We start from the raw sequence: 40,747 nt of genomic DNA on the forward strand, positions 1-40,747 counted from the left end.
TCATCTTCAGCCGGCGTATGTGATCATCGGTCTTTGGCAGCAGGCAGACGCCGTTCTGCAGATAGACAGCGCCCATGCCCTTCAGCTTCCGCCACAGCGCAATACGCTTCGCCGCCGGTTCGGGCGGCACCTTATAGGTAAGCAAAAGCCAGGATGGGGAAACCATGGTTGATTCCTGATGTTACGACCGTAACATACGAACTTATACCATGGCAGTCGAGACCCGATGTCGATCGGAAGACCTGCTAGCGGACCTCAACCGGCACGACGGTCGTTTCCTTGATTTCTTCCATGACGAAGGAAGCCGACACGTCGGACAACGGCACCTTGGCGATCAGGCGCTGGTAGAGCCGGTCATAGGCCTTCACGTCGGCAACACGGGCGCGAAGCACGTAGTCGAGATCGCCGGACATGCGGTAGACACCGGTGATCTCGGGAAAAGACGTCACAGCCGTGCGGAACCTGGCCAGCCAGTCCGGGTCATGGCTGGAGGTGCGCACGATGATGAACACGGAAAGGCCCAGTCCGAGCTTGTCGGCATCGACCAGCGCAACCCGTTCGGTGATGATGCGATCGTCTTCCAGCCTTTTTACCCGACGCCAGCAGGCGTTGCGGGACAGGCCGACCCGCTCCGAGAGCTGGTCGACCGACAAGGTGCCGTCGCGCTGCAGCTCAGCCAGGATTCTTCGATCGATCGTATCAAGTTCGTGACTCATATTGGGATGATTGTCCCAATGGATGATCATCCACAAGGACAAATTGGGACCACAGCCCCGAAATTGCGTGGGACGATGGTCCAAAGAATGGGAGAATCACCATGACGACGCGCATCGCCCGCCTGTTCACCGACCACCCGCATTCCGTCGATGAAAGCTATTTCGAACACATGCGCTTCGCCGGCTGGTTCGCCAGCAGGCTGTTCATGGCCGGCGGCGCCGCGCTCATTCATGCTTTCTTACCCTTCCTGTTCGAAACTACGGCAAGCGGGATCATCCGCCAGCTCTACGAGCGCACGCACAACCGGCGTCCGCAGGCGTGATCCGCAAGGCCAGCTTCGGCTGATCATGCCTGAGGGGCGTTGAAACATGTGCCGATGGGCGGCTTATCTCGGTGAAGAGGTCTTCCTCGAAGACATCGTCAGCGCGCCTTGTCATTCGCTGATCGCGCAAAGCCACTGTGCGCAGGAGGCGAAATCGCCCACCAACGGCGACGGCTTCGGCCTTGCCTGGTATGGCGGTCGCACAGAGCCCGGCCTCTACCGTGACATCCTGCCGGCCTGGTCGGACCCCAATCTCAAGAGCCTGTGCAGGCAGATCCGCTCCGGCCTGTTCCTGGCGCATGTCCGTGCCTCGACCGGCGGCGCTACAAGTCGCGCCAACTGCCATCCCTTCGTCTCCGGTCGCTGGTCGTTCATGCACAACGGCCAGATCGGTGGCTTCGACCGCATTCGGCGCACGCTCGAGGCGGCGTTGCCTGATGCACTCTACGACCAGATCGAAGGCACGACCGATTCCGAACTTTTCTTCTTCCTGATGGTGGACGAGGGGCTGGAAACCGACCCGCAAGCCGCCCTTGAAAAGGCGACCAGACGCGTACTCGACGCCGCCCGGCGCGCAGGTGTCGACCCGGCGCTGAAACTGACCGCCGCCTTCTCCAACGGCGAGGCCGTGCACGCCGTGCGCTATTCCACCGACGGCCCCGCGCCGACGCTTTATACGTCGGCGTTTCACGGCGGCCGCTGCATCGTGTCCGAGCCGTTCGATCGCAAAGCGGCCGAATGGCAGGCCATCCCGCCGGCAAGTTTCGTGACCATGACGAAGACCGGGATAACCATCCGATCCTTCACGCCTGCCGCGGGGACGCTGCCCGTCGCGGCCGAATAGGCGGGCTCAGCCGGCGAGCATCACTGTCCCGTACGGATTGAACTTGAACTCGTCCTCTTCATACTGGGATTCGAACGAGAGGTTCGCCCTACGTTTCCTCAGCACGTCTTCCAGGCCTTTCTCAGCAATCTCGTCCGCGACAGCGTCCATGGTCGCAACAGCCTCACGCTCACTCGCCTGGGATATCGGCACATAGACCTCCGGCAAGCCGACGAGGTGGAAACCGACGCTCTCCAGATAGCCCCTGGCAGAGAGAGGACGTTTGGCGAAGGCAAGCCGCCCAATTCGTCGTTGTCCGAGAACATCGTCCGCCTTCACGGCGGAAGCCGCCTGCAGGGCAAGCTGTTTCCATCGGGACAGCCCATGCGCTATGCCGGCGCTCTCGCCCTTAACGGCCAACGCGCCCTTGTCGATCATGCGGTCGACGAGGAACAAGGCCGCCGTCGAGACCGTGACGGCGTTGTTCCGCGTCATCCGCGGGCCGAGCACATAGAGGACGGATTGGTGGCTCGCGACAGCGGCTTCGTCGGCCTTCGTCCAGGCATCGGGCTCGACGCGATCCCAGCACACGTCGAAGGACCGCGCCATGCGATCGTCCGGTTCCGCCTGGGAGTAGGTCTCATCGATGCTGAAACCGGTGGCGAATTCCGCGATGGCGCCGGAAGCCGCATCCGACAGTGGTGCCAGATCGCGTTCCTTGCCGAGAAAACAAAGCACATGGCGTGGTTTCACCGCTTCAGACCCCGATGAATCCATTGGGGTCTCCCCGGTTCCGGGCTTTGCCGCGAACGAGGATCGCCAGGTGGGCAATGTTCCGATCAGGCCGAGAAGCGCGCGCCGCATGGTGTCCAAGAGCTCTTTCCCCTGACGATCGATCGCCACACGACCTGCCGGCCTGACTGGATATCATATTGGAACCCGGGTTGCAGGAAGATGAAAGACCAAACGGCTTCGCAAGGCCTGGATTTGGTCATTCCAACATCATGCGGCATGGTGTAGCCGGGGTTGGACGAGCTCGAGGAGATAGACATGGCCGAAAAAATCATTTTGGCGTCGGGCAGCCCTTTCCGGCTGGCCATGCTCAAGAACGCCGGTATCGACGTCGAAGCCGTACCGGCCAAGGTTGACGAGCGCGCGCTGGAGGCACCGCTCAAGGACAGCGGCGCTTCGCCGGAGGATGTCGCAGCGATCCTGGCAGAAGCCAAGGCGACAGAAGTGAGCGAGCGGCTGCCTGGGGCCTTGGTCCTTGGCTGTGACCAGACGCTGTCGCTCGGCGACGAGGTGTTCCACAAGCCGACTGACATGGAAGGCGCGCGCCGGCATCTGCTGGCGCTGTCTGGCAAGACGCACCAGCTGAACAGCGCCGCCGTGTTGGTGCGCGACGGCGCGGTGCTGTGGCGTCATGTCGGCGTCGCCAATCTCACCATGCGCAAGCTCGACCCCGCCTTCATCGGCCGCCATCTGGCGCGGGTCGGTGCAAAAGCGCTCTCCAGCGTCGGCGCCTACCAGATCGAAGGCGAGGGCATCCAGCTGTTCGAGAAGGTCGAAGGTGACCATTTCACGATCGTCGGCCTGCCACTGCTGCCACTGCTGACCGAACTCCGGTCGCTTGGTGCCATCGATGGCTGAGATGAGAAAAGCCTTCGTCATCGGCCATCCGATCGCGCATTCGCGTTCGCCGAAGATCCACGGATACTGGCTGAAGAGCTATGCCATTTCCGGTAGCTATGAAGCCATCGACGTCACGCCGGACGATCTGCCGGCGTTCCTGTCCGCGCTGAGAGAGAAGGGCTTCGAAGGCGGGAACGTCACCATCCCGCACAAGGAAGCCGTGTTCGCCGCCGTAAACCGCCGGGATGCGGCAGCGGAGCAGATCGGCGCCGTCAACACGCTGTGGTTCGACGAAGGCAACCTTTGCGCCGGCAACACCGACGCGCACGGTTTCGCCGCCAATCTCGATGAATATGTGCCGGGCTGGGCCGGCAATGGGCCGGCTGTGGTGCTGGGCGCAGGGGGTGCCGCGCGCGCGGTCATCCATGCGCTGAAGGAACGCGGCGTCCGCGACATTCGCATCGTCAACCGCACCAGGGCACGTGCCGAGGAGCTGCGCGACCAGTTCGGAGCCGGCGTTTCGGCGCATGGCAGCGAAGCGACTGATGAGCTGTCGACCGATACCGGACTGCTGATCAACACAACCGCGCTCGGCATGCATGGCAATGAGGGCCTGCCCGCCGATCCCGCCAGCCTGCCCGCCCACGCAATCGTCACCGATATCGTCTATGTGCCGCTGGAAACGCCGCTGCTCGCCGCAGCCAGGCAGCGCGGGCTGAAGACGGTCGATGGTCTGGGTATGCTGCTGCATCAGGCGGTGCCGGGCTTCGAGCGCTGGTTTGGCCGTCGCCCGGAAGTCACGCCTGAGCTGCGTGCGCTTGTCGTGGCGGATCTGGGAGCCAAACATTGATCGTTCTCGGCCTCACCGGCTCCATCGGCATGGGCAAGTCGACTGCAGCGAAGATGTTCCGCGAGGCCGGCATCCCGGTGCACGATTCGGACGAAGCGGTGCATCGGCTCTATTCCGGCACGGCGGCTCCCCTGATCGAAACGGCTTTTCCGGGCGTAACCCACGACGGCACGGTGGATCGCACGAGGCTTGGCCAGCGTGTTCTGGGCGATGCAGCCGCGCTCAAGACGCTGGAGGGCATCGTCCATCCGCTGGTGCGCGCCGATGCAGACGCCTTTCTGGCGCGCCATCGCGAGGCCGGAGCTCCGCTTGCCGTGCTCGACATCCCGCTGCTGTTCGAGACAGGTGGGCGCGGCCGCGTCGACAAGGTCGTGGTGGTGAGCGCGCCGGGCGAACAGCAGCGCGAACGCGTTCTGGCGCGCCCTGGAATGACCAGGGAAAAGTTCGAATCAATTCTCGCCAAGCAGGTTCCGGACGCCGAAAAACGGCGGCTGGCCGACTATGTGGTCGACACCGGCAGCGGCTTTGACGTCACCCGGGCAGCCATTCGGGCAGTCATCGCCGAGCTATCAGGGGAAAATGGCAGCAATCACGGCGGGTGATCTTGCAGGAAAGCCGGCCGGACTCCATTTTCGATCCGAACGAACAAGCGCCGACGTCTCTTTCGTCGAGATGATCCAGGCCGCGGAGCGTCGCAATGCGCGAAATCATCTTCGATACGGAAACGACCGGGCTCGATGCGCGCGAGGACCGCATCATCGAACTCGGCTGTATCGAACTGGTCAACCGGTTCCCGACCGGCAATACCTTCCACCACTACATCAATCCTGAAGGCCGCATGATCAATGCCGAGGCGGAAGCCGTGCACGGCATCAATGCGGCGCAACTGGTCGGCAAGCCGACCTTTTCCGAGATCGCCGATCTCTTCCTGACCTTCATCGATGGTGCCAAGCTGATCGCGCACAATGCCAGCTTCGATATGGGTTTCATCAATGCCGAATTCGCACGGCTCGGCCATGCAGCTGTCGGGCCGGAGCGCGTCATCGACACGCTGGCGCTGGCACGCCGCAAGCATCCGATGGGTCCCAACTCGCTGGACGCGCTGTGCCGTCGCTACGGCATCGACAACAGCCATCGCACCAAGCACGGGGCGCTGCTCGACTCCGAACTGCTGGCCGAAGTGTATGTCGAGCTGATCGGCGGCAAGCAGGCCGCGCTTGGCCTGGATGGCGGACTGTCGCAGGCCGGGCGCAGAGGCGGCACGGAGGTCGAGCTGACCATCGCCATGCGGCCGGTTCCGCTGGCCTCGCGGCTGACCGAAGCCGAACGCGAAGCCCACAAGCGCCTGGTCGAATCGCTCGGCGAAAAGGCCCTGTGGGCAAAATTCGGCGGCGAGAGCTCGGAAGCAGCCGAATAGGCTGGGTTCCGGCGGGCCTGCAGCGTAGCCTCGGACACATTCTGCTTTTTGTTTCAATGCGAATTCCGGGTGCAAGACGGCAACGACTTCTGCCGGAATTGCGCGAACCAATAAAAAACCCGGCACAAGGCCGGGTTTCTTATCGAATATCGTGACAGCGCTTAGCTGACCATCACCTTCGAGGCGGCCTGGTCTTCGGCCAGTTTCTGCTGGAACATCTGCGCGAAGTCGATCGGGTCGAGCATCAGCGGCGGGAAACCGCCGTTGCGGGTTGCGTCCGAAATGATCTGGCGCGCGAACGGGAACAGCAGGCGCGGGCATTCGATGAACAGGATCGGCAGCATGTGCTCCTGCGGGAAGCCGGCAATGTTGAAGACGCCGCCATAGACCAGCTCGACGTTAAACAGCACTTCCTTGTCGAAGGATGCCTTGGCGTTCAGCGTCAGGTTGACGTCGAACTGCTCGTCGGACAGCGGATTGGCGTTGACGTTGACGCTGATGGCGATGCCGGGGGCCTTGTCGCGGCCGCGCAGCGAATTCGGTGCGCCGGGGCTCTCGAACGAAAGGTCCTTCACATACTGGGCCAGAACGTTCAGCGTCGGCTGCGCTCCGTTGCCGTTGCTTGCCTGCGCTTCATTGTTGTCGGCCATGAGCCAAAATCCCCTTGCTGGGCCAAGCGGCCCCTATTGAAACCGGGCGTTGGCTATCACGACAGGCGCTTCAAGACAAGATTTAGCGCCTGTTCATTCATCCTTGAGCCGTCGCCATGGCGAATTCGGGTTGGGGTCACGCGAAAAATCCTCGGTGTCGAGATCGATGGTTTTCTCACGCTGGCGCGGCCTGAAACCGCCCTCGCCGAAGGAAGAGACCACCGAAACGCGGGACTTGAGGAAGCGCCAGGCAAAATCGCGCACGGCCGGGATCAGGAAAACCAGCCCGATTATGGACGTGATGAAGCCCGGTACCATCAGGAGCAGCGCCGAAAAGATCGTCATCGCGCCATGTGCCAGCGGACGGCTCGGATCACGTCCGGCCTCAATTTCAGCGCGGGCATTGACCATGGTGCTGAAGCCCTGGCGCTTGAGCAGCATGGCGCCGGCAATCGTCGAGGCGAGCACAAGTGCTACCGTTGCCAGTGCGCCGACCTGTTTGCCGACCACGACGAAGCCGGCGATCTCCAGCAAGGGAAGCGCCAGCACGAAGAAAGGGAGAAAGGAAGTACGCAAAACCCGCCCAATCGTTGTATGTTTAGCCAAGCGACCAATCGCCGCGAGTGTCCGGGTTCTGAAATGCGCTGCAGCCTGATATCGGGTGCTGAGCGAATTTTGAAATCGCGACACTGGCGTTCACTATACCAAATAGGTATGCGCTGCTTGCGTTTGAATGATGGCGCTGCACGTTCTATATGGTTTTATAGTTTGGTGATCAGTCGCGAACCGGAGGCGCGACCGGTTGAGTTGGTAGGCCGCTTCGAGGGTGATTGGCACAGCACATGGCATTTTTCGACTTCGGCACGATATTCTTCCTGGTCGCGGCGGTGGTGATCTTCTTCCAGCTGCGTAATGTGCTCGGTCGCCGCACCGGCAACGAGCGCCCGCCGTTCGACCCCTATACGGCCAGCCGTTCGCGCGACAAGGATGCCGCCAAGCCTTCGGAAAACGTGGTTTCGCTGCCGCGCAAGCGCGCACCGGGCGATGCGCCGGCGCCGGACGCCTATGCCGCGATCGACGCTTTCGCCAAGCCGGACACCGATCTCAACAAGGGCCTGCGCACCATCAAGGATGCCGACGGCAGCTTTGAGCCGAAGGGTTTCGTCGACGGCGCCAAGATGGCTTACGAAATGATCGTGATGGCTTATGCCGATGGCGATCGCAAGACACTGAAGAACCTTTTGTCGCGCGAGGTCTATGACGGTTTCGTCGCCGCCATCGGCGAGCGCGAGGCCAAGTCCGAAAAGATCCAGTCCTCCTTCGTCGGCATCGACAAGGCCGACATCGTTCTGGCCGAAATGAAGGGTTCGGAAGCACACGTCACGCTTCGCATCGTCAGCGAGCTGATTTCAGCTACCCGGGACAAGGCCGGCACCGTCATCGACGGCGACCCGGAAACCGTCGCCGAGGTGAAGGACGTGTGGACCTTCGCACGCGACACCCGTTCGCGCGATCCGAACTGGAAGCTTGTCGCCACCGAGGAAGAAGATTGAGCTCCGCAGGTGCCGCTGTCGCCACTCCTTTCGGCGCGATCCTATGACGATCTGCCCGGTTGGGCCGACGACGATCATCTTGCAGCCTTCGAAGCCTTCCGTCGTTCGGCCTTCCACGCACCGATAAAGCCGTACCGTACCGGTTCGCTCGGTCTCGATTTTGCTGCGTTCGAGCCCGCCTATGCGGCAGCAAGGGCTGCGTCACCAGGCGACGGAACCGGTGCACGGGCGTTCTTCGAACATCATTTCGCCCCGGCGCACATCTCGCCCGACAATGAGGCCGGCCTGGTCACGGGCTTCTACGAGCCGGTGGTCGAAGCTTCGCCGGTGCCCGACGAGCGCTATCGCTGGCCCTTGCTGGCGCGCCCGGCCGACCTGATCGACATCGACGACGCCAACCGGCCTGCCGGCATGGATCCCTACCTCGCATTCGCGCGCCGGACGGCGGATGGACCCGTGGAATACCATGACCGTAGCGCGATCGAAGGCGGAGCACTTGCCGGACAGGGACTGGAAATTGCCTGGTTCGCCGACAAGGTCGATGTCTTCTTCATCCATGTGCAGGGTGCTGCCAGGCTCGACATGACCGATGGGCGGCAGCTGCGTGTCACCTATGCGGCAAAGTCCGGCCAGCGGTTCACGGGACCGGGCCGCGTGCTGGCCGACACCGGCGAGATTCCGCTCGAGAAGGTGACGATGCAGTCGATCCGCGCCTGGTTCAAGGCGAACCCGGATCGCATCGACGAAGTCCTCTGGCAGAACCGCTCCTTCATCTTTTTCCGCCCCGCAGCGGTGGACGATCCGGAACTCGGGCCGATCGCGGCGGCGAAAGTACCGCTCTCGGCTGGCCGCTCCATGGCGGTGGACCGCCTGCTGCACACGTTCGGCACACCGTTTTATGTCGATGCGCCGACCCTTACGGCCTTTGACGGCGAACCGTTCCGGCGGTTGATGATCGCACAGGACACCGGCTCCGCCATCACCGGCCCGGCACGCGGCGACCTGTTCGCCGGCTCCGGCGATGCCGCCGGGGAGATCGCCGGCGTGGTGCGCAATGCGGCCGATTTTTATGCGCTGGTGCCACGTTCGTTGCTCGAAGGACCAGCGGGATGACCCGGCGCCGCGACCAGGGTCTCTCCGAAGAAGATCGCGTGTTGTGGAACCTCGTCGCACGCTCGGCCAAGCCGCTCAAGGGCAAGTCGATCGTCGAACCCGCGGACGCGATCGAGCCGAAGCCACCACAAAAGGAGCCCGCGCCGGCCAACATCGTTGCCGCGGCGCCCGCCAGGCCGAAAGCGCAGTCCGTGCGCCACAGCCTCGACGAGCCGACATTGGACAAGCTGTCCAAGGGCAGGCTGCCGATCGAAGGCCGTGTCGACCTGCACGGCATGACGCAGGAAGAGGCGTATTCCCTGCTGTTTTCGTTCCTGCACCGCGCGCATGCCAATGGCGTGCGCTATGTGCTGGTCATCACCGGCAAAGGCTCTTCCTCCGGCGGTGACGGTGTGCTGAAGCGCTCGGTTCCAGCCTGGCTTTCGACACCGGCGTTCAGGATGCTGGTCTCCAGCCATGATCATGCCGCCCGGCATCATGGCGGCGGTGGCGCGCTTTACGTGCGCCTGCGGCGGACCAGACCATGACCCCGCTCGGCGAGCGTATCCGGGTGCTGCGCGAGGAACGCGGCGTCAGCCAGAAGCAGATGGCTGCGGCGATCGGAGTGAGCGCCGCCTATCTTTCGGCACTGGAGCACGGCAAACGCGGCGTACCGAGCTGGCCGCTGATCCAGAAGATCATCGGCTATTTCAACATCATCTGGGACGATGCCGAGGACCTGCAGCGGCTGGCCGAGAACTCGCATCCGAAGGTGAAGATCGATACGGGCGGCCTGTCGCCTGCCGCGACCGAACTTGCCAACCTGCTTGCCGAGAAGATAGGCAAGATCAGCGAAGCGGACATCCACCGCGTGACCGCGCTGCTGCGCGAGACAAAGCCCGTCTAGCGGTCTTCCGTCCGCAATTGCTAAAAAACCAAGAGCTAGAGCGCTTCGGTGAAACCGGAACCGCTCTAGGCGACCTTGTCGCGAACCTGGTAGTCCTTGATCGCGGCGAAACGGATCGCTTTCCAGCGCTCGGCCTCGTAGTTCAGCGAGAATTCGTGCTGCGCCAGGAATACCGGATCATTGTCGAGATCGCGGGCAATGTCGCCGCGATGCGCTTCGACAAAGCGCTGCAGGTCGAGCTTGTCTTCGGCGCTGATCCAGCGGCAGACCGAAAAACGCGACATTTCGAAATCGACAGGCAGCGAATATTCGATGTTGAGGCGTTCCTTCAGCACGTCGATCTGCAGCGCTCCGACGACACCGACGATCGCCGGTGAGCCGTCTTCCGGCTGGAACAGCTGGACCACGCCCTCTTCTGCCATCTGCTGCAGGGCTTCCTTCAGCTTCTTGGCCTTCATGGCGTCGCCGAGGCGCACACGGCGCAGGATTTCCGGCGCGAAGTTGGGTACGCCGCGAAACAGGATGTCCTCGCCTTCGGTCAGCGTATCGCCGATGCGCAGCGTGCCGTGGTTCGGAATGCCGACCACGTCACCCGCATAGGCTTCGTCGGCGGTGATGCGCGACCGCGCGAAGAAGAACTGCGGCGCGGTCAGCGACATCGGCTTGCCGGTGCGCACCAGTTTCGCCTTCATGCCGCGCTCCAGCGTGCCCGAACAGACGCGCACGAAAGCGATGCGGTCGCGGTGGTTGGGATCCATGTTGGCCTGGATCTTGAAGACGAAGGACGTCATCTTCGGTTCCGTCGCTTCCACCTTGCGTGTATCGGCCTCCTGCGCGCGCGGCGCCGGTCCGAAGGCGCCGAGCGCCTCGATCAGGTCGCGCACGCCGAAATTGCGCAGCGCCGAGCCGAAATACACCGGCGTGAGATGACCCTGGCGGAAGGCATCGAGGTCGAACGGCCGGCAGGCTTCCCTGGCAAGCTCCAGTTCCTCGATGAAAGCCGGGCGATCATTGTCCGGCAGCAGGCCGGCGGCGCGGTTGGAATCCGGCCCGTGCACCGGGGTGCGCTCGACTTCCTCGTCGTTGCGGCGCACGGCGTTCTCGGCAAGGTGATAGGTGCCGGCGAAGGTCTTGCCCTGACCGATCGGCCAGGTGATGGGAGCGGTGTCGAGCGCCAGTTTCTGTTCGATCTCGTCGAGGATCTCGAACGTATCGCGCGCCTCGCGGTCCATCTTGTTGACGAAGGTGATGATCGGAATGTCGCGCAGGCGGCACACTTCGAACAGCTTCAGCGTGCGCGGCTCGATACCCTTGGCGGCATCAATGACCATGACAGCCGAGTCCACAGCAGAAAGCGTACGATAGGTGTCGTCGGCAAAGTCTTCGTGGCCGGGCGTGTCGAGCAGGTTGAAGACGTTGTCGCCATATTCGAAGGTCATCACCGAGGTGACGACCGAAATGCCGCGTTCGCGTTCGATCTTCATCCAGTCCGAGCGGGTCTGGATGCGATCCTTCTTGGCCTTGACTTCGCCCGCGAGCTGGATGGCGCCGCCGAACAGCAGCAGCTTTTCGGTCAGCGTGGTCTTGCCGGCGTCCGGGTGGGCGATGATCGCGAAAGTGCGGCGGCGGGCAACCGCCTTCTCGATGGTTTCGGTCATTTAACAGGAATTCCGTTCGTTGGCCGGCTTCTAGCAGCGACAAACCCGCCTGTCGAACGGAAACGCGGGCCTATAGCACCGCCAGCAACCTGTCATAGGTCGGCGCCAGTCTCATGAGCTGGGCGGCGGCCGTCTCATCATCCCGGGCCGTCAGCGGATATTGCAGGCTGCCGATAAGGCGTGCCTGCTCGGCGGCGATCGCAGCGGCTTCCGCATGCCCGATGCGCGCAAGGCATGCCGCGGCATCGTTGGCGCGGCGCGCGCCGACCCGGACCGCAAAATGGATGAGATGCGCGCGCAGGCCCTTGCCGCAGCCGCTTCCAACCAGTCCAGCCAGCGCTTCGGCCGCCGCGCCGTTTCCGAGGCTGCCTTCGGGCATGTTCGGTACGGCTTTCATGGAGAGCCATCGACGGGCCGCTGGAAGTGACGCATGAATGGCATCCACCTCGGAAATCTCCCGCTGCCTGACGAAGCCGGTGCGCATGGTGAACGGCGTTCCGTAAGTCAGCGTCTTCGCCGTCCAGGCGTCCATGAAATCCGCCAGCGGCAGCGTCGCATAGGGATAACCCTGCGGGTCGTGCATCAGCACCCGGTCGCCCTCCACGTCGAGCACGACCACATAATGGTCGGCCTCTATCGGACCCGTCATACCCGGCTGATGCCTCAGATGGCCCATCTCGAGCGGGCCGACCCAGACCGGACCGTCGGCAAGCGCGGCCTCGAGATGAAGCAGGGCCTCTGCCGCGCTGCCACCTTTGGCACAATCGGATGTCCAGCCGAGCGCAGCCAGCGTGTCTTCGAAACTTAGTTCGGGGTCCCAGCCATAGGGGTCGAAGAAGGGGAGCTTGCCACCGATCAGCTGCATGCCAAAGGGGCTCGACGTGGCGAATTCGATCACGGCGACCGATGGGGCAGCCGCGCCGAACATCATGGCGAAGGAGTTGGCATAACAATAGGGACCGGAGCCGGTATAGGGAATGTGCATGACGGGAGTTTCCTTCAGGAATTGACCGGATAGGCGATGTCGAAATCCGCACCGCCGCTGCCGGGATAGATTTCATAGGGGCTGTCGATGGCGATCAGCCCATGCCGGTCGATCCAGGCCTCGAGTGCCTCGTAGACGGAAAGCACCAGCGGAAAGTTCTCATGGCCGGCCGGTACGGACACGAAGGCTTCGCGGCGGGCGGGCAGCAGCCTGATCAGCAGATCGTCAGCGGGTTCAACTGGCCCTTCGCAGGCAATCGCGACCTCGACCGGTCCCTCGTTGTCGCGGGTGGTGAGATCGTGATGGTGCACGCTCATCGGCCCGTCGCAGGCACGGCCTGAGGCGGCCAGATGCGCACGGATGTCTGCTTCCGCCTGCGCCATATAGGCGTCGAGGTCGGTCACGGTGACCAGGCGGCGCCGGCTCACGACCTTGGTCGCGGCAACATCGCGCAATGCGATTGCCAGCGGCGGGATTGCGGTCTCTGCTTGGCGAGCCATCGCCTCGACCAGTTCCGCGTGACCGGAGAGACGTTCGCTCTGCGCCTCCAGCCACGTGCGCAGCTCGATCGCGCGCGCCTGCGGCGACAGATCCAGCAGACCCGCGATGCGTGCCACCGGCAGGCCGAGCTGGCGCAGTCTCGCGATAAGCCGGGCGCGAGGCGCCTGGTCCGCCGCATAGTAGCGGTAGCCGGTCTGCGCATCGACATAGGCCGGCACCAGCAAGCCCTGCTCGGCATAGAGCCGCAGCGCTTTGGGTGACAGCCGGGTGGCCGCGCCGAAGCGGCCGGCAAGCAGATGAGAACGGGTCATGATCCCTGTCTAAGGCCAGCCCCAAGGGCGAGGTCAAGCGACAGAATGGTCCTGTTCTACAGTTGGGATTTGCACGCCTTAAAGCGCGAGATCGAACCCGCTGGTGGACAGGACCTCGCCATTGACGATCAGCTCGACGCGATGATGACCGGCGTGATGCTTGCGCGTGGTGAAGTCGCGAACGACCTGGCTGATGGAAAGCTCCGTCCTTGCCGCAGGTGCCAGCTCGATCTCCTTCAGCTTGAACACCTTCCTGGAGGCCGTTCCGGACTTCTTCACATAGTGGATCGCGTAGTCGACCACGAGCTTCTGGTTGCTGTCTGCCGTCGAGATCATCCGCGCCTCGAGCGCGATACGCTCGCCGAGCTGAATTCTCGCCGGCTTCACCGCGAAGTGTTCGACAGCCACTTCCGGCGTGCCGGTGCTGCCGATCAGGTGCAGGGCCCGCGCATCACCCTTCTTGATCAGCGTGCGCAGTGCATGTTTGACGATCCACGCGGTGCGGGCGTCCTGCAGGTCCCAACCGCGGACCCGTTCGATCACGCGGTCCGGATTGTCCTTGGTGATGTCGTTGAGATGGTTGGCCACCGATTTGCGCACATAGAGGCTGGTATCGCTTTTCAGCGCTTCAAGAATAGGTGCCGTCGGCGCGGGATCCGCAATCAGGGTCTTCAGGTTGAAAGACCAGGGCAGACGCGGCCGCGAGCCTTCGCTGGCCAGCCTCCGCACATGCTCGTTGTCGTCTTCCGCCCAGCCAACCATGACAGCCAGCGTCCGCTCGAAATCGCGCGCCAGGAAATGGCGGATGGCGAACTCGGCTGAGCCATATCGTGTGAAGTTGTGCAGTGCCCGCATGGAAAGGTCGAAATGCTCCTGCCCAAACAGCGCAACGAATTCCGGCAGGACGATCGAAGCAAAGCCGTGGTTGATGCGCGGGGCGAGCGCGTCGAGGATCTCGAGCGCCTCGCCGTAGCTGGCCGGCAGGGTTGCCTGGAAGCTTACCGCGGTCTGGCGCAGCCGCTGCATGATGCCGAGCGCGTCGAGATCATTGGTAGCGAGCGACAGAAACCGTTCAGCATCGAAGCCCGGCGCGATCGCCGCGGTTTCGCGTGCGAAATAGGCAAGCCGCGCCCGGTCGAATATCTCCTTCAGTGCCGGCGCTGCCTGTGTTTCCGTCATGCCCGTTTTCGCTTGATGAACCGTCAGTCCGCTCCTAGAGCGTTTCCGTTTTTCACGGAAACGCGGAAACGCCCTAGGTTTTTGTTTTCGCCGCATTTTTGTAACGCCAAGTGATTCCACATTGGCTACAAAATGCTCCTAATCCGGATCGCAGCAGCACGCCATCGGGCTTCCTGACACAGTCTGGCAGGAGTAATCTCAGCTGCCGGGTTGACGGCCCCTAAACGGTCCAGCCTCAAGCTCTTTCGAGTTCGCGCGACCTTGTCACAATTGCCGGGATCCAGTCTTGCAAGGCCACACCGATCGCATCGGCATGGTCTTCCTGCAGGTAGTGCGCACCTGGTCCGAGATTGATGACGTCGCAGTTTGTAAGCCGGGCCGCGAAGGTGCGCGCTTCTTCCGGCGAGACCAGCGCACCAGGGTCGCCGTGGAAGAGCAGTTTTGGATAGGTCGATACGCTCAGTGCACGATGATCGTGCGCGCTGATGGCCGCTACATCCGCCGGTTTGCCCTCGATCGGCATGTCGTTGGGCAAGGCGAGGATCGGCTTGCGGGTCTCGGCTGTCGGGAATGGTGCCCGATAGGCATCCATCTCATCCTTGGTCATCGTCCGCAGCACCGAGTTTGGCAGCACGCGTTCGATGAAGATGTTGTCGTCAAGCACAAGCTTGTCTCCTTGTCCCGGCGTACGGAACGCCCTGAACAGGTCGCGTGCCTGCGGCCGCTGGTGGAAGTCTTCCCAGCGTGCGAAAGGCTGGATGAATTCCATGAAGGCGAGCCCAAGTACCCGTTGCGGCCGCCGCGCAGCGAAGTGGAAGGCAAGCGCCGTACCCCAATCCTGCGCCACCAGAACGACATCGCGGATATCCATCTTTTCGATGAAAGCGTCGAGATAGCGCACCTGGTCGAAGAACCGATACGCGATATCCGGCTTGCCGGACTGGCCATAGCCGATGAGATCCGGAGCAATGCAGCGTGCAATCGGCGACACGTGCGGGATGATGTTGCGCCAGATGTAGGACGAGGTCGGGTTGCCATGCAGGAACAGGACGGTCGGACCAGCGCTGCCGGCTTCGACATAGCTCATCGTTGAATCAAGTATCGCCAGCTCGCGGCGTCCGGGCTGTTGTTCGGTCATGACGAAACGCCTCCAAAGACGGTTGCAAAAACGATGGTCTTGAACCGTTCCAGCGGTTCCGGACTGCGCTCGACCTTCATGCGCAGCATGGCGCCTTGCCACGAGGAGAGCAGGAAATCGGCAAGATCGATGGCGCTGAAGCGATCCGTGATCTGGCCAGCCGCCTGGCCCTCGGCAATGCAATCGGCGAAGGGCCTGCGCCAGCGCTCGAATATGGACACCAGCTGCAGTCGAAGCGGCTCGCTGTACACGACCGTCTCGAGGCTGAGATTGCCGACCATACAACCGCGCGACCACTCGGCGGCCTCCAGCCTGGAGGTGATGAGATCGAGATAGCGCCGCAATCGCTCGACCGGCGGCGTGCCGTCGTCAGCCAGCGCCTGTTCGACCAGCCCTGAAACATAAGCGAAGTAGCGATCGATCACCTCGCCGACGAAGGCCTCCTTGGACGGAAAGTGGTTGGTGAAGGAACCGGGTTTGGCCCCAGCCGCAGCGACGATATCGCGGACACCGGCAGCGGCGTAACCGGCGTCCCAGATCGTCTGGAAACCGGCTTCGAGAAGGTTTTCGCGGAGTGATTGTCTAGCCATGACTCATTTAATACGTACGTACGTATTAAAGTCAAGGCATGTGTGCGGAGATCCATGAAAGGCGTTACCAACACGGAAATGGGCCTGGTGTCAGGAACCTGATGGAAGAAGTGTCTCTACCGCGTCTTCTCGCGCAGCAGGGCAACGATGGCAGCGGCCGTTTCCTCGATCGAACGGCGGCTGACGTCTATGGTCGGCCAGCCATGGCGCCCGCACAACTGGCGGGCATAAGTCAGTTCCTCATTGATGGAGGCGCGATCGACATAAGCGGTGGAATCAAAGCCGGTGGTCGAGCCCAGCAGTCGATTTTGCCGCACATGCGAGATGCGCTCGGCAGTCGCCACCAGGCCGACCACCAGAGGTGTCTTGGCTTCGACCAGCGCCGGAGGCACCGGCACGCCAAGCACGATCGGGATGTTGGCGGTCTTGATGCCACGGTTGGCCAGGTAGATCGAGGTCGGCGTTTTCGAGGTGCGGGAAATGCCGATCAACACGACATCGGCTTGTTCCATGTCGAGCGGCAGTTGGCCGTCGTCATGTTCCATGGTGAAGTTCAACGCGTCGATGCGGCGGAAATATTCTGCATCCAGGACATGCTGCGCACCGACTCGCCGGCCGGCCGGCGTACCGAGATAGGATTGGAAGACCGCCAGCACCGGTTCCAGCACCGACACACAGGGCAGGCCCATGCTTGCGCAGCGTTCGTCGATACGATGGGCAAGTGCCTGATCCACAACCGTGTAGAGCACGATGCCGGGTTCTTCCTCGATGTCGTCGAACACCTTCATCAGCTGTTTTTCGGTGCGGATGAGCGGATAGATGTGCTCGATGGCGCGCGCATCCTTGTATTGCGCCGATGCGGCGCGGCCGGCGGCCAGCAGGGTCTCGCCCGTAGCATCGGAAATCAGGTGCAGGTGGAAGAAGCTTTGCGGTTTGTTCACAAGGGCTCGCGTCGTGCTGTGGGTGGATGTGGATAAGTCGGGACCGATCCGGCGGGTGTGCAAAACCGACTGTATCAGATGGCCAGTTGTCCACAATTGATGGCGCTGTCAGCTTTTTGCGGCTGCTGGGGACAAGTCTGGGGAGGACGGAATCTGACCGGATCTCGTTCACAGCCGAGACAAAAGATCACGCCGGCCAGCGCTTTGATTCCAAATATGGATTCAGGTTTTCCCCACTGTTCCCAAATCCGCGAGAAAAACCACGCGACATTATGGAGACTGGCGTTTTGGCGCGTGATGCTGGACAGCTCGACATCCCCGATTCAAACAGACTCGTAGAATCAGAAGACTCTTTTAGAATCTCTTTTAGTTATAGATAGGCTTTCGAAAGCGGGCTCATGGCTGCCAGACGGACTGTGCTTGAAGTGCTGAAAGGGGAGACGGTTTCGCCGCCTCCGCTCTGGATGATGCGCCAGGCCGGTCGCTATCTTCCTGAGTACCGGGAGACCCGGAAGCGGGCGGGTAGCTTCCTCGATCTCTGCTACAATCCGGACCTTGCGGTCGAGGTGACGCTGCAACCGATCGAACGCTTCGGTTTCGATGCCTCGATCCTGTTCTCCGACATTCTGGTGGTACCACACGCGCTCGGCCGCGATCTGCGTTTCGAGGAGGGTCGCGGGCCACTTCTGACGCCGATCCAGGCTCATGAGATCGATGCGCTGAACACCGAACTGTTTCACGTGAATCTGGCACCGGTTTACGAAACGGTACGCCAGCTGCGCCGAAAACTGCCGGATGAAACCACCTTGATCGGCTTCTGCGGAGCGCCCTGGACAGTCGCGACCTATATGATCGCCGGCCACGGCACGCCGGATCAGGCGCCAGCACGGCTGTTTGCCTATCGTGAGCCTGACGCTTTCAAGCGGCTCTTGAAGACGCTGGCAGATCAGTCGGCAGCCTATCTCATCCGCCAGATCGAAGCGGGTGCGGATGTCGTGCAGATATTCGATTCCTGGTCCGGCGTTCTGGACGAGGCTTCGTTTCAGGCCTTCTGTGTCGAACCGGTGGCCGACATCGTGCGGCAGGTCCATGCCGTACACCCGGATGTGCCGGTGATCGGCTTTCCGAAGGGCGCCGGTACCAATTACGCATCCTATCGCGGCAAGACAGGTATATCAGGTCTCGGTCTCGACTGGACCGTGCCGTTGACCGCCGCCAAGGCGCTGCAGAAGGGTGGCGCGGTTCAAGGCAATCTGGATCCATTGCGGCTCGTCGCCGGCGGGCGGGCCCTGCAAGAGGGCGTCGATGCCATTCTGGAAGCGCTGGCCGATGGGCCGCTGATCTTCAATCTCGGTCACGGCATCACGCCGGAAACGCCGATCACGCATGTCGAGGCGATGGTGAAGCAGGTGAGGAGCCGCCGATGACCAATAGCAACAGCACAGCCGGCGGCGGGCAGGCCATGCGCCGCGCGGCGATCGCCATTGCCATCTTCCTGTTTCTGGCTGCGCTGCTCTATCTGGTGGCGCCGGAGGATTTCTATCCCTGGGCCAAGGCCATCCATGTGATCGCGGTGATTTCCTGGATGGCCGGCATGCTCTATCTGCCGAGGCTGTTCGTCTATCATTCCGAGACCGAGCGCGGCTCGCAGCAATCGGAAACCTTCAAGGTGATGGAACGGCGCCTGCTGCGCGGCATCATCAACCCGGCAATGGTGATCAGCTGGGCGTTCGGCCTGTGGCTGGCCTGGAAGGGCTTCGGGTTCCAGGGCGGCTGGCTGCACGCCAAGCTTGCGGCCGTGCTGGCGTTGTCGGCGGTGCATGGCTATCTGTCGGCCGCGGTGCGCAAATTCGCAGAAGATCGCAATGAAAAACCGGCCAGACACTGGCGGATCGTCAACGAGATCCCCACATTGTTGATGATCATCATTGTTGTGCTGGTGATCGTAAAGCCGTTCTAAGCGGCGAAAGCCTGGCGGAAGCTGTTATTTCGCGCCTTGCTCTTTGCATGGGGTGACGGTACAAGACGGGTCTCTCCTCGTCACGCGCCCCCATTTGACTTCCTACCTCTCGGTCGCGTTCGGCTTTTTCTATCGCCGGCCCATTTTCCCATTTTTACACTTAGGCTCCTCTCATGCAGGAAATGAAACTCCAAGAATTCAAGAACAAGAAACCGACCGATCTGATCGCCTTTGCCGAATCGCTCGAGGTCGAGAACGCCAGCGTGATGCGCAAGCAGGAGCTGATGTTCGCCATCCTCAAGAAGCTGGCCGCGCAGGACATCGAGATCATCGGTGATGGCGTCGTCGAGGTGCTGCAGGACGGCTTCGGCTTCCTGCGCTCGGCCAACGCCAACTATCTGCCAGGCCCGGATGATATCTACATCTCGCCCTCGCAGATCCGCCGCTTCTCGCTGAAGACCGGCGATACGGTCGAAGGGCCGATCCGCAGCCCGAAGGAAGGCGAGCGCTATTTCGCGCTGCTCAAGGTCAACACCATCAATTTCGACGATCCGGAGAAGATCCGGCACAAGATCCACTTCGACAACCTGACGCCGCTCTATCCGAACGAGCGTCTGAAGATGGAAATTGAAGCCCCGACCAAGGACCTGTCAGCGCGTGTCATCGATCTGGTGGCGCCGCTCGGCAAAGGCCAGCGTGGCCTGATCGTCGCGCCGCCGCGTACCGGTAAGACGGTGCTGCTGCAGAATATCGCCCATTCCATCACCGCTAATCACCCGGAATGCTATCTTATCGTGCTTCTGATCGACGAACGTCCGGAAGAAGTGACCGACATGCAGCGTTCGGTGAAGGGCGAGGTGGTTTCCTCGACGTTCGATGAGCCGGCCGTTCGCCACGTGCAGGTTGCCGAAATGGTCATCGAAAAGGCCAAGCGCCTTGTCGAGCATGGCCGTGACGTCGTCATCCTGCTTGATTCGATCACCCGCCTCGGCCGTGCCTACAACACCGTGGTGCCGTCATCCGGCAAGGTGCTGACCGGCGGTGTCGATGCCAACGCGCTGCAGCGTCCGAAGCGTTTCTTCGGTGCCGCCCGCAACATCGAGGAAGGTGGTTCGCTGACCATCATCGCGACCGCGCTGATCGATACCGGCAGCCGCATGGACGAAGTGATCTTCGAAGAGTTCAAGGGCACCGGCAACTCGGAAATCGTGCTCGACCGCAAGGTTGCCGACAAGCGCATCTACCCGGCGATGGATATCCTCAAGTCGGGCACCCGCAAGGAAGACCTGCTGGTGCAGAGGCAGGATCTGCAAAAGATTTTCGTGCTGCGCCGCATCCTCGCGCCGATGGGCACGACCGACGCGATCGAGTTCCTCATCGACAAGCTGAAGCAGACCAAGACCAATGGCGACTTCTTCGATTCGATGAACACCTGATCGGCAAGTTCTCGATCGACCTAAACATAAGGCGCGCTCTTCGGGGCGCGCCTTTTTGCTTTGGGACATGGGTTATCGCGCTGGAAGCAGGAACACTCTGAAATCGGTGCGATCCAGGGTGCGGCTAGCCAGCTGCCGGAGCCACCGGATTGACGTGTTCCCTACGCTGTTTTTGTTCGCAGGAGCTGCTCCAACGCGTCAGGATCGGAGACGGGCGGCAGGCAGGACTGGGCCATGCACAGATAAGCGCCGGGTTTGTCGGTTGGAGGCACCACGTCGCCGGGCAGACTCGGCGCGGTGCCACCGAAGGGAACGGCGATGTCCATGCGGCGCGGGTCCGGATTTCGATTCGCCACCGCAACGAGGCTTGCCTGGGTGGGATCTTCGACGATAAGCAGCTTCAGCGGTTCGAGCGCCAGGGCACAGGAATTGACGATACCAACCTGACCATAGGTCTGCTGTCCGGCGCGGCCCTGGGCGTGCTCGGCCACCGTGAGCGCTTTTTCGTGCAGCGCGATGTCGCCTGTTATCGTCGACAGGCGTATCACGGCTTCAACGACCTGTCCGGTGGCGGACGCTATGGCTTCGTCGGCATCGCCACGGATGCGGATCGGCACATCGCTGCTGTCCGATGCGGACAGAAAATATCCGGTGCGATCCGGGTCGGCATGCCATTGGTCCAGCTGTTCGGCCAGGTTCCTGGCGACGCCTAGGTAGTGTGCATCACCGGTTGCTTCGAACAGCGCCGTTGCGGCGGTGATCATTGCCCCATAGTCGCTGGACAAGGCCGGGAACAATTTCCTGTCGCCGAGTATGGAGTGAGGAAGGCGGCCGTTTTCGGCAGCTGCCAGGATGCCGGCAAAGGCCTGCGCGGCAAGATCGATCCAGTCATTTCGCGCAAGGCTGCGGCCACACTCGGCCAGGGCGGTGATAACCAGGCCATTCCAGTCGGCCAGCACCTTGTCATCTCGTCCTGGACGCACACGGGTGGCTCGGTCCGCGAGGAGCTTCGCCTTCAGGCCGGCGACGATCGGATAGTTGGCAACCTCCCGGTGCCGCTGCTCGTCGGTCTGGCGGAGGATCGGTTTGCCTTCCCAGTTGGAGGGAGCAGCGAGGTCATAATAGATTGCGAGAGCGGGAAGATCGGACTGCAACGCGTCGGCGAGCTGATCCTGGCTCCAGGTGTAGAAAAGACCTTCCTCGCCGTCGCTGTCGGCATCGAGGCTGGAGGCGAATGCTCCGTTCTCGATGCGCATTTCGCGCAAAAGCCAGCCGATGGTTTCTTCGATTCGAAGCCGGAACAATTCGTCATGCGTGGCGGCGTAAGCCCAGTTCGCCATGCGCAGCAGCTGGGCGTTGTCGTAGAGCATCTTTTCGAAATGCGGCACGGTCCAGTAAGCATCGGTGGAATAGCGGCAGAGGCCGCCGCCGACATGGTCATAGATGCCACCGGCCAGCATCTTCCGCAGCGACAGGAGGACGGAATCGCGATGAGCAGCGGTCCCGTTCTGCAGCCAGGAAAGCCAGAGTGCCGTCATGAAGGGTGCGTTCGGAAACTTCGGAGCGCCTTTCAGTCCGCCTTCGTTCCAGTCGATCATGCTTTCGATGCCGTCTGCCAGGCGTGGCAGGGTTTGCCGATCGAGCAGGGCCTTGGGCTGCGTTGCCGAGAGCCGCGAGGCGACGTGCGTGATCAAGCCGCCGGCACTCTGGTTCAGGCTGTCCCGCTTCTCACGCCAGGCCTTTTCGACCGCCTCGAGCACCTGGACGAAACCCGGCCGACCGTAGCGCGAACGCGGCGGAAAGTAAGTCCCACCCCAGAACGGTTTGCCATCAGGGGTCAGAAACATGGTCAAAGGCCAGCCGCCCTGCTCGCCCATGGCGGAGAGCGAGGCCATATAGATCTGGTCGATGTCGGGACGTTCTTCGCGATCAACCTTGATGTTGACGAAGAACCGGTTCATGACGCCGGCGATTTCGTCGTTTTCGAAACTTTCATGCGCCATGACATGGCACCAGTGACAGGCAGCATAACCGACGGAAAGCAGGATCGGGCGATCCAGCGTGCTCGCCTCATCCAACGCTGCCTGTGACCAGGCTCGCCAGTAGACGGGGTTCTGCGCATGTTGGCGCAGATACGGACTTGCTTCTTCAGCGAGCAGATTCTTTTGCGGTAAAATCACGGTTCTAGCCTGTTCTCTATGTTGCGGAGGGTAGGGCATTTCGAAGAGCGGACAATGAGATTTTCGGATTCGATCGTTGCGTTATCGAGTGGAAAGCTGCCAGCCGGTGTCGCGGTGGTGCGTTTGTCTGGCTCTAGGACTCGATTCGCTCTCGAAACGATTTTGGGCGCATCGGTTCCTGAACGTGAGGTGATGCTGCGTCGGTTGAAGCAATCCGATGGATCGCTGATCGATACCGGGTTGGTGATCTTCTTTCCTGGGCCGGCCAGCTTCACCGGTGAGGATGTCGCGGAGTTTCAGGTCCACGGTGGCAAGGCTGTGGTGTCTGCGCTGCTGCGGACACTGACCGCCATTGACGGCATCCGTCATGCTGAACCCGGTGAATTTACCAGACGTGCTTTCCTGAACGGCAAGCTTGACCTCGTCGAGACCGAAGCTCTCGCGGATCTGATCAACGCCGAGACGGAATCTCAGCGCCGTTTTGCCCTGCTTAATGCGAGCGGTGCCCAGAGCGAACTTTATGATGGTTGGCGCCGGCGGTTGATCCATGCGCGCGCAATGATCGAGGCTGAGATCGATTTCGCCGACGAAGACGACATTCCGGGCTCCGTCTCCGATACCATCTGGTCTGATATGCGCAAGCTTTCCAATGAGATCACCGGGCATGTTAGCGGGTTTCATGCCGGGGAAATCATCCGCGAAGGCTTCGATGTGGTGATTTTGGGCGCGCCGAATGCCGGAAAGTCGAGCCTGTTCAATGCGCTGGCCCGGCGTGAAGCCGCAATCGTCAGTGATGAACCCGGAACGACCCGGGATCTGCTTGAAGTCGTGCTGGATCTGCATGGCCTGAAAGTTCGATTGACGGATACCGCGGGGTTGAGAGAGCAAGCCGGCACGATTGAAGGCATAGGCATTCAGAGAGCGAGGAACCGCGCTCAAAGCGCAGACCTGATTGTGGCGCTGCAGGACGTGACCGTCGCGCCGGCGGATATTGAGTTACCATCCGGCCCGCGCCTGCTTCGCGTCGGGACGAAAGTGGATCTGCTCGCCGCAGAGACGAAGGCCGAGGATGCGTTCGATCTTGTTGTCTCTGCGAAGACAGGCGCCGGTCTGGATCAACTGCTCGAGACGCTCGGAGAACTGGCGGATGGCGCCAGTGGTGCTGCAGGGAGTTTGCTGCCAACACGCCTGCGCCATGTCGAATTGTTGGAAGAAGGCAGGGCGTTCATCGAGAGGACGCTCGTCCAGACCGACCTGGAACTTCAGGCAGAAGATCTACGGCTGGCTGGAGAACGGCTTGGCCGGATCGTCGGCATCGTCGACGTCGAGGATCTGCTCGACGTGATCTTCTCGCAGTTCTGTATTGGGAAGTGACTCACGTGAAACACCAGCACTCGATCCCGAGGACTGGAACCGATTTTCGGAGAGGGACGGCACACTCCACCCCCATGCGCCAGACCAAAGCTCCTATGGCGTCCGTTGCGCGTCCGAGAGGATGCACTGGCACGCGGGTGACTCACGTGAAACATCTCGGGCAGGCTGACTCACGTGAAACAATAGCCCTGTCTATCGATCACAACTGATACGTGTTTCACGTGAAACGTTCGGTTTTTCTTGACAGGAATCATTCGGAAGAACATGACAGCGCTAGCGAAACTCCTGGAGCATAAACAATGATCAGCAGCTACGACGTCGTCGTGGTTGGAGGCGGCCATGCCGGCTGCGAGGCTGCCAGCGCTGCAGCCCGCGCTGGTGCACGCTGTGCTTTGGTCACGTTGCGCTTCGACACGATCGGCGTGATGTCTTGCAACCCCGCTATCGGCGGTCTCGGCAAAGGTCATCTCGTTCGCGAGATCGATGCCATGGATGGCCTGATGGGCCGTGTCGCCGATGCTGCTGGTATCCAGTTTCGTCTGCTGAATCGCCGCAAGGGTCCTGCTGTGCGCGGTCCCCGAACGCAGGCTGATCGCAAGCTGTACCGGCTGGCGATGCAGGATGCCATCCAGGCGCAGCCAAATCTCGACGTGATCGAAGGCGAGGTTTTCGATCTCGAGGTCAAAGACAACATCGTCTCAGCGGTAGTGCTGGCTGACGGTCGACGTCTGTCTTGTGGCGCCGTGGTCTTGACCACAGGTACATTCCTGCGCGGATTGATCCATATCGGCGACCGCAAGATCGTTGCGGGACGCATGAATGAACAAGCGTCCGTCGGCCTGTCGGCAACCATGGAGCGCATCGGTTTCAAGCTCGGTCGTTTGAAGACAGGCACACCGCCGCGGCTGGATGGGCGCACGATCGAGTGGAAAGTTCTGGAGAGTCAGGCCGCGGATGAGAACCCGGTTCCGTTCTCTTTGATGACGGATCGTATCCGCAATCCGCAGATTGATTGCGGTATTACGCGCACGACTCCGCAATCGCACGCTGTTATCCGTGCCAATCTCAATCGCTCCGCCATGTACTCCGGCGAGATCGAAGGCGTGGGACCACGCTATTGCCCATCCATCGAGGACAAGATCGTCAAGTTCGGCGACCGTGAGGGTCATCAGATCTTCCTGGAGCCCGAAGGTCTCGATGATCCGACGGTCTACCCGAACGGGATTTCGACATCGTTGCCGGAAGATGCGCAGCTTGAATTGCTCAAGACGATCCCGGGCCTTGAACGCGCGACGATGCTGCAGCCGGGTTATGCCATCGAATATGACCACATAGATCCTCGCGAACTGCACCAGTCGCTCGAGACCCGCAAAGTCCAGGGACTGTTTCTTGCCGGTCAGATCAACGGTACGACGGGATATGAAGAGGCCGGGGCGCAAGGGCTTGTCGCAGGTTTGAACGCGGCGCGCCGCGCCGGCGGCAGCAGCCAGGTCGTGTTCAGCCGCACCGAAGCTTACATCGGGGTGATGATCGATGATCTTACAAGCCGCGGCATTGCCGAGCCTTATCGTATGTTTACGTCGCGCGCGGAGTTCAGGTTGTCATTGCGCGCCGACAATGCCGATGAGCGTTTGACGGGGAAAGCCATCGACCTCGGTATCGTCTCGGTGGAGCGAACCCGTCGCTTCGAAGAAATCAGGACACGGATCGACTCGGCGCGTGAGTTGGCGAAGCAGATCCGTTTCACCCCGAACGAGGCGGCGAACCATGGGCTGGAGATCAACAAGGATGGAGTGCGGCGCTCCGCGTATGAGCTGCTGGCCTATCCGGATGTCGATGTAGCCTGGCTGGCAAGGATCGATGCGCAGTTTGGAGCCATCGATGCCAAGACGGCGGAAGCTCTGGAGATCGAAGCAAAGTATTCCGTCTATCTGGATCGTCAGAAAGCGGATGCGGAGCAACTGCGCCGCGAGGAAGGCCGGCAGATTCCCGCAGAACTTGATTTCGGCGCTGTAGCCGGACTGTCCAATGAACTCAAGCAGAAGATGCGGGATCGCAAACCGCGGTCGATCGCCGAAGCCCAGCGCATGGAGGGTATGACCCCGGCGGCCCTGGCCGTGATTGTGGCTCATATCCGAAATGCGGAAATCGTCGAGAAGGGCGCCGCGTGAGCGCTGCATCCTACGAGAGTTTGCGGGAAGTGGCGGGAGACGTTTCACGTGAAACGTTTGCGGCGCTCGAGGCCTTTGAGGCACACTTCCTGAAATGGAACAGAAGCATAAATCTCGTTGCGTCCTCGACGGAAGGCGACGTCTGGCGCCGGCATATCCTGGATAGTGCGCAGCTCGCGGCGATAGAACCGACAGCAACGCGCTGGGTGGATATCGGCTCCGGCGGTGGCTTCCCTGGACTGGTGATGGCGTTTCTGCTCGGGGAGCGTGGTGGGTCGATTGGTCTGGTCGAGAGCAATCGCAAGAAGACTGGCTTCCTGCAGGCAACTGTCGGGCAGTTTCGTTTGCCCGCGCGGATCATTGCCAGGCGTATCGAAGACTCATATCCATTTGTGGGTGTGCCGGAGATCGTTACAGCACGTGCCTTGGCTTCGCTGGTCGATCTCCTCGATCTCACGGAGCCCTGGTTGGCTTCGGGCGCACGTGCCTTGTTCCACAAAGGGCGGGATTATCAGCGGGAAATCGAAGAAAGCACTCACCGCTGGCGCTTCGATCTGGTAGAACATCCAAGCATGATCGACCCACAAGGGGTTGTGCTTGAGCTGCGAAATGTTCGCAGAGTTTGATTCAACGTGTGATGCTAGCGAAATGAATTTGTGGCGGAAAACCATGACCTCCACCGGACCCAGGATCATTACGGTTGCCAACCAGAAGGGCGGTGTCGGCAAGACGACCACCGCCATCAACCTGGCAACAGCGCTCGCCGCGATCGGTGAGCGTGTGCTCATCGTCGACCTCGACCCTCAGGGCAATGCCAGTACCGGGCTCGGTATCGATCGTCGCGATCGTGCGGTCTCTTCCTACGATGTGCTCACCGGCCAGCTCGATCTCGAGGCTGCGGCAATGCCGACGGCCGTACCCGGCCTGTCGATCGTTCCTTCGACGCTCGACTTGCTTGGCATCGAGATGGAGATCGCCTCGGCACCGGATCGTGTGCTGCGCCTGCGCAACGCCATCCATGCCTCCGATCAGTTCAGCTATGTGCTGATCGACTGCCCGCCGTCACTCAACCTGCTGACGCTGAATTCGATGGCGGCAGCTGATTCGGTGCTGGTGCCGCTGCAGTGCGAGTTCTTCGCACTAGAAGGTCTGAGCCAGCTGCTCGAAACGGTCGAGCAGGTGCGCGGATCGATCAACCCGAATTTGAGCATCCAAGGCATCGTGCTCACCATGTTCGATGGTCGCAACAACCTCGCCAACCAGGTCGTGCAGGATGTGCGCGCCTATATGGGCGACAAGGTCTATGAGACGATCATCCCGCGCAATGTGCGCGTGTCGGAAGCGCCGTCCTACGGCAAGCCGGCGATCCTCTATGATCTCAAATGTTCCGGCAGCCAGGCCTATCTGCAGCTGGCTTCGGAAGTGATTCGCCGCGAGCGGCAGCTGCGGGCCGCATAGGATTTGATACACTGGAGCGGTTCCGTTTTTGACGGAAACGCGGAAGCGCTCTAACTCCTTGTTTTTACACAATTCTGGTTGGAAAACCGTTGTATACTTTTCCTGGAATTGCCTGAGCAAAACGACCTGGAAGACCTGAGATGAACGACGATCCTTCGAGAAAGCGGCTGGGACGAGGGCTTGCAGCACTGATCGGCGAAATCGACCGACCTGCGGCCTCGGCTACCGAACAGCCGCGTCCTGCGGCTGACGGCAAGGTTCCGATCGAGTTCGTCTCCCCCAATCCGCGCAACCCGCGCCGCCATTTCGGGGATGCCGAGCTGACGGATCTTTCCCAGTCAATTCGCGAACATGGCGTGGTCCAGCCGGTGGTGGTGCGTTCGTCGCCCACACAGCAGGGCCGCTACGAAATCATCGCCGGCGAGCGGCGCTGGCGGGCAGCGCAACGCGCCGGCCTGATCGAGATTCCGGTGATCGTAAGAGAGGTCAATGACCGTACGGCGCTCGAGTTGGCGATCATCGAAAACGTGCAGCGTGCCGATCTCAACGCGGTCGAAGAGGCGCTTGGCTACCAGCAGCTGATCGACGATCACGGCTATAGCCAGGCCGATCTCGGCCAGGTGATCGGCAAGAGCCGCAGCCATGTCGCCAACACACTAAGGCTTCTGAAACTGCCGGATGTCATCCGCGACATGCTGGTGGATGGCTCCTTGTCAGCCGGCCATGCGCGCACGCTGGTCACCGCACAGGATCCGGCAGGACTTGCCAAGCGTATCGTGGAAGAAGGGCTTTCGGTCCGTCAGGCTGAAGCGCTCGCGCAGATGCCGGTGCAGGCGCAGCGCGAGGCCAAGCTCTCGACGCCCACGGAGAAGGATCCGGATACGCTGGCACTGGAAAAGCTGCTGTCCGATGTCACCGGCATGAAAGTGGTGATCGCGCACAAGAGCGGGGGCGGCGAGCTGCGTGTCTCGTACCGTTCGCTCGACCAACTAGACGACCTCTGCCGGCGGCTGAAACAGGCCTGAGCTGCTGATTCGACATCAACCGCTTTGCGCTAAGTCACTGTGGTAAAATAGCTTTGTGACCGCCTTGGCGCTGATCGAGGCGTTTTCGCCCCCTGGAAAGCGAGACGCGTCGCTGCTTTTCGGACGAAACCCGTCACCTACCTGCGGGTTTGCTCTACCGTCGTTGCGCCAGCCGCGCGCTTTCCACGGCAATGCCCAGCAAGGCCTGCCGGGCAATCGGCTCGGCAAGATCGGATCGCCTCCGTGTCTGCAGGACAGCGGCCTGGAGTCGTGCCAGCGCCCGGTTCAGGGCTTCGGAACTCCAACGCTCCAGCGCCGTCTCGATCAAACGGCGTCGCGTGAAGAAAACCGGCGGCTTGTGGGCGGCAACGACCGAAGCCGCATTGCGCCCGCCACCGGCCTCCATTGCGCCACGCATCGCATGCAACGCCTGGAACTGACGCATCGCGGCAGCCAGCGCCAGGAATGGCTGCCCGCCAGCCTGGCATTGACGGGTGAAAGCCGTGTCGAAATCGTCCAGCCTGCCCGCCAGCACGGCATCGACCGCATCATCAAAGGATTGTCCGGAGACATCGCCGGTCAGCATGCGCACGTCTTCCAGCGTAATCTCGCGGCGGCCGTGCGCGTAGAGCGCCAGCTTCTCGACTTCGCTGCGCGAGGCGAGGCGATCTCCGCCGAGATTGCGGCGCAAGGCCTGGCGTGCCTCAAGCGTCATCGTCATTCCGGCCTTGCCGAGTTCGTCATCGATGACGGTCTCGATGTCGCGCGCGTCGTCGGCATAACAGGGCAGCGCCATCGCGCCGCTCGCCGCCTCGACTGTTGCGCGCAGCCCGACACCTTTCTTCAGGTCACCAGCCTCGATCAGCACGATGGCGTCACGCGGTGGCTCGGCCAGCAGGGCTTTCACGTCGTCGGCGAGGTTCTTCTGGGCGCCGGCGTTGCGCAGCCACAGCAGGCGCCGATCGGAAAACATCGGCACGGTGCGGGCCTCATCGAGCAGGCGGCCCTGGTCGCGGTCGGCGTCGCCGGCATCCAGCTTCACAACGGAGAAGGGGTCATCGAGCGGCAGTCCGGTACGCGCTGCGAAAACCCGCGCGCGCTCCGCCACCAGCCCGCGGTCCGGGCCATAGATGAGCACCAGCCAGGTCCCAGGGTCCGGCCGGGCCAGCCACGAATCGACTTCTGAGGCTTTCTTCTGTGCCATGCTGGTCCCCTAGCATGATGCGGCGCTCAAAGCATGTGCTGTGGGCGGCCGTTTTGTGCCACCGACGTCCGAAAATCGGAGAACGAACGCGCAGGAAGCGAATCCGGTGGATCGAAAAACAGCACAAGCGCTCACAGCGCTTGCGGCAGCTTTTGGAATGGAAGTCACGGCAAGCAATCGCATTTGTTGCCGCAAGAGGCATGGATGAGACGGGATATTACGCGCGTTTCCTGCAACATTGCGCCGCCGCCGGAGCCGAGAGCACCGTGCTGGGAGAGGCAAACGGGTGGAGGTACTTTGGCGCTGCTTCGGCGTCGAAGATATGCCAACATCGCAGAGTGAAAGTGATGGAGCGATCTGTGCACGTCCCCTGGACGTCCGGCGCTTCGATGCAGTGGAGGACGAGAGCCCATGGCCGAAGCCGGGAAGTTGCGCTTTCATGTTCCGGAACCGGAGGTCAGGCCGGGTGGAACACCGGATTTCTCCAACGTTCCCATCCCCAAGGCCGGCTCCGTGCCCAAACCACCGATCGATGTCGATCCGCGTGAAATCCGCGACCTGGCCTTTTCGATCATCCGGGTCCTGGACCGGGCCGGCGAAGCGGTCGGTCCCTGGGCCGACATGCTCAGCGATGAGGAACTTCTGGAAGGCCTGCGTCACATGATGACGCTGAGGGCTTTCGATGTGCGCATGCAGATGGCGCAGCGCCAGGGCAAGACGTCATTCTATATGCAGCATCTGGGTGAGGAGGCGGTGAGCTGCGCCTTCCGCAAGGCGCTCGACAAGGGCGACATGAATTTCCCGACCTATCGGCAAGCCGGGCTTCTGATCGCCGACGACTATCCGATGGTCACGATGATGAACCAGATCTACTCGAACGAGGCCGACCCGTTGAAGGGACGGCAGCTGCCGATCATGTATTCTTCGAAGGAGCACGGCTTCTTCTCGATTTCCGGTAATCTTGCCACCCAGTACATCCAGGCGGTGGGCTGGGCGATGGCTTCTGCGATCAGCGGTGACACGCGCATCGCCGCTGCGTGGATCGGCGATGGTTCGACCGCGGAATCGGATTTCCATTCGGCGCTGGTGTTTGCCTCGACCTACAAGGCCCCGGTCATCCTCAACATCGTCAACAACCAATGGGCGATCTCGACCTTCCAGGGTATCGCCCGCGGCGGTGCCGGCACGTTCGCGGCGCGTGGCCTCGGCTTCGGCATTCCGGCGTTGCGGGTCGACGGCAATGACTATCTTGCCGTGCATGCGGTGGCGAAATGGGCGGCGGAACGCGCGCGCGCCAATCTCGGGCCGACGCTGATCGAATATGTGACCTATCGCGCCGGCGCGCATTCGAGCTCGGACGATCCATCGGCCTATCGGCCGAAGGCGGAATCAGAGGCCTGGCCGCTGGGCGACCCGGTGGTGAGGCTGAAGAACCATCTCATTCATCGCGGCGTCTGGTCGGATGAGCGCCATGCGCAGGCCGAGACCGAAATCCTCGAAACCGTCATCGCGGCGCAGAAGGAGGCCGAGTCACACGGCACGCTGCATGCCGGCGGGAAGCCGTCGATCCGCGACATGTTCGAAGGGCTCTATGCCGAGATGCCACCGCATCTCAAACGGCAACGCCAGCAGGCTGGGATCTGAACCATGGCACGCAAGACCATGATCGAGGCTATTCGCGATGCCATGGATGTCGCGATGGGGCTGGATGAACGTGTCGTCGTCTTCGGCGAGGATGTCGGCTTTTTCGGCGGCGTTTTCCGCTGCACGCAGGGCCTGCAGGCCAAATATGGCAAGAGCCGCTGTTTCGACGCACCGATCAATGAATCCGGCATCGTCGGCGCGGCGATCGGCATGGCTGCCTACGGGATGAAACCCTGTGTGGAAATACAGTTTGCCGACTACATGTTTCCTGCCTACGACCAGTTGACCCAGGAAGCCTCTCGCATCCGCTACCGTTCCAATGGTGATTTCACCTGCCCGATCGTCGTGCGCATGCCGACGGGTGGCGGCATCTTCGGTGGCCAGACCCACAGCCAGAGCCCCGAGGCTCTGTTCACCCACGTCTCGGGTTTGAAGACGGTGGTGCCGTCCAATCCGTCAGATGCCAAGGGTTTGCTGATTGCCGCAATCGAAGACCCGGATCCGGTCATCTTCCTGGAGCCGAAGCGGCTCTACAATGGCCCTTTCGACGGCCATCACGACAAGCCGGTCACACCCTGGTCCAAACATGACCTCGGCGAAGTCGCCGACGGCCACTACACCGTGCCACTCGGCAAGGCGGTGATCCGTCGGCCGGGCAATGCGGTGACGGTGCTTGCCTATGGAACCATGGTCTATGTCGCCCAGGCGGCGGCGGAAGAGACCGGCGTCGATGCCGAGATCATCGATCTGCGCACCTTGCTGCCGCTCGATCTCGATACGATCGTCGAGTCGGTGAAGAAGACCGGCCGTTGTGTTGTCGTTCACGAAGCGACGCTGACCTCCGGCTTTGGCGCCGAGCTGATGTCGCTGGTCCAAGAAAATTGCTTCTACCATCTCGAGGCTCCGGTGATGCGCGTTGCCGGCTGGGACACTCCTTACCCGCATGCACAGGAGTGGGACTATTTCCCCGGGCCGGCCCGGGTCGGTCGCGCGCTTATCGCCACGATGGAGGCCTGACATGGGTGAATATATCATCAAGTTGCCCGATGTCGGCGAAGGCGTGGCTGAGGCGGAGCTCGTCGAATGGAGCGTCAAGGTTGGCGACCTCGTCCGCGAGGATACCGTGCTGGCGGCTGTCATGACCGACAAGGCGACGGTGGAAATCCCGTCGCCCGTCGACGGTGAGATTCTCTGGCTGGGTGCAGAGATCGGCGACACGGTGGCGATCGGTTCGCCGATCGTACGGCTCAAGGTGGTCGGTGAAGGCAATGTGACGGCAGCCGCCGACGCCAAGCCCGCGGCTGCTGGCAAGGCCGAGGAACCTGCGAAGGCTGAGCTCGCAAAGGAAGCTCCAGCCGAAGTGGTGCGCAAGGAACCAGTTGAACCGAAGCCTTCGCCGGCACCGGCAGCAGCGAACAGCGTATCGCGTCCGTCTGCCTCGACCGGCGGTGCACCGCGCCCCGAAGGCGAAAAGCCGCTGGCATCGCCGGCGGTGCGGCTTCGTGCCAGGGAGGCCGGCATTGACCTGCGCCAGGTCACCGGCAGCGGTCCGGCAGGACGGATCGGGCATGAGGACATTGACGCGTTCCTCTCTCGCGGTCCGCAAACGGCACGGCCGGCGAGCGGTCTTTCGCGCAACGAGAGTGTCGAGGAGATCAAGGTCATCGGGCTTCGGCGCAAGATCGCCGAGAAGATGAAACTCGCCAAATCGCGCATTCCGCACATCACCTATGTCGAGGAAGTCGATGTGACGGCGCTGGAAGATCTGCGCGCCGCTCTCAACAAGGAGAAACGCGCGGATCGGCCGAAGCTGACGCTGCTGCCTTTCCTGATGCGGGCCATGGTCAAGGCAATCGGCGAGCAGCCGTTGCTCAATTCGCTGTTCGACGACGAGGCCGGTATCATCCACCAGCATGGCGGCATCAACATCGGTATCGCCGCCCAGACCGCAAACGGGCTGGTCGTGCCGGTGGTGAAACATGCCGAGGCGCGCGACCTTTGGGACTGCGGCGCCGAGGTCAATCGCCTGGCCGAGGCCGCCAAGAACGGAACGGCGACCCGCGACGAACTTTCCGGCTCGACCATCACCATCACTTCGCTGGGCGCTATGGGCGGTGTTGTCACCACGCCGGTCATCAATCATCCGGAAGTCGCGATCATCGGTGTCAACAAGATGATGGTGCGGCCGATGTGGGATGGCACCCAGTTCGTCCCGCGCAAGATGATGAACCTGTCGTCCAGTTTCGATCACCGCATCGTCGACGGCTGGGATGCGGCTGTGTTCGTCCAGCGCATCAAGGCGCTTCTCGAAACCCCGGCGCTGATCTTCGTGGATAACTGACCATGCGCTTATTTCACGATCATCAGCCAGCGAAGCTTGCAAGACGGGGACTTGGGCAATGAAGGATATCTCCTGCAAACTCCTCGTCATAGGCGCCGGCCCCGGCGGCTATGTCTGCGCCATCCGTGCCGGTCAGCTCGGCATCGACACCGTCATCGTCGAGGCGGCGAAGCCAGGTGGCACCTGTCTCACCATCGGCTGCATCCCGTCCAAGGCATTGATCCATGCGGCGGAAGAGTTCGAGAAGGTTTCGCACATGGCCGAGGGCACCAGTCCCCTCGGCATTGCCACAACAGCTCCGTCGCTCGATTTCGGCAAGACCATCGTCTGGAAAGACGGAATAGTAATCCGGCTTACCAATGGTGTTTCCGGGCTGCTCAAGAAAGCCAAGGTCAAGCATGTCTCAGGTTGGGCAACCTTCCGCGACGGCAAGACCGTGGAAGTCGAAACCGAGACCGGGCTGCAGGTGATCCGTGCCGAAACCGTGGTCATCGCCACCGGCTCTGCGCCGGTGGAGCTGCCGTTCCTGCCGTTTGGCGGTCCGGTGATCTCTTCCACCGAAGCGCTGTCGCTGGACAAGGTGCCGGAGCGGCTCGCCATCGTCGGCGGCGGTTACATCGGGCTCGAGCTCGGCATGGCTTTTGCCAAGCTCGGCGCGAAAGTGACCGTGGTCGAAGCGCTGCCGCGCCTGCTCGCGCAGTATGACGCCGAGCTGACCAAGCCGGTGATCAAGCGGCTGGGGGAACTTGGCGTCGAGGTGTTGACCGAAGCGAAGGCCAAGGGTCTTTCGACCAAGGGCGACGCGCTGCTGGTGGAAACGGCTGCCGGCAAGGACGTGAAGATCGAGGCCGACAAGATCCTGGTCACGGTCGGGCGCAAGCCTGTGACGGAAGGCTGGGGTCTCGATCAGATCGACCTCGACATGAGCGGTCGTTTCATCCGCATCGACGAGCAATGCCGCACTTCGATGCGTGGGGTCTTTGCGATCGGCGACGTCACCGGTGAGCCGATGCTGGCACACCGCGCCATGGCGCAGGGTGAGATGGTGGCCGAGATCGTGGCCGGCCACAAACGCAGCTGGGACAAGCGAGCCATTGCGGCGGTCTGTTTCACTGATCCGGAAGTGGTGAGCGTGGGATTGTCGCCGGAGGAAGCGAAGGCCCTAGGCGGCGAGATCAAGACCGGGCTGTTTCCGTTCACGGCCAATGGCCGCGCCATGACCAAGCTCGGCGAAAGCGGCTTCGTCCGTGTCGTCGCGCGCGCCGACAATCATCTGGTGCTGGGCATACAGGCCGTCGGCAACGGTGTTTCCGAACTGGCCGCGGCGTTCGGGCTGGCACTGGAGATGGGCGCGCGCCTCGAAGACATCGCCGGCACGATCCACGCGCATCCGACGCAGGGCGAGGCGTTTCCGGAAGCTGCACTCAAGGCGCTCGGGCACGCATTGCATATCTGAGCAAGTGTGCTCGCAGCGACGATGCATCCCAACAAAAAACCCGCCGGGACCAGCCGGCGGGTTTTTGTTTGATCACATTCGATCGGGCCGGCTGGCGTCTCAGCTCGCCAGGCGGTCGGTGCGTTCGTGCTGCGCATAGGCGCGGCCGAAGCGGTTGGCCAGGAAGCTGTCGAGTGCGATGTCTTCCTGCTTGACGAAGCCGGTGGCCGGCAACGTGCCGTCAGCCAGCATGTCGAGCACGGCACAGATGCCGGAGGCCGTGGTGATCTGGATGGCGCTGCGCACGATCTGGCCGGAACGCTGGCTGTAGACCTTGTTGGCGTAAGTTTCCTGCAGCAGGCGGCCGTTCTTGCGGCCCGAGACGGTCACGAAGACAATGACCACGTCCTGCATGGTGGCCGGCAGCGAATTCTCCAGGATGTCCTTCAGCACTTCGCGGCGATGGCGCAGGCCGAGGTCGTTGAGCAGCGCCTTCATGATTGCGGCGTGGCCAGGATAGCGGATGGTGCGGTAGTTGAGCGTGCGCACCTTGCCCTTCAGGGTTTCTGCCAGCGTGCCCAGGCCGCCAGAGGTGTTGAAGGCTTCGTAGGTGACGCCGTCGAGCGAGAACTCCTCGCGCTCTTCCAGCGGCGGCACTTCGATCAGCTCGCCTTCGACGATGGCTTCGCAAGGCTCGCAATATTCATTGATGACGCCGTCGGTGCTCCAGGTCAGGTTGTAGTTCAGGGCATTCGACGGATATTGCGGCAGCGCGCCGACGCGCATGCGCACGCTTTCGAGGCTATCGAAGCGGCTTGCGAGGTCGTTGGCGACGATCGAGATGAAGCCCGGCGCGAGGCCGCACTGCGGAATGAAGGCGGTCTTTGCGGTCTTGGCCAGTTCCTTGACGCGACGGGTCGAGGCGACGTCCTCGGTCAGATCGAGATAGTGGACACCGGCGGAAGCAGCTGCTTCGGCGATGCGGGTGGTGAGATGGAAGGGCGCGGCGCTGAGCACGGCGAACTTGCCGGCAAGCACGGCTTCGAGAGCACCGGCCGCTTCGATGTCGGTTTCCACCGTGGCGACACCGGCACCAACTTCAAGTGCGGCGAGCTGCGCTGCGGAGCGGTCGACGATGGTGACACGATAGTCACCGGTCGCGGCCAGCATATCTGCAATGGTCGAGCCGATCTTGCCCGCGCCGACAACAACGATTTCCTTCATGGCCAAGCCCTTTCTTATGGATGTTTCAAGGGCAGGAATCGCAGTTTGCCTGACGAATGGAAGTGTGCGATTGAACAAAACGCCGACGCATTTCGACAAAATCGCCGAGGCTGCTCGTCAGAATGCGAAGTCACGTGGGAAAATGCTGAGCCAAGCCGACAGAGACCTCATCACACTGCTGCGTGAAAATGCGCGCGCGTCGACCGCAGAACTCGCCCGAAGGCTGGGTGTTTCGCGCACGACGGTGCAAAGCCGCATCGAACGGCTGGAGGCGCGCGGCATCATCATTGGCTATGGTGTGCGGCTGGCACCCGACTATGAGCAGGGACTGGTGCGCGCGCATGTGCTGTTGACGGTGGCGCCGAAAGCGGCTGAACGCGTCGTGAAAGATCTGCGGGCGCTTGGCCAGGTGCGTTCCCTGCATTCGGTCAGCGGCAGCTTCGACATGATCGTGACGGTCGAATCGGCCTCGATCAGCGATCTCGATGCGCTGCTCGACCGGATCGGCGCAATGGACGGCGTGGAACGCACGTTGTCTTCCATCATCCTCTCGACGCGGATCGACCGGTAAATCCGTCATCTTTCTACCGAACCCGGAAACCATGCAGGATCGCATGACAGACACAGGAAAGCGCAAGCCAGCCGGCAAGAACCACGATGTGGATCTCATTGCTGTTGTGGTGGCCGTTGCCGACCAGGAGCCACGCGTCCTTACCGTCGGGGTTGCAGACGGGCTTCCTTCGGGTCCGTTCGAGCTTGGCCACCGATCCCTGCAGTTCGGCCTGCGAACATGGGTGGAGCAGCAGACCAGCCACCAGCTTGGTTATATCGAACAACTCTATACATTCGCCGACAGCGACCGCATCGGCGACGAGCGCCAGGAGCGGGTGATCTCCATCAGCTACCTGGCATTGACCCGCATGGATCACTCCTCAGCTGCCGCGAAACGTGCGTGGCGCAGCTGGTACGACTTCTTTCCATGGGAGGACCATCGTGCCGGCGTCCCCGCCCTGATCACCGAAATTGTCCAGCCGCAGCTGACGGCCTGGGCAAAGGGGACCACGGATGTCGTGTCACGCGAAGAACGGCGGCGCAGAGCGGCGATCGCCTTCGGCTTCGACGATCATCCGTGGAACGAAGAGTTCTGCCTGCAGCGCTACGAGCTGCTCTACGAGGCGGGGCTGGTGGAAGAGGCGACGCGCGGCCGCGGCGAACGGGGCTCCGTGCTGATACCCGGCCCTGCCATGATCGCCGATCATCGCCGGATCCTCGCCACCGGAATCGCGCGGCTTAGATCGAAGATCAAATATCGGCCGGTCGTGTTCGAACTGATGCCGCCGGTCTTCACGCTGCTGCAATTGCAGCGGGTCGTCGAAGCGCTTGCCGGCAGGCTGGTCCACAAACAGAACTTCCGCCGGCTGATCGAACAGCAGGAGCTGGTCGAAGAGACCGGGGAGACGACCGCCGACACCGGTGGACGACCGGCGAAGCTCTACCGCTTCCGCCACGCCGTTCTCGATGAACGTGCTGCCGCAGGGACAAAATTGCCGCTGACCAGGTCTTGACAGGAGTTATACTCATAGTAAGCATATGTCGGTGATATACTCACACTGAGCATAAAGTGAGGTGCCGATGTCTGTCTCTTCCGCTGCGCTTGTCGCATCCGCTTCAGCCACCCTTTACCAGCGCGTGCAGCGTGTCATTCCGCCGATGGAATGGCCGGTCTTCTCCGGCGACATCGACGCCATCCTGGCGCTGAAACGCGAGCGCAACGCCGTCATCCTGGCGCACAACTATCAGACCCCGGAAATCTTCCACTGCGTGGCCGATATCGTCGGCGACAGCCTGGCACTCGCCAGGAAGGCGATGACCGTCGATGCCGATGTCATCGTGCTTGCAGGTGTGCATTTCATGGCCGAGACCGCCAAGCTGCTCAATCCGGACAAGGTCGTGCTCATTCCCGATCTCGATGCCGGCTGCTCGCTGGCCGATTCGATCACGGCCGCTGATGTACGCCTGATGCGGCAGAACTATCCGGGCGTTCCCATCGTCACCTATGTCAACACCTCCGCGGCGGTGAAAGCGGAGTCCGATGTCTGCTGCACGTCGGGCAATGCCCTGGCCGTGGTGGAATCGCTGGGCGTGCCGCGCGTCATCATGCTGCCCGATGAATATCTGGCGCGGAACATCGCCACGCAGACCAAGGTCGAGATCATCGCCTGGAAAGGCCATTGCGAAGTCCATGAGCGTTTCACGCCCGCCGATATCCGCGAACTGCGCGAGGCCCATCCCGGCGTCACCGTGCTTGCTCACCCGGAATGCCCGCCGGAAGTGGTTGCCGAGGCTGATTTTGCCGGATCCACGGCAGCGATGTCGGATTATGTCGGCCGGCACAAACCGGCGCGCGTGGTTTTGATGACCGAATGCTCGATGAGCGACAACATCGCCGTCGACCATCCCGAGGTCGATTTCGTCCGCCCCTGCAATCTGTGCCCGCATATGAAGCGTATCACGTTGGCCAACATCCGCGCGGCGCTTGAAGAAAACCGTCACGTCGTGACCATCGATCCCGAGGTCGCGGGCGCGGCGCGTCAGGCCGTGGAGCGCATGCTTGCGCTATGAAGCCGTCGATCGATGATCTTCAGGGCCGACCTGTAATCGTCGGCAGCGGCGTGGCTGGCCTGATGGCGGCACTGTGCCTGGCGCCTGAACCCGTGGTGCTGATCTCCAGCGCGCCCTTGGGAACCGAGACGTCCAGTATGCTCGCGCAGGGCGGCATGGCGGCAAGCCTGGGGAGCGATGACAATCCGGAACTTCACCTGGCCGATACGCTCGGAGCCGGCGCCGGGCTTTGCGACGAGGCTGTCGTCAGGCGATTCGTCGGCGCAGCACCTGCAGCGATCGCAAGTCTGGAGCGGCTCGGCGTGATGTTCGATCGTGCACCCGACGGCAGCCTGCGGCTGGGACTCGAGGCCGCGCACGCGCGCCGCCGGATCGTGCATGCTGCCGGAGACGCCACGGGCCGCGAGCTGGTTCGGGCGCTGGCAGTGGCCGTGCGGCAGACATCGTCGATCACGCTGCTGGAGGGTGTGGAGGTCAGGCGGCTGCTTATCGAGGATGGCGCGATCGCCGGAGTGGTCGTCGTGGGCGGCAGCGATGTGTTCGCGCTCTCCAGTGGTCGCGTCGTGCTCGCGACCGGCGGCGTCGGCGGCCTTTTTGACAATACGACAAACCCGTCAGGCTCGGTCGGGCAGGGGCTGGCGCTTGCCGCCCGCACCGGAGCGGTGCTGGCCGATCTCGAATTCGTGCAGTTTCATCCGACGGCGCTCGACGTGCCGCACCGGCCGATGCCGCTCATCAGCGAAGCGGTGCGTGGTGAAGGCGCCGTGCTCGTCGACGAAGATGGGCATCGCTTTCTCGCCGATACGCCGGGCGGCGAACTCGCGCCGCGTGACGTGGTGGCACGCGCGGTGTGGCGCGAGCTTGCCGCAGGGCGGCGTGTGTTCCTGGATACGCGGCAGTGTCTCGGGTCACGTTTCGCCGGACGCTTCCCGGCGATCGAAGCGCTCTGCCGCAAGGCCGGCATCGATCCTTCGGTCCAGCCGATTCCGGTTCGGCCCGCGGCCCACTATCACATGGGTGGCGTGGCCGTTGATGCCGAAGGACGCAGTTCCGTCGCCGGTCTGTGGGCATGTGGTGAAGTCGCCTGCACCGGGCTGCACGGCGCCAATCGCCTTGCCAGCAATTCCCTCACCGAGGCGGTGGTTTCGGCGGTGCAGGTCGCCAGCAGCGTCGCCTCCAGCGCGCGGCGGGTGCGCCGGTACCCGATCGCGGTAAGCGCATCGCCGACGCCGGATGCTGCGCAGGTTCGCTCCATTGTGTCCGGGGCACTTGGCATCGTGCGGGATGAGGCTCCGTTGCGGGACGCTGTGGCGGCGCTGCTGCCGTTCACAGAACCAGATGGCGTTGCATCGGATCCCGCCATTGTCGGGCTGATGATCGCTGTTGCCGCCCTTCGGCGCGAGGAAA

Annotated in this window: 41 protein-coding genes (2 of these 41 only partly in view); 26 read left to right on the forward strand and 15 right to left on the reverse strand. The window is 62.1% G+C overall.

Going from position 1 to position 40,747, the window contains the following annotated elements:
* Together C1M53_RS11460 and C1M53_RS11465 are read right to left on the reverse strand one after the other, a co-directional pair.
* Positions 1–166 carry the 5' portion of a Chromate resistance protein ChrB gene (locus tag C1M53_RS11460; protein WP_129412362.1) on the reverse strand. Its footprint begins 377 nt before the window's first position, so only the first 166 of its 543 coding nucleotides appear in the window; its start codon is at positions 164–166; its stop codon lies beyond the left edge, outside the window.
* A gap of 79 nt (positions 167–245) precedes the next feature.
* Positions 246–716 (reverse strand): Lrp/AsnC family transcriptional regulator, encoded by a 471-nt coding sequence (locus C1M53_RS11465; RefSeq protein WP_129412363.1) that lies wholly within the window; start codon positions 714–716, stop codon positions 246–248.
* A 101-nt stretch (positions 717–817) separates the two neighbouring features.
* Between C1M53_RS11465 and C1M53_RS11470 the strand changes: the two genes are divergently transcribed.
* Both C1M53_RS11470 and C1M53_RS11475 read left to right on the forward strand, forming a co-directional pair.
* On the forward strand, positions 818–1,039 hold the full coding sequence (locus C1M53_RS11470) for a DUF6356 family protein (RefSeq protein ID WP_129412364.1): 222 nt from the start codon (positions 818–820) through the stop codon (positions 1,037–1,039).
* A 46-nt stretch (positions 1,040–1,085) separates the two neighbouring features.
* Positions 1,086–1,883, forward strand: coding sequence for a class II glutamine amidotransferase (locus C1M53_RS11475; RefSeq protein ID WP_129412365.1), 798 nt, complete (start codon positions 1,086–1,088; stop codon positions 1,881–1,883).
* Positions 1,884–1,889: 6 nt separating this feature from the next.
* Here the strand turns inward: C1M53_RS11475 and C1M53_RS11480 are convergent, their stop codons facing one another.
* Positions 1,890–2,735, reverse strand: a complete 846-nt coding sequence (locus C1M53_RS11480; RefSeq protein WP_129412366.1) for a hypothetical protein — start codon at positions 2,733–2,735, stop codon at positions 1,890–1,892.
* A 177-nt stretch (positions 2,736–2,912) separates the two neighbouring features.
* Here C1M53_RS11480 and C1M53_RS11485 point away from each other — a divergent pair, with 177 nt between their 5' ends.
* The 4 genes from C1M53_RS11485 to dnaQ all read left to right on the forward strand — a co-directional run bounded on the left by C1M53_RS11485 (position 2,913) and on the right by dnaQ (position 5,761).
* Positions 2,913–3,512: a Maf-like protein gene (locus tag C1M53_RS11485; protein WP_129412367.1), complete on the forward strand. Its 600-nt coding sequence runs from the start codon at positions 2,913–2,915 to the stop codon at positions 3,510–3,512.
* The gene (locus C1M53_RS11490) at positions 3,505–4,344 is read left to right on the forward strand and encodes a shikimate dehydrogenase (RefSeq protein ID WP_129412368.1); all 840 of its coding nucleotides are present in this window, start codon (positions 3,505–3,507) and stop codon (positions 4,342–4,344) included. The genes C1M53_RS11485 and C1M53_RS11490 overlap by 8 nt, the downstream gene beginning before the upstream one ends.
* The gene (gene coaE / locus C1M53_RS11495) at positions 4,341–4,946 is read left to right on the forward strand and encodes a dephospho-CoA kinase (RefSeq protein WP_129412369.1); all 606 of its coding nucleotides are present in this window, start codon (positions 4,341–4,343) and stop codon (positions 4,944–4,946) included. The genes C1M53_RS11490 and coaE overlap by 4 nt, the downstream gene beginning before the upstream one ends.
* 95 nt (positions 4,947–5,041) lie before the next feature.
* Positions 5,042–5,761, forward strand: coding sequence for a DNA polymerase III subunit epsilon (gene dnaQ / locus C1M53_RS11500; protein WP_129412370.1), 720 nt, complete (start codon positions 5,042–5,044; stop codon positions 5,759–5,761).
* Positions 5,762–5,922: 161 nt separating this feature from the next.
* Here dnaQ and secB read toward each other — a convergent pair whose 3' ends face one another.
* Positions 5,923–6,411 carry a protein-export chaperone SecB gene (gene secB / locus C1M53_RS11505; protein WP_129412371.1) on the reverse strand — a complete coding sequence of 163 codons (489 nt, stop codon included), beginning with the start codon at positions 6,409–6,411 and terminating at the stop codon, positions 5,923–5,925.
* Positions 6,412–6,504: 93 nt separating this feature from the next.
* On the reverse strand, positions 6,505–6,987 hold the full coding sequence (locus tag C1M53_RS11510) for an FxsA family protein (protein WP_129412372.1): 483 nt from the start codon (positions 6,985–6,987) through the stop codon (positions 6,505–6,507).
* A gap of 266 nt (positions 6,988–7,253) precedes the next feature.
* On the opposite strand from C1M53_RS11510, the gene C1M53_RS11515 reads away from it, so the two are divergent.
* Genes C1M53_RS11515 through C1M53_RS11530 form a run of 4 tightly spaced genes read left to right on the forward strand, consistent with a single transcriptional unit; the run spans position 7,254 to position 9,963 of the window.
* Entirely contained in the window at positions 7,254–7,964 is a 711-nt protein-coding gene (locus C1M53_RS11515) for a Tim44/TimA family putative adaptor protein (protein WP_129412373.1), read from the forward strand.
* A 9-nt stretch (positions 7,965–7,973) separates the two neighbouring features.
* A complete protein-coding gene (locus C1M53_RS11520) occupies positions 7,974–9,077 on the forward strand; it encodes a murein transglycosylase A (protein ID WP_129412374.1) in 1,104 nt (367 codons plus the stop codon).
* Positions 9,074–9,604: a Smr/MutS family protein gene (locus tag C1M53_RS11525; protein WP_129412375.1), complete on the forward strand. Its 531-nt coding sequence runs from the start codon at positions 9,074–9,076 to the stop codon at positions 9,602–9,604. The genes C1M53_RS11520 and C1M53_RS11525 overlap by 4 nt, the downstream gene beginning before the upstream one ends.
* On the forward strand, positions 9,601–9,963 hold the full coding sequence (locus C1M53_RS11530; protein WP_129412376.1) for a helix-turn-helix domain-containing protein: 363 nt from the start codon (positions 9,601–9,603) through the stop codon (positions 9,961–9,963). The genes C1M53_RS11525 and C1M53_RS11530 overlap by 4 nt, the downstream gene beginning before the upstream one ends.
* Positions 9,964–10,028: 65 nt before the next feature.
* Here C1M53_RS11530 and C1M53_RS11535 read toward each other — a convergent pair whose 3' ends face one another.
* From C1M53_RS11535 to C1M53_RS11565, 7 genes are all read right to left on the reverse strand, one after another.
* Positions 10,029–11,621 carry a peptide chain release factor 3 gene (locus tag C1M53_RS11535; RefSeq protein WP_129412377.1) on the reverse strand — a complete coding sequence of 531 codons (1,593 nt, stop codon included), beginning with the start codon at positions 11,619–11,621 and terminating at the stop codon, positions 10,029–10,031.
* A gap of 70 nt (positions 11,622–11,691) precedes the next feature.
* Positions 11,692–12,606: a hypothetical protein gene (locus C1M53_RS11540; protein ID WP_129412378.1), complete on the reverse strand. Its 915-nt coding sequence runs from the start codon at positions 12,604–12,606 to the stop codon at positions 11,692–11,694.
* 14 nt (positions 12,607–12,620) lie between these two features.
* On the reverse strand, positions 12,621–13,418 hold the full coding sequence (locus tag C1M53_RS11545) for a MerR family transcriptional regulator (RefSeq protein ID WP_129412379.1): 798 nt from the start codon (positions 13,416–13,418) through the stop codon (positions 12,621–12,623).
* A 78-nt stretch (positions 13,419–13,496) separates the two neighbouring features.
* Complete coding sequence (locus C1M53_RS11550) at positions 13,497–14,597, reverse strand: DNA alkylation repair protein (protein WP_129412380.1); 1,101 nt, start codon at positions 14,595–14,597, stop codon at positions 13,497–13,499.
* 235 nt (positions 14,598–14,832) lie between these two features.
* Positions 14,833–15,735 carry a haloalkane dehalogenase gene (locus tag C1M53_RS11555; RefSeq protein ID WP_129412381.1) on the reverse strand — a complete coding sequence of 301 codons (903 nt, stop codon included), beginning with the start codon at positions 15,733–15,735 and terminating at the stop codon, positions 14,833–14,835.
* Positions 15,732–16,325 (reverse strand): TetR/AcrR family transcriptional regulator, encoded by a 594-nt coding sequence (locus C1M53_RS11560; RefSeq protein ID WP_129412382.1) that lies wholly within the window; start codon positions 16,323–16,325, stop codon positions 15,732–15,734. Before C1M53_RS11560 ends, C1M53_RS11555 begins: the two co-directional genes overlap by 4 nt.
* 116 nt (positions 16,326–16,441) lie before the next feature.
* Positions 16,442–17,266, reverse strand: coding sequence for a pyruvate, water dikinase regulatory protein (locus C1M53_RS11565; RefSeq protein ID WP_129412383.1), 825 nt, complete (start codon positions 17,264–17,266; stop codon positions 16,442–16,444).
* Positions 17,267–17,664: 398 nt separating this feature from the next.
* On the opposite strand from C1M53_RS11565, the gene hemE reads away from it, so the two are divergent.
* The 3 genes from hemE (at position 17,665) to rho (ending at position 20,662) form a co-directional block, all read left to right on the forward strand.
* Entirely contained in the window at positions 17,665–18,693 is a 1,029-nt protein-coding gene (hemE, locus tag C1M53_RS11570) for a uroporphyrinogen decarboxylase (protein ID WP_129412384.1), read from the forward strand.
* Complete coding sequence (gene hemJ / locus C1M53_RS11575; protein ID WP_129412385.1) at positions 18,690–19,226, forward strand: protoporphyrinogen oxidase HemJ; 537 nt, start codon at positions 18,690–18,692, stop codon at positions 19,224–19,226. The genes hemE and hemJ overlap by 4 nt, the downstream gene beginning before the upstream one ends.
* A gap of 173 nt (positions 19,227–19,399) precedes the next feature.
* Positions 19,400–20,662, forward strand: coding sequence for a transcription termination factor Rho (gene rho / locus C1M53_RS11580; protein WP_129412386.1), 1,263 nt, complete (start codon positions 19,400–19,402; stop codon positions 20,660–20,662).
* Between the two features lie 161 nt (positions 20,663–20,823).
* On the opposite strand, the gene C1M53_RS11585 is transcribed toward rho, so the two are convergent.
* The gene (locus C1M53_RS11585; protein WP_129412387.1) at positions 20,824–22,842 is read right to left on the reverse strand and encodes a thioredoxin domain-containing protein; all 2,019 of its coding nucleotides are present in this window, start codon (positions 22,840–22,842) and stop codon (positions 20,824–20,826) included.
* 54 nt (positions 22,843–22,896) lie between these two features.
* Between C1M53_RS11585 and mnmE the strand changes: the two genes are divergently transcribed.
* The 5 genes from mnmE (at position 22,897) to C1M53_RS11610 (ending at position 28,870) form a co-directional block, all read left to right on the forward strand.
* On the forward strand, positions 22,897–24,216 hold the full coding sequence (gene mnmE / locus C1M53_RS11590) for a tRNA uridine-5-carboxymethylaminomethyl(34) synthesis GTPase MnmE (RefSeq protein WP_129412388.1): 1,320 nt from the start codon (positions 22,897–22,899) through the stop codon (positions 24,214–24,216).
* A gap of 299 nt (positions 24,217–24,515) precedes the next feature.
* Complete coding sequence (gene mnmG / locus C1M53_RS11595; RefSeq protein ID WP_129412389.1) at positions 24,516–26,387, forward strand: tRNA uridine-5-carboxymethylaminomethyl(34) synthesis enzyme MnmG; 1,872 nt, start codon at positions 24,516–24,518, stop codon at positions 26,385–26,387.
* Complete coding sequence (gene rsmG, locus C1M53_RS11600) at positions 26,384–27,013, forward strand: 16S rRNA (guanine(527)-N(7))-methyltransferase RsmG (protein ID WP_129412390.1); 630 nt, start codon at positions 26,384–26,386, stop codon at positions 27,011–27,013. The genes mnmG and rsmG overlap by 4 nt, the downstream gene beginning before the upstream one ends.
* A 43-nt stretch (positions 27,014–27,056) precedes the next feature.
* A complete protein-coding gene (locus tag C1M53_RS11605) occupies positions 27,057–27,845 on the forward strand; it encodes a ParA family protein (RefSeq protein WP_129412391.1) in 789 nt (262 codons plus the stop codon).
* 140 nt (positions 27,846–27,985) lie between these two features.
* Positions 27,986–28,870 carry a ParB/RepB/Spo0J family partition protein gene (locus tag C1M53_RS11610; protein WP_129412392.1) on the forward strand — a complete coding sequence of 295 codons (885 nt, stop codon included), beginning with the start codon at positions 27,986–27,988 and terminating at the stop codon, positions 28,868–28,870.
* Positions 28,871–29,024: 154 nt separating this feature from the next.
* On the opposite strand, the gene holA is transcribed toward C1M53_RS11610, so the two are convergent.
* Entirely contained in the window at positions 29,025–30,074 is a 1,050-nt protein-coding gene (gene holA / locus C1M53_RS11615; protein ID WP_129412393.1) for a DNA polymerase III subunit delta, read from the reverse strand.
* A gap of 411 nt (positions 30,075–30,485) precedes the next feature.
* Between holA and C1M53_RS11620 the strand changes: the two genes are divergently transcribed.
* From C1M53_RS11620 to lpdA, 4 genes are read left to right on the forward strand one after another with little or no spacing between them, the layout of a single operon-like run.
* Positions 30,486–31,718: a 3-methyl-2-oxobutanoate dehydrogenase (2-methylpropanoyl-transferring) subunit alpha gene (locus tag C1M53_RS11620; RefSeq protein WP_129412394.1), complete on the forward strand. Its 1,233-nt coding sequence runs from the start codon at positions 30,486–30,488 to the stop codon at positions 31,716–31,718.
* A gap of 3 nt (positions 31,719–31,721) precedes the next feature.
* The gene (locus C1M53_RS11625) at positions 31,722–32,735 is read left to right on the forward strand and encodes an alpha-ketoacid dehydrogenase subunit beta (RefSeq protein ID WP_129412395.1); all 1,014 of its coding nucleotides are present in this window, start codon (positions 31,722–31,724) and stop codon (positions 32,733–32,735) included.
* A 1-nt stretch (position 32,736) separates the two neighbouring features.
* Positions 32,737–34,059, forward strand: a complete 1,323-nt coding sequence (locus C1M53_RS11630; RefSeq protein ID WP_129412396.1) for a dihydrolipoamide acetyltransferase family protein — start codon at positions 32,737–32,739, stop codon at positions 34,057–34,059.
* Between the two features lie 58 nt (positions 34,060–34,117).
* The gene (gene lpdA / locus C1M53_RS11635) at positions 34,118–35,515 is read left to right on the forward strand and encodes a dihydrolipoyl dehydrogenase (RefSeq protein ID WP_129412397.1); all 1,398 of its coding nucleotides are present in this window, start codon (positions 34,118–34,120) and stop codon (positions 35,513–35,515) included.
* Between the two features lie 99 nt (positions 35,516–35,614).
* Here the strand turns inward: lpdA and C1M53_RS11640 are convergent, their stop codons facing one another.
* Positions 35,615–36,724, reverse strand: a complete 1,110-nt coding sequence (locus C1M53_RS11640) for a saccharopine dehydrogenase family protein (RefSeq protein ID WP_281040926.1) — start codon at positions 36,722–36,724, stop codon at positions 35,615–35,617.
* 136 nt (positions 36,725–36,860) lie between these two features.
* Here C1M53_RS11640 and C1M53_RS11645 point away from each other — a divergent pair, with 136 nt between their 5' ends.
* The 4 genes from C1M53_RS11645 to C1M53_RS11660 form a co-directional block, all read left to right on the forward strand.
* On the forward strand, positions 36,861–37,289 hold the full coding sequence (locus tag C1M53_RS11645) for an Lrp/AsnC family transcriptional regulator (RefSeq protein WP_129412399.1): 429 nt from the start codon (positions 36,861–36,863) through the stop codon (positions 37,287–37,289).
* A gap of 43 nt (positions 37,290–37,332) precedes the next feature.
* On the forward strand, positions 37,333–38,283 hold the full coding sequence (locus tag C1M53_RS11650; protein ID WP_245488526.1) for a hypothetical protein: 951 nt from the start codon (positions 37,333–37,335) through the stop codon (positions 38,281–38,283).
* Between the two features lie 67 nt (positions 38,284–38,350).
* A complete protein-coding gene (gene nadA, locus C1M53_RS11655; RefSeq protein ID WP_129412401.1) occupies positions 38,351–39,340 on the forward strand; it encodes a quinolinate synthase NadA in 990 nt (329 codons plus the stop codon).
* On the forward strand, positions 39,337–40,747 hold the 5' portion of the coding sequence (locus C1M53_RS11660) for an L-aspartate oxidase (RefSeq protein ID WP_129412402.1). The gene runs 137 nt beyond the window's last position; 1,411 of the gene's 1,548 nt are visible here — the first part of the coding sequence; its start codon is at positions 39,337–39,339; its stop codon lies beyond the right edge, outside the window. Before nadA ends, C1M53_RS11660 begins: the two co-directional genes overlap by 4 nt.

The sequence above is a fragment of the Mesorhizobium sp. Pch-S genome (assembly GCF_004136315.1).
GTDB lineage: Bacteria > Pseudomonadota > Alphaproteobacteria > Rhizobiales > Rhizobiaceae > Mesorhizobium.

Excerpts from the sequence above, each read along its gene's own strand:
- C1M53_RS11465 (WP_129412363.1), bottom strand. The coding sequence starts at position 716 with ATGAGTCACGAACTTGATACGATCGATCGAAGAATCCTGGCTGAGCTG.
- C1M53_RS11470 (WP_129412364.1), top strand. The coding sequence starts at position 818 with ATGACGACGCGCATCGCCCGCCTGTTCACCGACCACCCGCATTCCGTC.
- C1M53_RS11475 (WP_129412365.1), top strand. The coding sequence starts at position 1,086 with ATGTGCCGATGGGCGGCTTATCTCGGTGAAGAGGTCTTCCTCGAAGAC.
- C1M53_RS11485 (WP_129412367.1), top strand. The coding sequence starts at position 2,913 with ATGGCCGAAAAAATCATTTTGGCGTCGGGCAGCCCTTTCCGGCTGGCC.
- C1M53_RS11490 (WP_129412368.1), top strand. The coding sequence starts at position 3,505 with ATGGCTGAGATGAGAAAAGCCTTCGTCATCGGCCATCCGATCGCGCAT.
- dnaQ (WP_129412370.1), top strand. The coding sequence starts at position 5,042 with ATGCGCGAAATCATCTTCGATACGGAAACGACCGGGCTCGATGCGCGC.
- secB (WP_129412371.1), bottom strand. The coding sequence starts at position 6,411 with ATGGCCGACAACAATGAAGCGCAGGCAAGCAACGGCAACGGAGCGCAG.
- C1M53_RS11515 (WP_129412373.1), top strand. The coding sequence starts at position 7,254 with ATGGCATTTTTCGACTTCGGCACGATATTCTTCCTGGTCGCGGCGGTG.
- C1M53_RS11525 (WP_129412375.1), top strand. The coding sequence starts at position 9,074 with ATGACCCGGCGCCGCGACCAGGGTCTCTCCGAAGAAGATCGCGTGTTG.
- C1M53_RS11530 (WP_129412376.1), top strand. The coding sequence starts at position 9,601 with ATGACCCCGCTCGGCGAGCGTATCCGGGTGCTGCGCGAGGAACGCGGC.
- C1M53_RS11535 (WP_129412377.1), bottom strand. The coding sequence starts at position 11,621 with ATGACCGAAACCATCGAGAAGGCGGTTGCCCGCCGCCGCACTTTCGCG.
- C1M53_RS11540 (WP_129412378.1), bottom strand. The coding sequence starts at position 12,606 with ATGCACATTCCCTATACCGGCTCCGGTCCCTATTGTTATGCCAACTCC.
- C1M53_RS11545 (WP_129412379.1), bottom strand. The coding sequence starts at position 13,418 with ATGACCCGTTCTCATCTGCTTGCCGGCCGCTTCGGCGCGGCCACCCGG.
- C1M53_RS11550 (WP_129412380.1), bottom strand. The coding sequence starts at position 14,597 with ATGACGGAAACACAGGCAGCGCCGGCACTGAAGGAGATATTCGACCGG.
- C1M53_RS11555 (WP_129412381.1), bottom strand. The coding sequence starts at position 15,735 with ATGACCGAACAACAGCCCGGACGCCGCGAGCTGGCGATACTTGATTCA.
- C1M53_RS11560 (WP_129412382.1), bottom strand. The coding sequence starts at position 16,325 with ATGGCTAGACAATCACTCCGCGAAAACCTTCTCGAAGCCGGTTTCCAG.
- hemE (WP_129412384.1), top strand. The coding sequence starts at position 17,665 with ATGGCTGCCAGACGGACTGTGCTTGAAGTGCTGAAAGGGGAGACGGTT.
- hemJ (WP_129412385.1), top strand. The coding sequence starts at position 18,690 with ATGACCAATAGCAACAGCACAGCCGGCGGCGGGCAGGCCATGCGCCGC.
- rho (WP_129412386.1), top strand. The coding sequence starts at position 19,400 with ATGCAGGAAATGAAACTCCAAGAATTCAAGAACAAGAAACCGACCGAT.
- mnmE (WP_129412388.1), top strand. The coding sequence starts at position 22,897 with ATGAGATTTTCGGATTCGATCGTTGCGTTATCGAGTGGAAAGCTGCCA.
- mnmG (WP_129412389.1), top strand. The coding sequence starts at position 24,516 with ATGATCAGCAGCTACGACGTCGTCGTGGTTGGAGGCGGCCATGCCGGC.
- C1M53_RS11605 (WP_129412391.1), top strand. The coding sequence starts at position 27,057 with ATGACCTCCACCGGACCCAGGATCATTACGGTTGCCAACCAGAAGGGC.
- C1M53_RS11610 (WP_129412392.1), top strand. The coding sequence starts at position 27,986 with ATGAACGACGATCCTTCGAGAAAGCGGCTGGGACGAGGGCTTGCAGCA.
- holA (WP_129412393.1), bottom strand. The coding sequence starts at position 30,074 with ATGGCACAGAAGAAAGCCTCAGAAGTCGATTCGTGGCTGGCCCGGCCG.
- C1M53_RS11620 (WP_129412394.1), top strand. The coding sequence starts at position 30,486 with ATGGCCGAAGCCGGGAAGTTGCGCTTTCATGTTCCGGAACCGGAGGTC.
- C1M53_RS11625 (WP_129412395.1), top strand. The coding sequence starts at position 31,722 with ATGGCACGCAAGACCATGATCGAGGCTATTCGCGATGCCATGGATGTC.
- C1M53_RS11630 (WP_129412396.1), top strand. The coding sequence starts at position 32,737 with ATGGGTGAATATATCATCAAGTTGCCCGATGTCGGCGAAGGCGTGGCT.
- lpdA (WP_129412397.1), top strand. The coding sequence starts at position 34,118 with ATGAAGGATATCTCCTGCAAACTCCTCGTCATAGGCGCCGGCCCCGGC.
- C1M53_RS11645 (WP_129412399.1), top strand. The coding sequence starts at position 36,861 with ATGCTGAGCCAAGCCGACAGAGACCTCATCACACTGCTGCGTGAAAAT.
- C1M53_RS11650 (WP_245488526.1), top strand. The coding sequence starts at position 37,333 with ATGACAGACACAGGAAAGCGCAAGCCAGCCGGCAAGAACCACGATGTG.
- nadA (WP_129412401.1), top strand. The coding sequence starts at position 38,351 with ATGTCTGTCTCTTCCGCTGCGCTTGTCGCATCCGCTTCAGCCACCCTT.